General features: G+C 31.7%; 53 protein-coding genes, 2 tRNA genes and 3 pseudogenes (1 of these 58 running past the window's edge). 14 read left to right on the forward strand and 44 right to left on the reverse strand.

Annotated elements, in window-relative coordinates:
- A partial coding sequence (locus tag VBY68_RS06975; protein WP_415269311.1) for a choice-of-anchor L domain-containing protein occupies positions 1-1,392 on the reverse strand: 1,392 nt, incomplete at its 3' end.
- A gap of 399 nt (positions 1,393-1,791) precedes the next feature.
- A pseudogene (locus VBY68_RS06980) lies at positions 1,792-1,989 on the reverse strand (transposase); the annotation flags it as partial.
- Positions 1,990-2,077: 88 nt separating this feature from the next.
- Here VBY68_RS06980 and VBY68_RS06985 point away from each other — a divergent pair.
- Positions 2,078-2,564, forward strand: a pseudogene (locus VBY68_RS06985) (integrase core domain-containing protein); the annotation flags it as partial.
- Between the two features lie 102 nt (positions 2,565-2,666).
- Here the strand turns inward: VBY68_RS06985 and VBY68_RS06990 are convergent.
- The 8 genes from VBY68_RS06990 to VBY68_RS07025 all read right to left on the reverse strand — a co-directional run bounded on the left by VBY68_RS06990 (position 2,667) and on the right by VBY68_RS07025 (position 7,925).
- Positions 2,667-3,098, reverse strand: a complete 432-nt coding sequence (locus VBY68_RS06990) for a hypothetical protein (RefSeq protein WP_121146200.1) — start codon at positions 3,096-3,098, stop codon at positions 2,667-2,669.
- A gap of 593 nt (positions 3,099-3,691) precedes the next feature.
- Positions 3,692-3,898, reverse strand: a complete 207-nt coding sequence (locus tag VBY68_RS06995) for a hypothetical protein (RefSeq protein ID WP_121146201.1) — start codon at positions 3,896-3,898, stop codon at positions 3,692-3,694.
- 30 nt (positions 3,899-3,928) lie between these two features.
- The gene (locus VBY68_RS07000) at positions 3,929-4,840 is read right to left on the reverse strand and encodes an IS1595 family transposase (RefSeq protein ID WP_164506662.1); all 912 of its coding nucleotides are present in this window, start codon (positions 4,838-4,840) and stop codon (positions 3,929-3,931) included.
- Between the two features lie 410 nt (positions 4,841-5,250).
- Positions 5,251-5,658 carry a hypothetical protein gene (locus VBY68_RS07005; RefSeq protein WP_121146203.1) on the reverse strand — a complete coding sequence of 136 codons (408 nt, stop codon included), beginning with the start codon at positions 5,656-5,658 and terminating at the stop codon, positions 5,251-5,253.
- A gap of 112 nt (positions 5,659-5,770) precedes the next feature.
- Positions 5,771-5,956 (reverse strand): hypothetical protein, encoded by a 186-nt coding sequence (locus tag VBY68_RS07010; protein WP_121146204.1) that lies wholly within the window; start codon positions 5,954-5,956, stop codon positions 5,771-5,773.
- A 138-nt stretch (positions 5,957-6,094) separates the two neighbouring features.
- Positions 6,095-7,408 (reverse strand): tyrosine-type recombinase/integrase, encoded by a 1,314-nt coding sequence (locus VBY68_RS07015; protein WP_244174704.1) that lies wholly within the window; start codon positions 7,406-7,408, stop codon positions 6,095-6,097.
- Positions 7,409-7,517: 109 nt separating this feature from the next.
- Positions 7,518-7,590, reverse strand: a tRNA-Met gene (locus tag VBY68_RS07020).
- A 262-nt stretch (positions 7,591-7,852) separates the two neighbouring features.
- A tRNA-Met gene (locus tag VBY68_RS07025) sits at positions 7,853-7,925 on the reverse strand.
- A 130-nt stretch (positions 7,926-8,055) separates the two neighbouring features.
- On the opposite strand from VBY68_RS07025, the pseudogene era reads away from it, so the two are divergent.
- Positions 8,056-8,946: pseudogene (era, locus tag VBY68_RS07030) on the forward strand (GTPase Era); the annotation flags it as partial.
- On the opposite strand, the gene VBY68_RS07035 reads toward era, so the two are convergent.
- A complete protein-coding gene (locus VBY68_RS07035) occupies positions 8,943-9,455 on the reverse strand; it encodes an ABC transporter ATP-binding protein (RefSeq protein ID WP_099215793.1) in 513 nt (170 codons plus the stop codon). The pseudogene era and the gene VBY68_RS07035 overlap by 4 nt on opposite strands.
- Positions 9,456-9,559: 104 nt before the next feature.
- Between VBY68_RS07035 and der the strand changes: the two genes are divergently transcribed.
- The 4 genes from der (at position 9,560) to VBY68_RS07055 (ending at position 16,729) form a co-directional block, all read left to right on the forward strand.
- On the forward strand, positions 9,560-10,867 hold the full coding sequence (gene der / locus VBY68_RS07040) for a ribosome biogenesis GTPase Der (protein WP_124589466.1): 1,308 nt from the start codon (positions 9,560-9,562) through the stop codon (positions 10,865-10,867).
- Between the two features lie 78 nt (positions 10,868-10,945).
- Positions 10,946-13,720 (forward strand): outer membrane beta-barrel protein, encoded by a 2,775-nt coding sequence (locus VBY68_RS07045; RefSeq protein ID WP_415269312.1) that lies wholly within the window; start codon positions 10,946-10,948, stop codon positions 13,718-13,720.
- Between the two features lie 131 nt (positions 13,721-13,851).
- Positions 13,852-14,040, forward strand: coding sequence for a hypothetical protein (locus VBY68_RS07050; RefSeq protein ID WP_415269313.1), 189 nt, complete (start codon positions 13,852-13,854; stop codon positions 14,038-14,040).
- Between the two features lie 304 nt (positions 14,041-14,344).
- Complete coding sequence (locus VBY68_RS07055) at positions 14,345-16,729, forward strand: GAF domain-containing protein (protein WP_415269314.1); 2,385 nt, start codon at positions 14,345-14,347, stop codon at positions 16,727-16,729.
- Positions 16,730-16,732: 3 nt separating this feature from the next.
- On the opposite strand, the gene VBY68_RS07060 is transcribed toward VBY68_RS07055, so the two are convergent.
- Positions 16,733-17,962: a Pycsar system effector family protein gene (locus VBY68_RS07060; RefSeq protein ID WP_124589474.1), complete on the reverse strand. Its 1,230-nt coding sequence runs from the start codon at positions 17,960-17,962 to the stop codon at positions 16,733-16,735.
- A 97-nt stretch (positions 17,963-18,059) separates the two neighbouring features.
- Here VBY68_RS07060 and VBY68_RS07065 point away from each other — a divergent pair, with 97 nt between their 5' ends.
- From VBY68_RS07065 to VBY68_RS07080, 4 genes are all read left to right on the forward strand, one after another.
- Entirely contained in the window at positions 18,060-19,079 is a 1,020-nt protein-coding gene (locus tag VBY68_RS07065) for an XdhC family protein (RefSeq protein WP_415269315.1), read from the forward strand.
- Positions 19,080-19,083: 4 nt separating this feature from the next.
- Positions 19,084-19,668, forward strand: a complete 585-nt coding sequence (locus VBY68_RS07070) for a nucleotidyltransferase family protein (RefSeq protein WP_124589479.1) — start codon at positions 19,084-19,086, stop codon at positions 19,666-19,668.
- Positions 19,669-19,734: 66 nt separating this feature from the next.
- On the forward strand, positions 19,735-23,373 hold the full coding sequence (locus tag VBY68_RS07075) for a ShlB/FhaC/HecB family hemolysin secretion/activation protein (RefSeq protein WP_415269316.1): 3,639 nt from the start codon (positions 19,735-19,737) through the stop codon (positions 23,371-23,373).
- Positions 23,374-23,386: 13 nt separating this feature from the next.
- Positions 23,387-23,770: a DUF423 domain-containing protein gene (locus VBY68_RS07080; protein ID WP_415269317.1), complete on the forward strand. Its 384-nt coding sequence runs from the start codon at positions 23,387-23,389 to the stop codon at positions 23,768-23,770.
- A gap of 42 nt (positions 23,771-23,812) precedes the next feature.
- Here the strand turns inward: VBY68_RS07080 and VBY68_RS07085 are convergent, their stop codons facing one another.
- From VBY68_RS07085 to VBY68_RS07110, 6 genes are all read right to left on the reverse strand, one after another.
- Positions 23,813-25,303, reverse strand: a complete 1,491-nt coding sequence (locus VBY68_RS07085) for a M48 family metalloprotease (protein ID WP_415269318.1) — start codon at positions 25,301-25,303, stop codon at positions 23,813-23,815.
- Positions 25,304-25,316: 13 nt separating this feature from the next.
- Entirely contained in the window at positions 25,317-26,477 is a 1,161-nt protein-coding gene (locus VBY68_RS07090) for a DUF6882 domain-containing protein (RefSeq protein WP_206512794.1), read from the reverse strand.
- A gap of 20 nt (positions 26,478-26,497) precedes the next feature.
- Entirely contained in the window at positions 26,498-27,139 is a 642-nt protein-coding gene (locus VBY68_RS07095) for a hypothetical protein (RefSeq protein WP_415269319.1), read from the reverse strand.
- 33 nt (positions 27,140-27,172) lie between these two features.
- A complete protein-coding gene (locus VBY68_RS07100; protein WP_120186254.1) occupies positions 27,173-27,583 on the reverse strand; it encodes a hypothetical protein in 411 nt (136 codons plus the stop codon).
- 92 nt (positions 27,584-27,675) lie between these two features.
- A complete protein-coding gene (locus VBY68_RS07105) occupies positions 27,676-28,425 on the reverse strand; it encodes a LytR/AlgR family response regulator transcription factor (RefSeq protein WP_415269320.1) in 750 nt (249 codons plus the stop codon).
- A gap of 1 nt (position 28,426) precedes the next feature.
- Entirely contained in the window at positions 28,427-30,262 is a 1,836-nt protein-coding gene (locus VBY68_RS07110) for a tetratricopeptide repeat-containing sensor histidine kinase (RefSeq protein WP_415269321.1), read from the reverse strand.
- A 164-nt stretch (positions 30,263-30,426) separates the two neighbouring features.
- Here VBY68_RS07110 and VBY68_RS07115 point away from each other — a divergent pair, with 164 nt between their 5' ends.
- On the forward strand, positions 30,427-30,879 hold the full coding sequence (locus VBY68_RS07115; RefSeq protein ID WP_415269322.1) for a hypothetical protein: 453 nt from the start codon (positions 30,427-30,429) through the stop codon (positions 30,877-30,879).
- Positions 30,880-30,953: 74 nt separating this feature from the next.
- Here VBY68_RS07115 and VBY68_RS07120 read toward each other — a convergent pair whose 3' ends face one another.
- Positions 30,954-31,808: an SdiA-regulated domain-containing protein gene (locus VBY68_RS07120; protein ID WP_415269323.1), complete on the reverse strand. Its 855-nt coding sequence runs from the start codon at positions 31,806-31,808 to the stop codon at positions 30,954-30,956.
- A gap of 501 nt (positions 31,809-32,309) precedes the next feature.
- Here VBY68_RS07120 and VBY68_RS07125 point away from each other — a divergent pair.
- Complete coding sequence (locus VBY68_RS07125; RefSeq protein WP_415269324.1) at positions 32,310-33,035, forward strand: DUF6261 family protein; 726 nt, start codon at positions 32,310-32,312, stop codon at positions 33,033-33,035.
- Between the two features lie 87 nt (positions 33,036-33,122).
- On the opposite strand, the gene VBY68_RS07130 is transcribed toward VBY68_RS07125, so the two are convergent.
- The 6 genes from VBY68_RS07130 to VBY68_RS07155 all read right to left on the reverse strand — a co-directional run bounded on the left by VBY68_RS07130 (position 33,123) and on the right by VBY68_RS07155 (position 38,168).
- On the reverse strand, positions 33,123-34,826 hold the full coding sequence (locus VBY68_RS07130; RefSeq protein WP_415269325.1) for an alkaline phosphatase D family protein: 1,704 nt from the start codon (positions 34,824-34,826) through the stop codon (positions 33,123-33,125).
- Between the two features lie 86 nt (positions 34,827-34,912).
- Positions 34,913-35,809, reverse strand: coding sequence for a TPM domain-containing protein (locus VBY68_RS07135; RefSeq protein WP_415269326.1), 897 nt, complete (start codon positions 35,807-35,809; stop codon positions 34,913-34,915).
- Positions 35,790-36,227: a TPM domain-containing protein gene (locus VBY68_RS07140; RefSeq protein WP_415269327.1), complete on the reverse strand. Its 438-nt coding sequence runs from the start codon at positions 36,225-36,227 to the stop codon at positions 35,790-35,792. The genes VBY68_RS07135 and VBY68_RS07140 overlap by 20 nt, the downstream gene beginning before the upstream one ends.
- 5 nt (positions 36,228-36,232) lie before the next feature.
- Positions 36,233-36,829 carry a LemA family protein gene (locus VBY68_RS07145; protein ID WP_415269328.1) on the reverse strand — a complete coding sequence of 199 codons (597 nt, stop codon included), beginning with the start codon at positions 36,827-36,829 and terminating at the stop codon, positions 36,233-36,235.
- Positions 36,830-36,848: 19 nt separating this feature from the next.
- Complete coding sequence (locus VBY68_RS07150; protein ID WP_047790038.1) at positions 36,849-37,178, reverse strand: MerR family transcriptional regulator; 330 nt, start codon at positions 37,176-37,178, stop codon at positions 36,849-36,851.
- A 21-nt stretch (positions 37,179-37,199) separates the two neighbouring features.
- Positions 37,200-38,168: a M23 family metallopeptidase gene (locus VBY68_RS07155; RefSeq protein WP_099215773.1), complete on the reverse strand. Its 969-nt coding sequence runs from the start codon at positions 38,166-38,168 to the stop codon at positions 37,200-37,202.
- Between the two features lie 155 nt (positions 38,169-38,323).
- Here VBY68_RS07155 and alaS point away from each other — a divergent pair, with 155 nt between their 5' ends.
- A complete protein-coding gene (gene alaS / locus VBY68_RS07160) occupies positions 38,324-40,939 on the forward strand; it encodes an alanine--tRNA ligase (protein ID WP_415269329.1) in 2,616 nt (871 codons plus the stop codon).
- A 37-nt stretch (positions 40,940-40,976) separates the two neighbouring features.
- On the opposite strand, the gene VBY68_RS07165 is transcribed toward alaS, so the two are convergent.
- The 17 genes from VBY68_RS07165 to VBY68_RS07245 form a co-directional block, all read right to left on the reverse strand.
- On the reverse strand, positions 40,977-42,263 hold the full coding sequence (locus VBY68_RS07165; protein WP_415269330.1) for a cryptochrome/photolyase family protein: 1,287 nt from the start codon (positions 42,261-42,263) through the stop codon (positions 40,977-40,979).
- Entirely contained in the window at positions 42,253-42,738 is a 486-nt protein-coding gene (locus tag VBY68_RS07170; RefSeq protein ID WP_415269331.1) for an SRPBCC family protein, read from the reverse strand. The genes VBY68_RS07165 and VBY68_RS07170 overlap by 11 nt, the downstream gene beginning before the upstream one ends.
- The gene (locus tag VBY68_RS07175) at positions 42,738-43,280 is read right to left on the reverse strand and encodes a glutathione peroxidase (protein ID WP_415269332.1); all 543 of its coding nucleotides are present in this window, start codon (positions 43,278-43,280) and stop codon (positions 42,738-42,740) included. The genes VBY68_RS07170 and VBY68_RS07175 overlap by 1 nt, the downstream gene beginning before the upstream one ends.
- A 1-nt stretch (position 43,281) precedes the next feature.
- On the reverse strand, positions 43,282-43,806 hold the full coding sequence (locus tag VBY68_RS07180; RefSeq protein WP_415269333.1) for a CIA30 family protein: 525 nt from the start codon (positions 43,804-43,806) through the stop codon (positions 43,282-43,284).
- Between the two features lie 3 nt (positions 43,807-43,809).
- Entirely contained in the window at positions 43,810-44,487 is a 678-nt protein-coding gene (locus VBY68_RS07185) for an SDR family NAD(P)-dependent oxidoreductase (RefSeq protein ID WP_415269334.1), read from the reverse strand.
- A gap of 2 nt (positions 44,488-44,489) precedes the next feature.
- Positions 44,490-45,908 carry an SDR family oxidoreductase gene (locus VBY68_RS07190; protein WP_415269335.1) on the reverse strand — a complete coding sequence of 473 codons (1,419 nt, stop codon included), beginning with the start codon at positions 45,906-45,908 and terminating at the stop codon, positions 44,490-44,492.
- Positions 45,905-46,462, reverse strand: coding sequence for a flavin reductase family protein (locus VBY68_RS07195; RefSeq protein ID WP_237270897.1), 558 nt, complete (start codon positions 46,460-46,462; stop codon positions 45,905-45,907). Before VBY68_RS07195 ends, VBY68_RS07190 begins: the two co-directional genes overlap by 4 nt.
- A gap of 56 nt (positions 46,463-46,518) precedes the next feature.
- Positions 46,519-47,829, reverse strand: a complete 1,311-nt coding sequence (locus tag VBY68_RS07200; protein WP_099215764.1) for an ABC1 kinase family protein — start codon at positions 47,827-47,829, stop codon at positions 46,519-46,521.
- Positions 47,826-48,479 (reverse strand): TetR family transcriptional regulator C-terminal domain-containing protein, encoded by a 654-nt coding sequence (locus tag VBY68_RS07205; RefSeq protein WP_121146237.1) that lies wholly within the window; start codon positions 48,477-48,479, stop codon positions 47,826-47,828. Before VBY68_RS07205 ends, VBY68_RS07200 begins: the two co-directional genes overlap by 4 nt.
- A 3-nt stretch (positions 48,480-48,482) precedes the next feature.
- Positions 48,483-48,956, reverse strand: a complete 474-nt coding sequence (locus VBY68_RS07210; RefSeq protein WP_415269336.1) for a TspO/MBR family protein — start codon at positions 48,954-48,956, stop codon at positions 48,483-48,485.
- The gene (locus tag VBY68_RS07215) at positions 48,943-49,644 is read right to left on the reverse strand and encodes a lycopene cyclase domain-containing protein (RefSeq protein ID WP_415269337.1); all 702 of its coding nucleotides are present in this window, start codon (positions 49,642-49,644) and stop codon (positions 48,943-48,945) included. The genes VBY68_RS07210 and VBY68_RS07215 overlap by 14 nt, the downstream gene beginning before the upstream one ends.
- Positions 49,641-50,096 (reverse strand): sterol desaturase family protein, encoded by a 456-nt coding sequence (locus VBY68_RS07220; protein ID WP_099215761.1) that lies wholly within the window; start codon positions 50,094-50,096, stop codon positions 49,641-49,643. Before VBY68_RS07220 ends, VBY68_RS07215 begins: the two co-directional genes overlap by 4 nt.
- Positions 50,093-50,539 (reverse strand): hypothetical protein, encoded by a 447-nt coding sequence (locus VBY68_RS07225; protein ID WP_415269338.1) that lies wholly within the window; start codon positions 50,537-50,539, stop codon positions 50,093-50,095. Before VBY68_RS07225 ends, VBY68_RS07220 begins: the two co-directional genes overlap by 4 nt.
- Positions 50,536-51,378, reverse strand: coding sequence for a phytoene/squalene synthase family protein (locus VBY68_RS07230; RefSeq protein ID WP_415269339.1), 843 nt, complete (start codon positions 51,376-51,378; stop codon positions 50,536-50,538). Before VBY68_RS07230 ends, VBY68_RS07225 begins: the two co-directional genes overlap by 4 nt.
- A complete protein-coding gene (locus VBY68_RS07235) occupies positions 51,362-52,843 on the reverse strand; it encodes a phytoene desaturase family protein (protein ID WP_415269340.1) in 1,482 nt (493 codons plus the stop codon). The genes VBY68_RS07230 and VBY68_RS07235 overlap by 17 nt, the downstream gene beginning before the upstream one ends.
- 78 nt (positions 52,844-52,921) lie before the next feature.
- Complete coding sequence (locus VBY68_RS07240; protein WP_415269341.1) at positions 52,922-53,878, reverse strand: fasciclin domain-containing protein; 957 nt, start codon at positions 53,876-53,878, stop codon at positions 52,922-52,924.
- 211 nt (positions 53,879-54,089) lie between these two features.
- Positions 54,090-54,983 (reverse strand): MerR family transcriptional regulator, encoded by an 894-nt coding sequence (locus tag VBY68_RS07245; protein WP_415269342.1) that lies wholly within the window; start codon positions 54,981-54,983, stop codon positions 54,090-54,092.
- A gap of 111 nt (positions 54,984-55,094) precedes the next feature.
- Here VBY68_RS07245 and VBY68_RS07250 point away from each other — a divergent pair, with 111 nt between their 5' ends.
- The gene (locus tag VBY68_RS07250) at positions 55,095-56,045 is read left to right on the forward strand and encodes a GSCFA domain-containing protein (RefSeq protein ID WP_415269343.1); all 951 of its coding nucleotides are present in this window, start codon (positions 55,095-55,097) and stop codon (positions 56,043-56,045) included.
- Between the two features lie 11 nt (positions 56,046-56,056).
- Here VBY68_RS07250 and VBY68_RS07255 read toward each other — a convergent pair whose 3' ends face one another.
- Positions 56,057-56,338 (reverse strand): rhodanese-like domain-containing protein, encoded by a 282-nt coding sequence (locus tag VBY68_RS07255; protein ID WP_099216052.1) that lies wholly within the window; start codon positions 56,336-56,338, stop codon positions 56,057-56,059.
- A 34-nt stretch (positions 56,339-56,372) separates the two neighbouring features.
- A protein-coding gene (locus VBY68_RS07260) for an aromatic amino acid hydroxylase (protein WP_415269344.1) crosses the window boundary here: on the reverse strand, positions 56,373-57,671 show its 3' portion. The gene runs 459 nt beyond the window's last position; only the last 1,299 of its 1,758 coding nucleotides appear in the window; its start codon lies beyond the right edge, outside the window — the gene reads right to left on this strand; the stop codon is at positions 56,373-56,375.

Genomic DNA, 57,671 nt, shown 5'->3' on the forward strand with positions numbered 1-57,671 from the left:
CGAATTTAATGTCAATCCTGTTGGAACTGTTACTGGTGTTACTGTTACATCTCCTGGGTTTGTACCTACTGTTACTGGTGACCCATTTAATGTATCATTCGCTGTTAATGCAGAAGTTGTTCCTCCTGGTAATCCATTCACTGGTGTAGTAGTCTCTGTTACCGCATCTATAACCGGTAAAACTGAAACCAATACTGAAGAAGAACTACAGTTAGTAGGTGAAGGTTTACAAACATTATAAACTAAAGTATAATCCCCTACAGGAGTTCCAGGAGCTACGATTACCTCCCCAGTAGCTGTATTAAGAGAAACACCTGCGTTAGTAGAGCTAATCTGAGCTAATTCTACATTACTAACTGAAGGATTTACCACCCCTCCAACTGTATCATTTAACAAAACATTAGTTACTGCAACTCCTCCCAAGGTAGTAGTAGAACCAGAATCGTTACTTGTTGTTATTATAGGTAATCCTCCAACACTAGAGATAAAAACCCCAGAATCATAAGTAGCATCACCAACGTCAGCAATAGCTATTTTCATGTGATAAGTAACTCCTACAATCAAATTAATCACCGCAGAAAACTTTTGTGTTATACCGTTAAACTCAACATGAATAGGCTTAGTTCCTGTATTGGTACTACAAGTACTTCCATCACCTGTATGCCCATTATTAATATATAATGCTGTTTGTGTTAAATCAGCAGCGGTTCCATCTTGGTTACATCCTCTAAAACCTCCATTGATGTTATTTATTGACACAGAATTAGTAGTACCAGGAACTAAAGCTAAATTTAGGGAAGGTTCCTCTAAACCATCATAAAGCCCATTACTATTCAAATCCACTCCATTAGGTATTGATGGATCCGAACCTGAAGGATCTGAAACAAAAAAACCAAACACATCATTAAACCTAGAACCTACATAATCAGGATATTCATCTGAGCCAAATTGATATTCAACCAACACTCCAGAATAATTTGGTTGTGCAACAAAATCAAACTCAAATATTACAACGTCATTATTAGCAGTATTATCAATATTAATTACATCAATATCATTATAAGATATTCCTAAATTATCAGAGTTAGCTGTCAAATTGTTAGTAGAAAAAGCATTTGTAATAGTCGAAGTTGTAAATGCTACTCCAGTATCTAATTCCAAAGCTGCTCCTGCAGTACCATTTGAAAAAACACCTAACTGACTTGAAATACCAGAAGTTATAGTAGGATTACTTATTATTATACCTGCTGTTTGTAATTGAGCAGCAATATCATTTGCTGTAGGATTACTTGTCACTGTCGCTTGAGAAAAAGAATTTTCTTTGTAAAAGAAGATTAAAATAAAAAACAACAGACATCTTATTTGTTTTTTAAAAAAGTACTTTTTATTCATACATTACACTTTATAGTTAATTGATCTTTTTTAATTTTGTAGACACAAAATTAAAAAATAAGTCACAGAACATAATTTCTTAACCATAAGATTATCTTAATATTTATAAATTAATCTTATATCTATAAATATTTAAATTCTTATGTATCTCTAACAAAAAATGGTATCCTTATATCACTACGAATACCATAATTTTGCATAATATAAAACGTCCCCCATATTTTTTCACTGTGTTTACAAATCTAAAATAGAAAACAAAACCATCAAAAACAACACATTACTAAAAAATCTTCTTTATTTTTTGCCTATCTCAAAAAAAACACATATTCCAATATTAAAAAAAGCCGTTCACATCTTTTCCAAGAGCGATGGGAACAGCTTTTTTTAATATCTCAAGCTCTAGTTCTTTTCTTTAAGTTCTTTGCGTAATTGTTTTACTTCCAATGAGTCTGGTAATGGCTTTGTACTAACCTTTGAAACTGGGTTTGATTTTTGACCAGCCCTCCATTTATAAATACGTTGCACCTGAATTCCTAGCTCATCTGCTAATTCTTTAATATTTTCTCGCTGATAATTTAATCGGACTGCTTCAGATTTAAATTCAGTACTTTAAATTCGTTCATTATTTAAGATATTTATTTTTGATTAAACAGTCTTAAAAACCTGTCCGGGTAAATGTAGTAGCTCCAAAACACGCTTTAGAGCTTTTAACATAATTGATGATTTTAACAGAGAGGTATTACATATAGAGATACATTTTTTTTACCCAGCAATCGTATTGTATGGGTGCTTAATCACCTTATTAATAAAAAAGGGAAGCCTAAAAAAATAAAAATGGATAATGCCCCAGAGTTTATTCCCAAAATAACCGAAAACTGGAGCAAGATACATACTATAGAATTCAAGTACATACAGCTAGGAAAACCTACTCAAAATGCATTTATAAAAGGTTCAACGGTAGTTATCTAAGAGGCGTACTTGATAAATATATTTTTGAAAACCTAGAACAAGTAAGAGAACAAACATAAATATGGATAGAAGATTATAACAATTACAGACCGCATGATGCTTTAGGTAAAATGCCACCTGTAAGATTTGCAAAACTTAATTCTTTTGGGGCTAGCTCCAAAAGAATGAAAAACAATAGCTTTATAGAAATTTTAGAAAAATAAGCAGTTCTAATTAGAGGAAGCTTACAATATCCTATACTTATTCTTAAACTTGATTTCAATTAACAATGGTGATTATATAGTTTAAAAACCTTGGGATTTAACTCAAGGTTTCTTTGTATACAAAACTCTTCTTTCTTTTCCATTATTCCTAACCATTACCGCTTTTTCTCCTTCTGTTATAACTAATGTCCAATAGCTAAATGTTCTTCCTCCTTTACTTCTAAGTTCAGCAACATAAGAACCCTTATCCTCTTCCAGTTCCTTAAAACTTAATATTGTATAATAATACTTGATTTTTCCACCCTCTAAACCAAAAACAATTAAATTCTCTCCAGTTCTTCTATACTCTACAACTTGTAAAAAACAATCTTTAGCTTTTTGCTTGGTTATCCAATTGATGTTTTTGTAGTTTACAAAGGTGTTTGTTTGATATTCTGCATATTCATATTTCCAATCTCCAAATTCATCTTTTTTGTTTTGAGATAATGCTACGGTTGAGCAAATAAGAACAAAAATTATCAATCCTTTTTTCATTTTTAAAGTTATTAGAAGTTATCTGTTCCTAATAACTTTAGTTGTAAAAAAGAAGCGTGGAACAAAGCTAACATTCCATTCTTCTGAGGTACGACCAAGCACCCAACTATCCTAGAAAGTAACTGAGTAACCACGCCAATATGTGGTACACAGAGACTGTTCTATTCTTTGGATAGTTTCTTGAATAATTGGTCGTTTTCAGAATCTAAAGAATATAACTACGCTATATGTAATATTTTCTGTTGTAAATATATGTATTATTTCAGAACATTTTGTATATTAGCAATGAGCTTTTTAGCCCATGGGAATGGTTAAAAAAGCTTAGTCACTAAGGGAATGTGGTTTAAAAAACATTTTCTTAATGAAAGGAAATTAAGAAAAGAACACAAACTGTAAATACCGAAGTTAATCTCATTAGTTATACTTAGGTAAATTAAGAGCAAATAGATACTCTAAACTGTAAATAAAAGAATTGTAAATACCAAAGGTAGTCTCATTAGCTACACTGAGGTAAATTAAGAGCATTATACTCTCTACTGTATTAAAAGGGTTGTCTCCATTTAGACAGCCCTTTTTCTTATTATAACTGTTATTTATGTTGATTTAGGTGGTTTCCCATTTTTAGCATTTGGGACTTTCTTTTGCTTAGGTATTCTATGACCTTCAACCGAAGCTCCTCTCTTGACCTTACTGGTTTGATGTAAATCAATATTTTCTAAAGGTATTGGAATTCCTTTCTTTATATTTTCAATTCGTTCCTTAATGATAGCGTTTCTTCTTTCAATATGTGGTAAAGCCATAATTATAGTTTTCTTTCACTATAACTGAATCTACCATCTCCTGCTTCTGTCTATAGCCATTGCATAAGTCATTCTACCATCAAGACCTTGGGATATGGCTTTTGAGAATCTTTCAGTTTCACTTAATTGTCTTGTATTCCATCTAAACTCAAATTCTTGACAATATCTATAAAGTAAATGTTTACTAGTATTGTGATACACTCCAAATATTCCTCTTTTTAATTGGCTCCAAAAACCCTCAATAGTATTAGTATGCTTGTGGTCTGAAACATATTCATTAGCAGAATGATTTACTACAAAATGGTCTTCAAAAGAATCTTTTAAACCTCTATATACTCTAAACTCATCTGAATAAATCACACTTGTATCTTCGACAAAATGTCTAAGTAAAGCTCTCATTCCTTTTCCAGATAACCTTTTAATATGGATAGTTCTTACTCTACCACCACGTTCTACAAATCCAAAAATGGCAGATTTATCTTTCGTTGAACGCCCTTGAGCATTTCTAACTTTCTTATTGAAGTGTCTATTCTTGTTTTTACCGCCTACATATGTTTCATCAACTTCTACTTGTCCGAAAAGCTTAAAACTTTTGTCTTTCATAGCGTATCTAATTCTGTGCAACATAAACCATGCTGTCTTCTGCGTTACTCCAATATCTTTAGAAAGCTGGATGGAAGATAACCCTTTCTTATGTGAAGAAAATAAATAAAAAGCTACAAACCATTTAACTAAACTTACGTGGGTTTGATGAAATATAGTACCAGTGGTTACAGTAAATTGTTTTTTGCAAGAAGAACACTTGTATTTATTACTTGTTTTCAGATTGTAAATTTTATCGGAATGGTTGCAATGAGGGCAAACTGATTTTTCACCCCACCTTAGGTTAACTAAATATTCCCTGCATTTTTCATCTGTAGGGAACGCTTCTATAAGCTCCACAATGTTGCGGAATTTTAATAATGTTTTCATGATTTTTGATTCTTTAAGCTATTCAAAAGATAAGAAAAATTCATTAGAATAAAACGGAGCTGGATATTATCCAGCTCCTAGCTTAAAGAAATCAAGTGAATCACTACTTGATTCCAATTGACTTTAACAGTCAATCTAATTTAATAAACTTTGAATTAAAAAATTGTTTAAATTGCATAAAAAAGAGGGAGTTGCCGCTCCCTCTAAAAAAACCTTTAATTAAAAACTAAAATACCTATGAAAATATATTTAGTGAATCGTGAAATAATCAAAGGCAATATTTTTAATCTTGTAATAGAAACTTATTCAGATGGTTCTATTAAAGAATATTTAAGTTAATAAACTTTGAATTTTTAAAACAAGGTTTTTAAACTATATAATCACCTTAACAATTGTTGTAGTTCTTGAATTTGAATTAACATCATTTCAACATCTCCTTTTGTAGCAGGTAACGATTTTGGATTGAGTATTTTCTTCATTCCATACACAGCAGTATCTGATAGTAAATTACTAACAACCGTATTCGTCATACTCTTAGTATCAAATACTTTTTCTTCTTTTTTTAATAGGGTGTTGAGTTTAGAATCTAGTTCTTTGGGTACCAGTTGAGTTGTTGTTTGGGGTTTTATAATACCTAATTTATCAGTATTCTTTTTATAGCTACCTGAAACATATTCGTACCGATTTCTTTTATAACATGCCATGGTCCTACAACTTGCGCTACAATACTGTTGATTTCTTCGTTTTCTAATAAAAGCTTCTTTACAATGCTTACAATTTATCTTCATAGTTTATTTTATACTTTTTGAGGCTATAAAACGTTAAATTGAATAAAATTTAACGTTTTGTGAAATAGACAAAAAAAAAGACCAATCTCTCAATAAGTCTTTAATTTAGTTTTTACTTCTTATTAAAAACATTCTTTAGTAAGTATTGAATAGCATCTTCTTTGGTTAAAACAGGTTTCTTTACCTTTTTAATTTGAAGTGTGTTGATGCTAAATTCTTTTTGTAGTAATTCAAACAATGCTTTTTGCTCTTCCCTTGGAAGTGCTTTAGCCACTTGATATACTACTTGTGCGTTCAATATTACTTTTTTGCTTTAAAACTGAATTAAAGCACAATAGTAATAGCTTCTAATATAACCCTGTCACGTTTTGCAAGGACTCAAGAAGATTTGCAAGGTTTTGCTACTTTTTGCAACGATTTGCCAAGTTTCTAAGACCTATTTTATCAATGAAGAATAATCTTGTGGCAATTCTGCATCTATATCTCTTAGATATTTATCTAAGGCTGTAATGGTAGTATGTCCTGTAATCAGCATCAGTTTGCTTTTTGTTTCAAAAGGAGAGTTTGTTTTTCGTAGTTCTCTATATAATTTAGTAATAAAAGTATGTCGAAAACTGTACAAACCATATTCATTTCCTAATTTAAAATAATCTTTGATTTTCTTAAAACGTTTGGTAAAGTAATCTCGTTTGTTACTTTCTTCAATATCCCACGCTCCTCCCATTGCGTTTTGTGTAAATAAAAATGATTTTGCGCTTTTTTGCGTAAGGTCTGGAAGTTGTTTTAGTAATATATCAGGGATAATTTTAATTTTTACAGGACTGTTCTTTGCTTTTACATATAGCTTTTTGTCCTTGACATCAATATCTTCAACCTTCAATCTACACACTTCAATTGGACGTAAAAAGTTGTACGATATAAATTGAATAAATAATAGTAAGTGTTTATCGTTGTCTTCTAAATACTCATAAATATCTTTTTGAAGTTGAGGTGTATAGGTTTTGTTTCTTTTTGGAATTGATTTAAGAACATTTATCTTCTTAACGTAATTTTCTGTAATGAGTTCGTTGTCTTCTAAAATTTGAAATAACGAACTGATGTCTGTTCTTGTGTTATTTCTATTTCTTGCACTTGAGTTTTGCAAAACTTCATTTAGATATTCAATAATCAGTTTTTTATTTAAAGAGTTGATAGACTGTTTTTCATACCCTTTTGTATTTAACCATTTTGAAAAACGATGAATTCGACTCTTATATTTCGTATAAGAATTTTTGTTCATCAATTTTTCTTTTAAACGTAACCCGAGTTCAAAAGCTTTAACAATAGAGATTTCTTCAAACTCTGCTATTGTTTCTGAATTAATTTGCGCTTTTTGCGTTTTTTCTTGCGCTATTTTTGCGTCGACAATAGTAACATCAGAAATAGTATTCTCGTTAGCATCACTAAACAATTGGGCTTCTAATTCCGAATTATCTTGATAAGGATTAAAGCCTGCTTGAAGTAATTTCAACAAGGCTTCTTTCATTGTTTTTAAAAAAGCTATACGTTCCCTTTTTGTCTTTAATTTGTTTACGCCTGCTTTGATGTAAGGTTGACGTTTTAATTTTAAAGTTTCGGGATTTCTGTAAGAATAATATATAAACCAATCTCTACTTAATGCTGTTTTTTGTTCAGATTTCGTCAATTTCGACCACTCTGAAATCAGCACGCCACCAGTGTAAATTTTAGGTTCTGTAAAGTTCAATTTCATCTCAAAAGTGTTTACGGTAGTGTTTACGGCACGTAAAAGTAACAAAGTTAAAGACATAAAAAAACGGATTGTCGTAAACAATCCGTTAGTTTTCAATTCTTTAGCTCTGTAGCGGGAGCAGGACTCGAACCTGCGACCTTCGGGTTATGAGCCCGACGAGCTACCTACTGCTCTATCCCGCGATTTGCGATTGCAAAGATACGTCTTTTTCTTTGTTCTATCCAAATAAAAAGTTAATAATCCTTATTTTGATTCTAAAAATAGAACTACCCCCTAACAAACTAAACAGAAATATCAACATTGCTCAAGAAATACAACCCTAAAATAATAGAAGAAAACATCAATACAATTTAGTAGAACATATCCTAATAGAAAAATAGAGATGATTTTAATATTTCTAAATACAAAAAAAGGCTTTCAATTAAATTGAAAGCCTTTGCTTAGTAGCGGGAACTGGACTCGAACCAGTGACCTTCGGGTTATGAGCCCGACGAGCTACCTACTGCTCTATCCCGCGATTTGCGGTTGCAAATATACATTCTTTTTCTGGTTCTACCCAAATAAAAAAGTATTTATTTTTCATATAAATATATTCCCCTAAATAACAAGTATATAAAAATAAATACTTCTTACATAAAACAACCTATCTTTGCAGTATGACACATAAAGCAGGATTTGTAAATATTATTGGAAACCCAAATGTTGGGAAATCTACCTTAATGAATGCACTAGTTGGTGAAAAGCTATCTATTATTACCTCAAAAGCGCAAACTACTAGACATCGTATTTTAGGTATTGTAAATGGAGACGATTATCAAATTATTTTTTCTGACACACCTGGAATCATTAAACCTGCTTATGAGTTGCAAGAATCTATGATGGATTTTGTAAAATCTGCTTTTGATGATGCTGATGTACTTATTTACATGGTAGAGGTTGGTGAAACTGCCTTAAAAAATGAAGCTTTTTTCAATAAAATCATCCACAGTAAAATTCCTGTTATTTTATTATTAAACAAAGTTGACAAATCGACTCAAGAAGAAGTTGAAGCCAAAATTGAATATTGGAAAAAGAAAGTTCCAAACTCATTTGTATATGTAATTTCTGCTCTTGAAAACTTTAATGTAGATACCGTTTTCTATAAAATTATTGAGCTTTTACCAGACTCTCCTCCTTTTTATCCAAAGGATCAGTTAACTGATAAACCTGAACGTTTTTTTGTGAATGAAAAAATTCGTGAAAAAATTCTTCAACACTATAAAAAAGAGATTCCTTATTCTGTAGAAGTTGAAACTGAAAGTTTTGTTGAAGAAGATAATATTATAAAAATCCGCTCTGTTATAATGGTAGAACGTGAAACACAAAAAGGAATTATCATTGGTCATAAAGGAAGCGCTATTAAACGTGTTGGAACTGAGGCTCGTAAAGATCTTCAACAATTTTTTGACAAAAAAGTATTTTTAGACTTATATGTAAAAATCAATAAAAACTGGCGCTCTAATGAACGTCAATTAAAACGCTTTGGATATAAAGATTAACTTTTTTTAATTGTTTGTAATAACTGTTTGGTATACTCTTTCAGTTCATCCATTTGTTTTTTTCCTGTTGATTTTCCTAAGCTACCTACTAAGTACAGTGCAACCCAAACAATGGGTAAAACAACCAACATTACTATAGGCAACATGGTGATTTTTTTTAACGACCAATTGCTATATGCTATGATCGCAAAAATCACAAAAGCCGTTCCTACCAAAAAGTGCAAAAACATAAAAAAAGTCCAAACTTGTGGTTTTGGACCAAACAATCCTTTTATGTTTGACGAAGTCTCTGAAACTTCTTCTATTTCAATGTGTAGCTGTGGTGACCATAAATGTGATTCTTTTTCTGGCACATCAATCACTACGTGATTATCTACAACCTTCATTTTATACTTAGAAACATCGTTTAAGTGCTTCTTTATTTCTTCTAATAAAACCTGAGAACTTATCTCATATTCTAATTGAAAACGAGGTTTTAAAAAAATCTGATTATATAATTTATCATCCATTAAATAAAAGATTAGGAGCCAACAATATAGCAAAAACTATATACTATCTAAAAATCATTACAAATCATATACTAAATTGTATCTTTGCACAAATTTTTTGCAAAATGAGTATTATTGCGATTGTAGGAAGACCAAATGTAGGTAAATCCACTTTATTTAACCGACTAGTAAAGCGTCGTGAAGCTATTGTTGATTCTGTTAGCGGAGTTACAAGAGATCGTCACTATGGAAAATCTGAATGGAACGGAAAAGAATTTTCTGTTATTGATACTGGTGGTTATATCGTTGGTTCTGATGATATTTTTGAAGGAGAAATACGTAAACAAGTTCAGTTAGCTATTGATGAAGCTGATATTATTGTATTTGTAGTTGATGTTGAGCAAGGTATTACACCTATGGATGCTGAAGTTGCTAAAATTTTACGTCAAGTTGAGAAACCGCTATTTATGGCAGTTAACAAAGTTGATAATGCGATGCGTGATGCTGACGCTGTAGAATTTTACAACCTAGGTTTAGGAGATTACTATACTATATCTTCTATTAATGGAAGTGGAACAGGTGAATTACTAGATGCAATTGCTAAAGAAATTCCTACACCAGATGAAGATGAAGAAACAGAAGATGAATTACCTCGTTTTGCTGTTGTTGGGCGTCCTAATGCAGGAAAATCATCATTTATCAATGCTTTAATTGGCGAAGACAGAAATATTGTAACCAATATTGCTGGAACGACACGAGATTCTATCGATACAAAATACAATCGTTTTGGGTTCGAATTTAATTTAGTTGATACAGCTGGAATTAGAAAAAAATCTAAAGTAAAAGAAGATTTAGAGTTTTACTCAGTAATGCGTGCTGTACGTGCAGTTGAACATTGTGATGTTGCAGTATTAGTTATTGATGCAACTCGTGGTTTTGAAGGACAAGACGAAAAAATATTTTGGTTGGCCGAAAAAAACCGAAAAGGAGTTGTCATTTTAGTAAATAAATGGGATTTGGTTGAAAAAGAAACCAACACTATGCGTGATTTTGAAGCCAAAGTTCGTCAGGCAATTGCCCCATTTACAGATGTTCCTATCGTATTTATTTCAGCATTAACAAAACAACGTATTTTTAAAGCTATTGAAACTGCTGTTGAAGTTTTTGAAAACAGAAAACGTCGTATTCAAACAAGTAAGTTAAACGAAACGATGTTAGAGATCATGGAACATAATCCACCTCCAGCAACAAAAGGTAAATTCATAAAAATTAAGTACTGTATGCAGTTACCAACGCATACACCTCAATTTGCTTTCTTTGCTAATTTACCTCAATATATTAGAGAGCCTTATAAGCGCTATATTGAAAATCAATTACGTGAGCATTATAACTTTAATGGAGTGCCAATTAGTATTTATTTCAGGCAGAAATAAGTTTAACAATATTTAACTATTAAAAAGTAGTTTTTTCTTTTTATTTGTAGCTCTTTGAAAATCATATTGCTATAAACAATGAAAAAACTACTTTTTATTTTTACCCTATTTCTTACCAGTTCAATTTTTGCTCAATCCTATCCGTTCAAAATAACTGGTACAATTAACTCTGAAAAAGACAAAACCGCTATAGAGGCTGCTACAGTTCATGTAGAGAAAGCTAGAGACAGTTCTATTGTTACCTACACCATTTCAAACGACAAAGGAATGTTTTCTTTAGAAGGAAAGTCTTTTAGTAAAGATGTAAAACTCTTTATTTCTTATGTTGGTATGGATAGTTACTCTAAATCAATAGAGCTAGACAAAACCTCTAACCTCAATTTAGGTACAATTTTTTTAAAGGAAGAAAGTAACTTACTTAGCGAGGTAGTTATACAATCAAGAGCACCAATTACAGTAAAAAAAGATACTTTAGAGTTTAATGTAAAATCTTTTAAAACTAAAAAAGATGCTAACGTTGAAGATCTTTTAAAGAAACTTCCAGGTGTTGAAGTGGATGAAGGTGGAAAAATTACTGTAAACGGAAAAGAAGTCAATAAAATTTTGGTTAACGGTAAGCCTTTCTTTGGAAATGACCCTAGTATTACCACTAAAAACTTAACAAAAGATATTATTGAAAAAGTTCAGATAACCGATACTAAATCTAAATCAGAAGCTTTTACTGGTGAAAAAGGAGATGCTAATAATAAAACCATTAACCTTACCATTAAAAAAGAAAATAATAAAGGTTGGTTTGGTAGAGTTTCTGGAGGTGCTGGAACCGACAAACGTTTTGAAGGAGCTGCAATGGTGAATCGTTTTGACAACAACCAACGATTTAGCGTATTAGCCAGTACAAATAACATTAATTCTCCAGGTTTTAGTTTTGGTGAAATTCAAAAAATGTTTGGAGGAGGCGGTAATATTTGGATAGGTGGAAACGGTGGCTTTAGTATTAACGGAAGACGTTTTGGTGGTGGTAGCGGTATTATAAAATCAAAAACCGCTGGAGCGACCTATGCAGATGAGTTTGGGAAAGGTTTAGATGTAAATACTAACTATTTTTACTCTGGAAGTACTTCTAACAATGAATCAAAAAGCAATAGAGAATACACGCTTCCAGACAGGAAGTATTTTTCTAATTCCACAACTACTTCTGATGATGAAAACCACAATCATAGCTTCGATACTGATTTTGACATTGAGATTGATTCTACATTTTTAATCAACATTAAACCTACTTTTGTATTTAATAAAAGAGAAGGTAGTAGTCTTAGACAAGAAGAATCCTTAGATAAAGACAATACACTTACTAATAGCTACGTGAGCTCTGCTTACTCTAAATCAGAAGCAAACAATTTTCAAAACAGATTAGATATTACTAAAAAATTAGGGGCAAAAGGTTCTTTTATTAAAGCCTCAATAACTAATCGTATCGATAAAGCAGATACCGAAGAAATTAACAAGTCTACTATTGAAACTTTTGGTAGCGATCCCGATATCGAAAATAGAGACCAAAAAAGTACTATTGAAAACAACTTGATAGGACTCACCACAAACTTAACCTACCGTTTTCCTTTGATTGCTAAAAAATTCTTTTTAGATACTAAATATAGTTATCAACGTGATGAGCGAGAAAATAAGGAAAACACCTTTGACTTCAATTCAACAACACAACAGTACAGTGACTTTAATACAAGTTTGAGTTCTGACTTTACCTATAATGACATTACTAAAACACCATCATTAGAACTGGTATACAGAACTAAAAAATGGCGTTTAAATTTAGGTACTGGTTTTGTAAACAGAACATTAGAAAACAATGATAAATTACGCCCTGAATTAAGTTTAAAAAAAGAATTTAATAATCTGGATTTAGACGCAAGTTTTAGATATAGATTTGACTCTAAAGCTTCTATTTATTTTGATTATCGTTTAAATAACAATGCTCCTAACATTAATCAAATACAACCTTTTTCTGATGTAACCAACCCATCTAACATTATTACGGGTAATCCAAACCTAAAACCTACTCAAAATCACAGAGCATTTATCAACTTTAACAAATTTAACTGGCAAGCTCGTACTGGTTTTTGGTTTTATTTAAGTGGTACTCTTTATCAAAACCAAGTAATAACTAATACTTCTATTGATGATGATTTAGTAAGAAACACTACTTATGAAAATACAGATGGTGGTTATGATTTTTGGGGAGGTGGTAGCTACAGTAAAAAAATAAAATTAGATTCTATTGTAAGCCTTCAACTTAGGGCTGGTACAAATATTAGAGCTAGTAAAAATTTCAACATTTTAAATGATATCAAGGAGGGAGCTAAAACAACTTCAATAAGTCCTGTTTTTAGAGCTACTTTAGATTGGAATAAGATCGCTTCTATTGAAGGAAACTATAATATTTCCTTTTCAAATACTAAGTACGATATAAACACAGTCCAAAATCAAAATTTTACTAGACATTCTGTTAATATAAGAACAAAAACTACTGTTCCTAAAAAATTAGAATGGAGAAATGATATTCGTTACACATACAACCCTAACGTAATTGGATTTAATAAATCTGCTTGGTTTTGGAATGCCACCCTAGCCTACTCTATCTTAAAAGATCAAGGTACTATTAGCTTAAAAGCTTATGATTTATTGAATCAAAACACCAATGCTCAACGAAGAGCTACTTCAAACTATATAGAAGACTCTGAAAGCACTGTCCTACAGCAATATTTTATGTTAGGCTTTAGTTGGAAATTTAATAGCTTAGGTAAAAAAGGTAAAATAAAAAATTACGATTTTCATTTTTAAATCTCCCCTCAAAAAAGTTATATAAGACTCTTATCAAAAAAAATGGTAAGAGTTTTATTTTCTTCATCTTAACAGATTAAGACAGCCGTAAATTAGTACGTTCAATCGTTTCTATTTTAAACCAATTTTTTATGGAAACAATTGGAAAAAAAAAGAGCTTTACCTTTTTGTACTGGTGTGCCAGAATTGGTTTAGGTATAGTATTTATACTATCAGAAATTAGAAAACTCCCTAGTATTAAATTCACTACATTACCTATTGACAGTCCCTTTCAAACATACTTCAATGCAATATATAATACAGGTTTTTATTGGAATTAATAGGTTACTTTCAAATCTTAATTGGTGTTTTTTTAACCACTTTACAATTATGCCCAGTCTTTTGAGGATACCAGTAGTTATAAACATTTTTCTAATTTCTATATCCTTAAACATACAAGGAGCAACTGTAATAACCTCAACTATGGTTTTAGGAAATCTATATTTACTTATTTGGCATTATAAAAACTATTTAAAGAGCTTTCTAAACTTTATAAGAACTACTATTTTTTGAAAGGAAACAGCAATAAAAACGACTACATGTCTACAATTTTGTAAATTTGTATAGATTCATTTTTTTCATTCTATGAACATAAGACGAACAAAAGACATTCAGAATATAGAGCTCCCTTTTAAACTGAAAATAAGTTTTGAAAAGATTGTTGCTTTATTTCAAAAATATGCAGCTAAAGAACATGAAAGGCACCCATATCATGAGTCTTCTACAAATATAGTTCGAGAAGCAAAAAAAGCTCCTGAATTGATTCATGGTTTTTCTGATGAATCTATATTAGAAAAATATCAAGACACTATTGAATTGTTACTTGAACCTTTATTTCCTGAATTATTATTAGAGAATGAAATTAAAGCAGTAAGTATTCCGTTTACTTTTACATCTTTTAAATTCACTAATCGGTTTGAAAAAATTTTACAAAATGCTGGAGACGACTACGAGTTAAGAGTTCGTCATTTTGAAAGTGATTTAATGTACAAGTATGCTTGTAGCATCATATTAACTGAAGTGTACAACTACTCTATTGATATAAAACGTCCTTTTTATTTTGATATTCCTGATAAAACAACCAATACTATAAAAAATTACCGTGCAGCGTTTAATGCTGACTTCATGGAGATTTTACCAACCGAAAACGCTCCAAAAATAACTGAAGAAGACATTAAATTTTTACTCGACAATTTTGATGATATCGATGTTTGGAAAGAAAAATTCCCTCCTGAATCGTATATTTTTAAGGGATTTGGAATAATGAATCTATTTGATGTTACAACCGATGAAATTATTTCAGAAATAAGAACTAGTCTTATAAAAAAAGATGATGATTTAGTTAGTACATTACAAGGGATATTTCGAAGATTCTTTGGAATAAATGATTTATCCTTAGGGTTTTCTATTTTTGAAACGGACTCAAACAACTTTAATTCATCTCATATAAACAAAGAAGAAAGTCTTGTTTTAAGTTATGAGAAAGACGTTTCTTGTGATTGCATTTTTTGTAATTATATTTTAGAAAAACTTTTTATAAACAACGAAACCCTTGCTATTTCTGATGTAGAAAAGTATGGTAAACAAACTGACAACAAGAGTTTTTATCAACGTTTAAAAGAGAAAAACATTGGTAGTATTATTTTGGTTCCAATACAAGCATCCACTAAAAATAGCCTAGCTATTATTGAGTTTGCTTCACCAAGACCTTTTGAATTAAACTCGATCAACCAAAATAAATTACAAGATTTAATTCCATTATTTAAAATTGCTGTTGATCGCTTTTCTGAAGAACACCAAAACATATTGGAAGCTACGATTCAAGAAAACTATACCTCAATACACCCAACAGTAAAGTGGCGTTTTTACGAAGCAGCTGAAAGATTCCATAGAGAATCATATGAAGCTAAAGAAAAGGTTAAAATTGAGGATATTATTTTTCCAGATGTACACCCTTTGTATGGTCAATCAGATATAAAAGGTTCTTCCATTGCTAGAAACACAGCTATTAAAGAAGATTTAACCACTCAACTCTCTTTAGCTATTTCCGTATTATTAGAGGCTTGTAAATTTGAAAGCCTCCCTATTTATAAAGAATTACGATTTAGAGTTGAAGAATATTTATCAGAAGTAAAAAAAGGATTAAAAGCTGGTGATGAAATAGCTATTTTAGACTTCTTAAAACGTGAAATTTACCCTGTTTTTAATCATATAAAAATGGTTAATAACGATTTAAGCTCCTTGGTAGAGTCATACATAAATCGTTTAGACCCTAACTTACAAGTAGTATACGAAAAACGTAAAGCTTATGAAGATAGCGTTACTTTACTAAATGATAAATTGGCTTCTTTTATTGATGCCAGACAGGAAGAAGCACAACAAATGTTTCCTCATTATTTTGAACGTTATAAAACCGATGGTGTTGAGTATAACATGTATATAGGTCAGTCATTAACAAAAGAGAAAAAATATGACGACTTATATCTATATAACCTTAGGTTATGGCAATTACAAGTAATGTGTGAAATGGAGAATGTAGCCTTAAAAGCTGCTGAAAAAATGGAGCATAAACTTAGAGTAGCTTCGTTAATTTTAGTACATAGTAATCCATTAGCAATAAAGTTTAGAATGGATGAAAAACAGTTTGATGTTGATGGTGCATACAATATTCGTTACGAAATAATTAAAAAACGTATTGACAAAGCTCACATTAAGGGAACCGAAGAACGACTAACCGTTCCTGGTAAAATAGCAATTGTATACTCTCAAGAAAAAGATGCTGAAGAGTATTATAAATACATCAAATACTTACAATCTAAAAACCTATTGGGTAATGTAGAAAAGTTAGACATTGAAGATTTACAAGGCGTTTCAGGATTAAAAGCATTACGTGCAGAGGTTATCTACAACAAAAACTTTGAAACTCAAAAAACAATGACTATTGACGAGCTTATCCAAGAGTTTAAATAGTTATTATAATAACACAGAAACCGCCTCTCCTACTTTTGACGCTTGTTCTTGCATATAAAATGCAATTGCAAAGGCTACTACACTTACTAAAATACCAATCATAAAAACGGTATATGTAATTCGTAGTAACTTATATTTTCTATTTAAAACTAACCCTAAGAAATATAAATCTTTTGTAAGAGAACCATAGAGGTAATCACGGTCTTTCATCATTTCACTCATTGCCCAATCAAAATCTGGCAACTGCATTTGATGAAAATTTCCAAAAAATAATAAGTTTACTTTTTTATTTGCCACATCTTCTTTGGTAAACTTCCCTTCGGTAACATTGGGTCTCGTTGCCAAAACTGATAACACTATTGATATTACTGTGAAAAACACAAAAATTATGGTAGGTGTTATTAAATAATGATTTGACGGGTTATCTAACTTTGGAATTAACGTTGACAATGTCATCGAAATTATAATCGCATTTACAGATAGTAAAATATTTGCCTTTGTGTCTGCAATATCACTTAACGTAATATGATTACGAAGCGCTACACGAAACATAGTTTCAATTCCTCTCTCTGGTAATTCAATCTTATTTTTTTTGTACGCTAATTCTTCTTTTTTCTGTTTTAGCTTAGCCGCTTCTTGTACTTCTTTTTGTTTTCTCTTTAAAAGCTGAGCTATATTTTTACTCTTCTGCTTTTCCCATAATTTAGAAGCCTTACTAGTATAAAAACGATGCTTTGTTAAAAAATCAAGATTAGAATCATCCCACTCAACAGTTTTTATCTTTTTCTCACATACTAATTCTCTCTCCTTTCGCAATAACTCGTTAAAATCGGTATAATTTTTACTTCCAACATGAGAACAATCAGCATCTCTTAACACTTTTTCTAATTTAGTTACAGGCTTAGCGCCCATTTTTGTTGAAGCTATCAATTTAGATACTTCGTCAATAATACCTTCTTCAACCTCTTTAGTTTTTAAGAAATCAGTAGCTATTTTTATGCTCTCCTCTTCATGGTTTTCAGGATTAACTGTATATCCAACATCATGAAACCATGCTGCTAAAGTTAAAATCTGTTGCTGTTCTTCTGAAAAGCTCTCCCCTTCTATTAACTCAAGTGATTTTTCTACCACTCGTTGAGTATGAGCTATATTATGATATACAAAGTTTTTATCTAATTTCTCACTTAGTAAATCAATTACAAACTGCTCTGTTTCTTGTATCAAACTATTCATGAAAAAGGTTTTTGCTAAAATAATAAATTATTAACCAGTATTAATTTTTAATAAAGTGATAAAAAAGTGTATTTTTAAAAGAGTTTTTTTACACAAAATGACACACGAACTTAAAGAAATTATAAGACAATCCACTATAAATCAACAACAAGGCATACAAAATGTTTTAGCAACTGTTGTAGATTTAGACGGCTCTTCTTATAGAAAACCAGGAGTTAGAATGTTACTTTCTTCTGACGGAAAAATAATTGGAGCTATTAGTGGAGGTTGTGTTGAAAAAGAAGTACAACGTAGAGCTCAATCGGTTTTTGAAAACAACAAACCTAAAATAATAACCTATGATGGTCGTTATCGTTTAGGTTGTGAAGGAATATTATATGTTCTTTTAGAACCTTTTAATCTTTCAACTAAATTTATTGAAGCTTTCTCAGAAAATAATATTCAAAGAGAGTCGTATAACATTACATCTTTCTTTATAAAAGAAGATGAAGCATACGGGAATTTCGGTTCTATAATTCAATTTAACAACCAACAAAGATTTTCTTTCAACAAAGATTTTTATTCTGAAAAAACAGACCATTTAACTACTTTTAAACAAACCTTACAACCACTATTTCGCCTGCTTATTATTGGTGGAGAACATGATGCTGTAAAACTATGTATGCAAGCAACTCAGTTAGGTTGGGAAGTTGATGTAGTTACCTCTATAAAAGATCCAAAAGAGTTAGCTGATTTTCCAGGTGCTAAATCGGTAGTTGCTCAAACTCCAGAAGTAATTCAGCTTTCTCATGTAAATAACAATACTGCAGTTGTTATTATGAATCATAATTTTACATACGATTTGCGTTGGTTAATTAAATTACAAGAACAAAACCCTGTTTACATAGGTATTTTAGGTGCTGCTAAGCGACGTGAAAAACTGTTTAACGAACTATTTGAATTTTCACCCGATATTACTGATGATTTTTTAGAAAAAATTCATACACCAGCTGGTTTAAACATTGGAGCTGAAACTCCTGAAGAAATTGCGTTATCAATCTTAGCAGAAATATTATCTGTAATTCGTAACAAAGAAGTATTTTCTCTAAAAAAGATTACTGGACGAATCCATAACTAATGCGATGCAAAAAACAGCAATTCTCATATTAGCTGCTGGAAGCGCTTCCCGAATGGGAAAAATGAAACAATTGCTTCCTTATAAAAACACAACGTTACTAGAATGGATAATTGAACAAGCTCTAAAATCAATAGTTAAAAATGTATTTTGCGTATTAGGAGCTAATAAGGATACTATTGAAAAAAAACTTGCTTCAAATACCATTAAAATCATTTATAACCCTAATTATGAAAGCGGATTAAGTACTAGCATCGTAACAGGAATTGATTTCTTACAAAAACATAACTTTGACAATGCCTTAATAATGCTAGCAGATCAACCTCATGTTACTTCTGAGTACTTGAACTCGTTGATTGAAGCTTCAAAAAAGAACCCTTCTAAAATAATTGCCTCTAACTACCAAGGTAGTGTTGGAGTTCCTGCTATGTTTCCGAAAAAATATTTTAATGATTTGTTAAATCTAAAAGGCGATAAAGGAGCTAAGAATTTCCTATTACAACATAACAGTAATGTTCTTAAAATTAACTCCCATCAAAACTTACTAGACATTGATACTCCTGAAGACTATCAGCATTTACTAAAGCAATAATTTTAGCTCAAAAAGCCTTATTTTTACATAACCAAAAAACAAAACATGAACTTAACCAAGTTTTGCATGTATCTAACTATAGCTGTTATAGTTAGTGGTTGTGCATCTTATAAAGCTAAGTACGCAGATAAAACTTCTCCAAGAACAATTCAAACAAATAAAGAATTGGTACACTCCTTTTATTTAATTGGAGATGCTGGTAATGCCGAAATGGGACAGACTACCCCTACTCTAAAATATTTTCAAGAAAAGTTAGCTAAAGCAACTAAAAATGCTACCACCATATTTTTAGGAGACAATATATATCCATACGGAATACCAAACAAAAACCATAAAGATAGAGCCTTAGCTGAACATCGTTTACAAACGCAAATTGATGCTTTGCAAGACTTTAAAGGAAAAACAATTTTTATTCCTGGAAACCATGACTGGTACAATGGTGTTGATGGCTTAAAGCGTCAAGAAAAAACGGTAGAGAAAGCGTTAGGTAAAAATTCTTTTTTACCTGAGGGTGGTTGCGGACTAGATAAAGTAAAGATTAATGAAGACCTAACTTTAATTCTTATTGATAGCCGTTGGTTTATTATGAACTGGGATAAAGAGCCTAAAATGAACGATAATTGCGATATTAAAACTCGTGAACGTTTTATTCAAGAGCTATCTAGTTTGTTCAAAAAAAACAGGTATAAAAATGTTGTAGTCGCAGTGCATCATCCTTTATATAGTAATGGCCCTCATGGTGGAAGCTTTTCAGTAAAAGACCACATGAAACCAGCACCAATTTTAGGTACATTGAAAAATGCACTACGCTCTCATGCAGGTATTCAAACTGATATTTTCAATAAAAACTACAGTGATTTTATTAATCAAATACAAGCAGTCTCTGATGATTTTACAGACAATGTTGTATTTGTTTCTGGTCATGACCACAACTTACAATACATAGAACAAGACGGATTTAAACAAGTAATTAGTGGTTCTGGTTCAAAACAATCGGCAGCTTTAGTTGGTTATGGCGCACAATTTACTTACGGTAATCACGGGTATGCTAGATTGAATTATTACAAAGACGGTTCAGCTGTTATTGAATACTACGCTGCCAATACCAAAGACGGACATAAACTCTTATTTAGTAAAGAAATTGTAAAACCAAAACAAACAAAAAACTATTCAAACTTTCCTGAATACGAAGAGCACAAGAAGTTTATAGAAACCTCAATTTATCCTCCTGAAGCTACTGATGTTAGTGGTTTTCATAAATTTATGTGGGGAGATTTAAATAGAGACAAATACGGAAAAACAGTAAAAGTTCCTGTATTAGAATTAGAAAATGTTTTTGGAGGCTTAACTCCTATTCGACGAGGAGGTGGTAATCAAACAAATTCGTTACGATTAGAAAACCCTGAAGGAAAACAGTACGTATTACGCTCAATGGTAAAAGACGGAAGTCGTATTATGGGAGGTATTTTAAAAGGGACGTTTTTAGTTGATGTGGTTCAAGATATTTTTACAATGTCTCACCCATATGCTGCTTTTGTACTTCCTGATATGGCAAACGCTGTAAATATTTATCATACCAATCCAAAGCTATATTACATGCCTAAACAACCTGCTTTAGGAAAACATAACGACATCTTTGGAGGGCAGTTATACCTATTAGAAGAACGACCTGCTGGAGACCGTAGTGAATTAGACAACTTCGGAAATTCAGATGATATAATTAGCACATTTGATGTGTTAGAAAAAATCAGGAAAAACGGTAAACATTCAATTGACCAAGAATGGGTAATTCGTTCGCGTTTGTTTGATATGGTAATTGGTGATTGGGATAGGCATGAAGACCAATGGCGTTGGGCTTCTTTTAAAACTGAAGAGGGTAAAAAATATTACCGTCCAATTCCTAGAGATAGAGACCAACCTTTTTCTAAGTTTGATGGAGTTATGATTCCTCTATTTCAGCAATTTGCGCCCTTAGTAAAGAACATGCAAACTTTTGATAACGATATCAAAAACATGAAATGGTACAATAACTATGCTCGCTTCTTTGATGCTGCCTTTTTAAATCAATTAACACTTGATGATTGGAATAAACAAGCTGAATATATTCAACAATATTTAACCGATGAAGTAATTGAAAAATCAATTCAACAATTACCAAAGGCTATTTACGATATTGATGGAAAAGAAACCATTGCTAAAATTAAGGCTAGAAGAGATAAATTAAAAGAAATTGCTAAACGTTACTACACCAAACTAAATAAAATCGTACATGTAGTTGGTACTGATAAAGATGATAAATTTATCATCAAACGTTTAAATGATGAGGAAACTAGTGTTGTTGTTTTTAGAAAAGAAAATGAGATCTACAACCGTGTTTTCAAAACAAAAGAAACTAAAGAAATACAGATTTATGGTTTAAATGGAGATGATGAGTTTTTAATTTCTGGTGATGTACATGATGGAATTTTATTGCGAATTATAGGTGGTCAAAATCACGATGTGTATACCGATAAATCATCTGTTGCAGGTTGGGGAAAGAAAACTAAAATCTATGATTTTAAATCAAAGAAAAATACGATAAATCCAAGTTCTGAAACTGTGGATTTACGTTCGGATAGTTATTTAAAAAACACCTACGACGCACACGACATCAATAACAATACAACTATTGTTTTTCCTAGCTTAGGAAGCAACCCAGACGATGGTTTCTTTTTTGGTGCTTCGGTAACATATACACAACAAGGATTCAAAAAACGTCCTTTTGCAAACCAACATACTTTAGCAGCAAACTATTACTCTGCTACTGGTGGATACGATTTAGAGTACAATGGTGAATTCACTGAACTAATTGGTAACTGGAGCTTGCATTTACGTGCTAAAGCTACTAGTGATAATTATTCTTTTAATTTCTTTGGGTGGGGTAACGAAAGTGTTTATGATCAAACTTTTAATTTAGATTACTACCGTGTTAAAAAAGAAGAACTTAGTTTTTCTCCTTCGTTATTAAAAAGATTACGAGGTGGAAGCATTTTTAAAATTTCAGGAATTATTGAGTCGATTGAAGTTGAAGACACTCCTAATCGATTTATCAATAATTTTGATAACCAGCCTACAGCTATTTTTGATACTAATTATTTTTGGGGAGGTGAATTAAACTTTAATCACAACCGAGTAGATAATAGTAGTTTTCCTACCAAAGGCATGAACTTCGATTTAGCCGTTGGAGCTAAAGCCAACTTAGAAGATTTCGACAGACGTTTTGGTTACATTAAGAGTTCTTTGGCTATGTATCAAAACCTAGTATTCAACCGTTCATTAGTTTTTGCTTCTGAAGTAGGGACTCAAATCAATGTAGGAAATCGTTTTGAAGTTTACCAAGCGGCTACTTTAGGTGGTGAACGTAGTTTACGTGGATTTAATAGAGAACGTTTTTCAGGTACACAAAGTTTTTATCACAGTAACGATTTACGTTTGCGTTTCGGACGCATTCGTACAGGAATTATTCCTATGAAAATTGGTATTACTGGCGGATTTGATTATGGTCGTGTATGGTCTCCGTATTCTCCAAATTCAAAGAAATGGCATACCAGTTATGGTGGTTCTTTATGGTTAAGCGGAATCGACTTGTTCACAGCTAATATTTCATACTTTAAAGGAAACTCACAAGAAGACAGAGTAGCTTTAAGTATTGGTTTTTCTTTTTAATTCTTAAAAAAATATGACACAACAAATTGTATTAATTACAGGCGCTTTATTTGGTATGTTCGCTGTAATATTTGGTGCTTTTGGAGCACATGCTTTAAAAAAAGTTTTAAATGAAGAGCAATTAAAATCATTTGAAACAGGTGTAAAATATCAAATGTACCACGCATTGGTTTTATTATTTGTTGGAGGTTATTTTGACGCTCCTAGTTCGGCAATATATTACGCTTTTGTAGTTGGAATTATACTTTTTTCCTTTAGTATTTATGGCTTGGTATTATCAGATGCAAAAGGTAAAAAAATGAAGTTTTTAGGTCCTATTACTCCTTTAGGAGGTTTGCTACTAATTGTTGGGTGGGCACTTTTAATATATAACATAAGCCAAACCATACACGTTTAATGTGTATGGTTTAGCTAACATGGATAAACAAAAATCATATTATTAGTCAACACCCTGAGCGTCGCTGATGATTCTATCAATAAATTCAGTTTTTATATATAATTGTCTTGCTAAGTTGTAGAGCACATCAACTTCAGAAGCATCTATACTTCCATCAGCATAAGAAATAATAGATAAATCTCTTAGAATATTTAGTTTTTGCATTACAGAAATTACAATATCTAACTCTTTGGCTAGCGCCATAATCTCATCAATAATATCTTGCTCTGTTAACCCTTTAATGGTTAACATACATTGAGCAAAAACCGATGGTGACACAACACTACTCAATGCTTGTATTTCAGAATCATCCACAACACCATCTGCCTTTGAAATCATATAACCTCCTAAGAACATAAAGCGTTGAATTTTTTCTGAGTGTTCAGTTTCTTTTCCTAAATCTTCTGGCTCCATCAACGACATAATTCGCTGTATTTCTAACTCCATTGCCTCCTCTGTTATTTCTCCATTAATTGCTGGATTAAATAACTCATATGTCTTACTCTTATTAAACAACTCTAATGCTTTAATACGAAGTGGACTGAATGGGTGACTACTGTACCAATCTGAAGGATCGTGCGTGTCGTCATTTAAAACTTCTTCTAAATCTGAAAATTGATTAATGTATTCGTTCAATTTAAAATCTAAAGAATTAGAAGTTACTCCCGATGATAGCTTAAAGAATGTTCTTGCAGCTGCTTCAAAACTCTTACAACATAATAAACCTGCTCTATCGGCACTAATTTCAGCGTTACGATTCCATGCATATAACTTCATGGCATGAATTGGCGCCAAGTCGTTTGCTCCTTCGTCTAAAATATGTTTTACTGGATAATTAAAGTGCTCGAATAATACATGCCCAATTTCATGTCCAATAACAAAAGCTAATTCGTCTTTTGTAAAACGCTCTAAAATTCCTGAAGTTAAAATGATGTATAATTTATCTTCATCTGGTGGATAACATGAAGCGTTGAATTTATCTTCTTGATACACGAAAAACTCAATATCTGCTTTTAGTTTCAATACCTCTTTACAATGATTCCCAATTTCATGAAGTACAGGAGCTAACATTTTTGTTAATCGTAAACTTGACTTTAACAGGTGTCTTCTCGACTTGAAAACTGGGTTGTTTTCTTTTATTCTTTCTAAGGTTTTTTGAATCAACTCATCTTCTTGAAACTTTAAAACATAATCTCGATCACCGTCATAAACCAAAGCATTTAAATCAATTTCTGCTCTAGAATTATCATATACCTCTTGAATGTTTTCAGTAACATTTTTAAGATTTAACTCGTTAATTTCTTCAATACGTTTTGTGTATTGTTCTGCTAATTCTTTTGCTATATTTTGAAAATGAACACTTGCTTGATGGATTAAATCGTTGTCACCATTTTGTTGAGCAAGATTCAAATCTTCCATCATTTTATTTTGCGCTTGAGTTAACGCTTCTTGATGCTCTTTTTCTAATTCTGATAATGTGGTAGATTGGTACATACTTTTTTCTTTTTTAAGCTCCTACTGGAACTGTTGAGTTAGACAGTTTTAGTAATCTTCCTTTTAGGTCAAAAATTCCTAAAATTTGATCCTCTCCTTTTTTCGCAACGATATTGTTTCCTGATACCTCAACCTCATATCCTTTTTGAACTAAATAGCAAAACAATGCGTGCTTGTGTTCAAAATCCATACGAGTTATTGTTTTTGAGAAGTGTGAACAGATTAAAGCCGGAATATTTATCTCTTTTTCATCCACTACATCAGTGTATAGCAATACATATACAGTTAGCCCTTTAAAAGGTAACGGAGCATAGCAACTTGCCTGATTTACCCCAGTTGCTACAAATGAGAAATAATGACCAGGATCGTGTTCTGTTTCTATTTTTGATGAAAGTAAATCTTCTATCCCATGTCTCTCTCCTAGAGCTTTCATTTGTAATGAAGCTTCTAAAAATTGTTCTGGAATGCCACTTTGTTTATTTGCCCAAGCCCATAACCAAGATTGTTCATTGTGAGAGTAGGTTCCTAATACTTGCATTTTAAAGGTAAGATCTCCATAAGTTACCGTTCCTTGAAGCATATCACAAGTCCAAGGTAAATCTTCAACTATATCAGCTAGGTTATCTTGTTTTTCAAAAGCTAAAGCTACATATTGATTGTGCAACTGAGGCAAACTTAATTTTATAGTGTTATCTACCTTTCCTCCTGCAATATTATTTGGGTTTTCATTACTTTCAACACTAGCTTCGCTTCCTGCAAATTCTTCTAAATGAGTTTCTAAAAGATGTACAATTCTTTCCGTTTTCTCTTCCACCTTATCAGCATTCATAATTGGGCTGTGATTAATGGTTAATACCCCATCTACAAAAGTGATTGCTCTTTCTAAATTATGCTCGTTGTTTTCATTAACAATCTTTACTTCTTTTAATCCATTTTTTAGCAACTCTCCCCCAATTTCATCAATGTTAACTGCTTTGATAGCTTCTATTAACGGTTGAAAATATATTTTTGGAAACGTATCATTGTAAAGGTGAGAAAACTTATCTTCTACCAATGTATCCCACACTATGTTTAACGATACGTTAAATCCTGCTTTATTATTTATTTCCGCTTCTAATGCTGGAAATGATTCGTTTTTAAACGTTTGAACTGCTCTTTTTTCTTTAAGACCCATTTTTTAATAATTTTATTATTCTACAATACTTTTTCTATCTTTTCAATAAAAAGATTCTCTAATTCTTTTGGCAATACCTTAGTAATTTCAATACCAATTTTTAAAACATTTCCTTCTTTACTTACTTGTAATGTTTCTGTGTTAGTAATAACAACAACTTCTATCTCTTTCCATGCTGCTAACCCCATTTCATCCTCTACTATTAACTGTTTTGCTTTTAATAAGCTTGCAATAACATCTTTACAATTTAATCGAGCGTTTGCTTCTTGTAATGCTGGTTTTTCAAATGATAAATTAATCGTTGCCTCTAACAAAGGCTCTTGCTCAAGAGTCCATCTTTTTAATTGTAAAACACTTATGGGATCTTCTCCTAAAGGACGGCTAATATTTCCTTTTGATAATGAAACTGCAATTTTTTTAGGATTCTTAATTCGTAAAACAGATACTTCTTGAAGATCGAAAAACAATACTTCTTGTTCTTCGGTTTTCATACACACAAATGTTTGGTATTCTTCTTTGGTGATGTCTACTATAAAGCCTTCTACATAAAGTCCGTTTTTTAGTGATAAAGCAATTTTTAATTGCTTTTTTTCTCTAAACAGACCCTGAATTATAGCTGCTGGCGATTGCGCTTTAAATTGATTGATATAATCTGTTTCCATAGCAATTTTATTTTTTTGGTATGAATTACTAGACTATAAATTGTTTTCTAATAAATCAACAAGTGCATCTGTTCTATCTTGAACTTTATCTGCATTTAAAATTGGACTATGATTTACTTGTAAAACTCCTTCTTCAAAGGTGTAAGCATGCGTTGGGTTGTGATGATCGTCTTTATTGGTAATAACCACTTTTTTTAACGATTCTGTCAATGCTTCTTTCCCCATATCATCTGTAGTTATGGCAGAAAAGGCATCAATAAGTGGTTGGAAGTAAATTTTAGGATAACTATCATCATATAAGTGTAAAAACTTATCTTCAAACATGGTTTCCCACTCTACATCAATTGTTACATCAAAACCTGCTGCGTCGTTTATTTGTTGTTTTAAAGCAGGGTATTTTTCTTCTTGAAAAGTTTTTGTGAATCTTTTTTCTTTAAGTCCCATATGATTGTTTTTTTAAGGTTATTTTCTATTATTCACCTCAAAACTACATGGAACTTTAGCGTTATTTTAATGAGTTTTATATGTGTTACTTTTTATTTTGTATTCGTATTAAAATTCTCTAAAAACTGTTTTAAATATGTTTTCTTTCTTGATGATAAAGGAATTTTCTCGCCACTTGATAATTTAACTGTATTGGCACTTACTGAAGCTAAATATTTTATATTAATTAAGTGAGATTGGTGTACTCTAGCAAAGGCGTGTGTGCTTAAAATATTTTCGTAATACTTTAAGTTTCTAGCACTCATTATTTTTTTATTTGTAGTATAAAAAAGCGTATAACTTCCGTCTGATTGGCAACGTACAATATCATCTACATGTAAAAAATGTTGCTCTTCGGTAGTTTTAATAAGCAATGTTTTTTGAGCCTCTTTTTTATCAAACTCGTTTATTTTGCTTAGTGCTTGCGTGTACTTTTTCTCTTTTTCAAAGTCAGCTCTAAAACGCTCTATACAAGCATTTAATTCGTCAGAATCTATAGGTTTTAATAAATAATCTACCGTATCAAACTTAATAGCTTTTATTGCAAATTCATCGTACGCAGTGGTAAATATCATTTTAAAGTTTATGGTTTCTAAGGCTTCTAATATTTGAAAAGCATTTCCTCCAATCAACTCAATATCTATAAATACCAAGTCTAAATTATTGTTACTTAAAAAATCTATAGCTTCATCTACATTATCAATTTTAGCTACAATTTCTATATCTTTTTGTGTGTATTGCAAGAGTTTTGTTAATGTGTTTAGTGCATTAAACTCATCTTCTATTATAGCAGCTTTTATCATTTTATAACTTTAATTTAAATACAACTTTTGTTCCTGATGGGTTTCCATCCTTATCGTGTAAATCTTCTATTGTAAAAGATTTTTCTTCTCCTTTATTTCTTATCTGTAGTCTTTCAATAAAAATATCGGTAGCGTGTAAATCTTTTGCTATTTTTTCTTGACTCTTTTTTTGCTTCCTTCCTACTCCATTATCTTCAATTTCAAAAAAAAGTTCATTTGCTGTTTTTCGAATGTTTAAGTTCAATATTCCTCCTGATTTCTTTTCTTTTAAGCCATATTCAATAGCATTTTCAACAAAAGGTTGTAACAACATAGGAGGTACTTTTAATTGTTTTGTATCACAGTTTTCAGAAATATGTATATGATAACTAAAACTATTATTAAAACGTAGCTGCTGTGTATCTATGTAGTTAGAAATCATAGCTAACTCTTCTTTTAAGCTAATTTCTTCTTTTCGAACATAATCAAAATTTTGTCGAATGAGTTTTGAAAACTTAGCTATATAGTTTGAAGATTTTACTGAGTTTCCTTCTAAAGTTATATTTTGAATCGCCGCTAAGGTGTTGAATATAAAATGCGGATTCATTTGAGCTCTTAGCAAACGTTGTTCTAATTTTGAAGCTTTATTAGCCGCTCTTAGTTTATTATTATATCCAAAAAACAATGCTATAATTAAAATAAGTACCAACGATACAATTACACTAATTCCTAACCACCAATTTTGTTTGTTTATTTCTTTTTGATGGGTTAATGCTATTTCTTTTTCTTTAATTTTATAGTTTACATTAGCAAAATGAAGAAGTTTTTGGTTTTGCTTTTTACTCTTAACCACTTCTATACTATCTCGTATTATTTGATGGTTTAGGGCTTTTTGGTACTGTTTTTTAAGAATTGCTATTGATATTAGCTTATCTCGTATTTCTAATTCTTCTGAAAGGTTATTTTTACTCTTATAGATTGACATTGCTTTGTTGTAATTCACCTCTGCCGAATCTAATTTATTGGTTACTAAAAAAAGGGTTCCTAAACCTTTGTATGGAGCTCCATTAATTGTTTTTATCTTTTGATTAAGCTTTGCTGCTCCTCGTAAAAACTTCTCTGCTTCGTCAAAACGTTTTACTTCCAAGTATGTGTACCCAATGTTATTAAAAACGCTTACAATAGTTTTTGGATCTTTAGCCGATTTACCTATAGCCAATGCTTCTGAAAATTGTTCTAGGGCTTTATTATATTCTTTTAACATTAAATAAACCCCTGCAATATTACTTTTAATTGCTATAATTGAATTAGGGTCGTTTGGATCTGTAAACAATTCCTCTGACCTTTTTATATAAAACAATGCTTTTTGGTAGTCTTTTAATATAAAGTGAAGGTTAAATAACTGGTTATTTGCCTTTCCTTGTAGTCTGCTATTCTCTATTTTTTCACCTATTTCTAAAGCCTCTAATGCATACTTCTGTGCATCTTCTAATTCGTTTAGCTTCATACAGGCGGCGCTTAGTGTTATTAAACTTCTACCCTTATTATAATCATCTTTAAGTTTTGTAAATAACTTATAGGTTTCTAAGTGTACATTTTTTGCTTCTATTAACTTATCGTTCAGGTAATATAGCTCTCCTTTGCTAAACAATAGTAAAGCCCTGTTTTTAGAATTTTGTTTCTTTTCTAATAAACTATCTATTTTTCTTAACCCTTCTTTAGGCTTTTGTTGAGAAATGCTATCTATAGCAAATAAATATTCTTGTAAGTCTTTATCTATATTATCTCTCGTACAGGCGGTAAAAATAAAATAAGTGCATACAATATATATAAAGTAACTCTTCTTAAACAATGGCATTTTTCGTAATTAATTAGCCAACTAAAATAATTATATATTTTCATTTCACCTCCATATCCAGCACTTTAACAAAACGTTTATAAAATGATAGTATACGATTATAAAACACCTAAAAGCAAACACCTAATTTCTAAGATATTTGACTAAAAAATTAAATTATATTAATGAGTACAGTTGAAACTATAGAAGAAGTTATTAAAACAGGATCTTGTAATTTAACGAGTTTTGAAAAGATTGAGGAAATTTCTAAACCAAAGGTTAGTATTGATGGGGCTTATCTTTTAATTTATAATTGGCCAGACGATCCTAGTGGTGCTAACACTACTATTCACGTTGATCTTACCTATTTATTTATACATAACGACCAAGAATACAAAGCTGTAACAAGAACCCAATTTTATGATTTTGATGTTGCTAAGTTTGAAAACTTACCTAAAAATTACTTTATAACCGAATATCATAAATTAGTAGAGCAAGCTTTAATATTATCTAAGCAAAAAATAGAAGGAAAATTTGAAGAACCTTTAAGCTCTATTATTCCGTTTAGTTTTAACCGAGACGATAGTATTTTGTTAGCTATAAATGCAGGTTATTCTAGGCAAATAGATTACGTATAAGCACCAAAATTAGGTGTTGATGATTCCCCTAACTCTCTCAGTTATCAATGTACATACATTGGTAACTGATTTTTTTAATCCTTTAATACAAACTCATACAGTCTACTGCTTCCTGTTTTATCAGCTTCATCTGTTATATAAAGAGTTGTTTCATCTTTAAAAGTAACACCTTCTTTTTGAGATATATGATTGAATGTGTGTTCTTTTACGTCTCCACTAAAAAAATCATCTCCGTTAAAATTGGTAAATACTAATACAGATTGATGTGTTAGCAAAACCACTTTTTGTTTATCTGGTGATATTGCTGCTGCCGTTATTGCACAATGAACATCGTTACAGTTTGTATATTCAGATATATACTGAGCTGTATAATCACCTTTTGTAGCTGGAACTTTGTACAGCATTGTTTTTCCGTACTTGTTTTTAACCCTGCTTTTTGTAAAAATATAGAGAGCTCCATCTTTATAAATTAAAGACTCTGCATCAAAAAAACGGTCTTTCTTTTTTGGCGGAAACTTGGTTTGATTGGGGTACGAAAATTGTATTTTTTCTACCTCAACATTGTCTCCATTTAACAAGCTTTCTTGTTTAACTTTAAGAATTGCTAAATTCTTTCTTTTGTTATTATTATTGCCAAAGTCAGCGATGTATATGTTTCCATCATTATCAGAAGTTATATCTTCCCAATCGTGATTTTTTACCGCTAATGCTCTTTTTTGTAGTATTTTTCCTTGGGTACTAACTTTAAATACTTTAGCTGTATTACCACTATCGTTGTGCATCCATAGCATTTTTAAATCATGGCTTTTCTCTACTCCTGAAACTTCTTTTAAATCTTCCGATAAATAAGACACTAACTTAAGCTGCCCATAATTGGTACAACTCGTAATTAACAAAATGGTTAATAATAAGAGTATTAGCTTTTTCATATCATAAGTTTTGTATCTGTAAAAATAAAAAGATTTAAGTTAAAAACCATTCTTCCATCGGAACGTCAGCGAAGCTCGTTGAACCTTCCTCAACACAACGAAACCATCAGCGAAGTTCGTTGAACGTTCCTCAATACAACGAAACCATCAGCGAAGCTCGCTGAACGTTCCTCAACACAACGAAACCGTCAGCGAAGTTCGCTGAACATTCCTCAACATAACAAAACCATCAGCGAAGCTCGCTGAACGTTCCTCAACACAACGAAACCGTCAGCGAAGTTCGCTGAACATTCCTCAACATAACAAAACCATCAGCGAAGCTCGCTGAACGTTCCTTTAAATAACAAAATTCTCCATAAGTATCTTCACAACCTACTTAGTAGGCAAACTTTAACAATTGTTAACTTTTTTAGAAACTTTTATACTCTTAAATTGCTAATGCTATGAAAGTTACCAAATCACTTTCTATAAATATTTAGTATTAATTTAAAAAATTAGCTTATGAACAGTCCGTATTTAAATCGGTATCGTAACGGTGAATATCTACAATACATGAAAGATATTTTACAACTTGTAAACTTACAAGATGTTGATGCGTTAGCATTAACAAACCCCACTAACGAATTAACAACTATTGTTAATCGTATTGATTCTTTGTACCAACAAGTACAAGGTAGCAGCTTAACACAAGAAATAATAGCCCTTGACACTAGAAGAGATAAAGCTATTACAGGAATTAGAACACTTGTTAGTGCTTATACTAATCATTTTAACGAAGCTACAATAAGTGCCGCCAAAGCACTACTTGCTACAATAAATACTTATGGCACTGATATAGCTCGTAAAAGTTACCAAGAACAAACCGCTATTTTAGATAGTATTAGTAAAGATTTTGAAACTGAACCTGAGCTTATTCAGGCTATTTCTTTACTTGATATAGCTACTTGGGTTGCTGAATTAAAAAATGCCAATACCGAGTTTTCTGCCAAGTATATTGAGCGTGTAGGTGAAACAGCAGCTTCACCAGAAAACAATATTCAAGAGTTGCGTACTGAAGCTTCGCTTACTTACAGAAAACTTGTATTACACATTGAAGCGCATGCAACACTTTCAGAAAATAAAACCTATTCAACCTTAATTAATGAAATTGATGTATTGGCTAAACAATATAATTTGGTAGTAGATAACAGATCCAAGTCTAGCACCCCTGCTACTGAAGAAGCATAACATTAGTTGATTTCGTATATCTTTTATAGCATACAAAAAGGCTCCTGAGTTATTCAGGAGCCTTTGATATGTTCTTATAATATATAATTATAAGGTTACTGTTTTCCCTATACTATTTGAATAGGTTTTATTGGTAACAGTATCAACAAAGTTCCAATCGGTTTGTATACCTGCCGCTGTTACTGTAAGTTTCATATATCCTCTTTGAGATAAATTACCATATTGTAAATCGTCTACTAACAAGCCTAATGCAGCTTCTAAATCTGTTGCTGATGCTCCTAAATAGGTTTCTAATCCTGGTGACGATACTGAGCTTGTAGCTACTTCTACTGCTACTTTTTCTCCAGAATTATCTTTTAAATCGCTATACCACGCATTGTGAGTATCTCCTGCTAGTACTACTACATTTTTACTTTTAAAGCTTGCTAAAATACGTTCTCTTTCCATAAAATAACCATCCCAAGCATCTAAGTTATATGGTAACACTGTTTCTATTCTTGCTTTCTCTTCTGCTGTTAAAGTAGGATCGTTTTGTAAAGCTCTTGTTTTAATCGTTACCAACTCTGTAATAGAAGTTTTAAATAAATTAAACGTTTCTTCACTCGCTGATCCTGTAGCAGATACTTCTGCTAAGAGTTTTGCTAAGAGTGTTAATAGTTCGGCAGGAATTAACATTTTTCCCATTAAAACTTGCTGCCCTATAATTTGCCATGTACTATTGCTAGCCGCTAATTCACTTTCTAACCATCCTAATTGGGTAGTTCCTAAAAGTGTACGTTGCGGATTTAACCATGCTTGCTGAAAAGCTGCTGAATCAAACGCTCCATTTTCACCGTAAAATGCTGAATATTCTAACTGCTTATCTCTTCCAATAATACGCGTATCTAACATAATTAAATCTACCAAACTACCTATTTTTAAGTTTCTGTAAATAATTGAATTATCTACAAGATTCGTCATGTTAGGTAAGTATTCGCTGTATGCTTTTAACGCACTTTGTTTTCTTGAAGTAAAGCTTCCTTCATCTTCTTGATGGTTTTCAGCTCCGTCTTTATAAGTATCGTTTGCTACTTCATGATCGTCCCAAACACAGATAAAAGGTTTTCTTCTATGTAACTCTTTTAATTGCTCGTCTGAACGATATTGACGGTAACGAGTGCGATAATCATCTAACGAAATAATTTCTCCTTTAGGCTCAGGTGTTCTAAACGAACCATAAGTTTTTTCTCCATATTCATAGATATAATCTCCTAGATGGATTACAACATCTGCGTCCGATTTTTTTATCTCTTCGTATACGTTAAAATAGCCGTAAGCAAAGTTTGCACAAGATGCTACTGCTAATTTTACTTCGCTTATTGATTCGCTAAACGTTATTGTTTCTCCTACTGGTGATGTTGCTTTATCGTCAGCACTTACAAAACGGTAGTATAATTTTTGTCCTGCGTCTAAATCTTTAATTTCAACAGCTACAGTAAAATCTCTTGAAGCATCGGTAGTTACTTCTGCTTGACGAACAACATCTTTAAAGTTTTTGTCTTTTGCTATTTGCCAAATTAAGGTTGCCGAAGTTTGTTTGGTATTATAACGAGTCCAAATAATAACCTGTGAGTTTGTTGGATCAAAACTAGCAACGCCTTGCTCAAAGTTTTTCTCTGCTAAGTTATCTGGAATTGGTAATTCATCAATATCATCATCTTTACAACTAATAAAATTAGGGACTAAAAGTAGTCCTCCAGTTGCTAATAATGAGTTTCTTAAAAAGCTTCTTCTTTTAATGTTAGTCTTCATACGTAAGGGTCATTTAATTTCCCTGCATAAGTACTATTTCAACATTGCTTTAACGTTAACTAACCTTTACTAAATAAATGAAGTTACTACCAACCTCCAGTAGCACCGCCACCGCCAAAGCCGCCGCCGCCGAAACCTCCTCCGAAGCCACCGCCGCCGCCAAAACCTCCTGACGATCCTCCACCGAAGCTTCCTCCGCCAAAACCGCCTCTTCCTGCGTTGCTTAAAATAATGGTTTCTAAAATACCTCTTGCAACATCTGATTTCCTGTAGCCTCTTCCACCACCACGGTTTCCTCTACTACCGCTTGAAATAATGATAAAAAATACTATAAGAATGATGATAAAAATAATAAAACTAAAATCTGTTTTTTTAGATTGTTTTCTAGAGCCTTTATATTCACCACTCATTACCTTAAAAACAGCATCTACTCCACTGTTTAAACCAGCGTAATAATCGCCTTGTTTAAAGTAAGGGATAATGTCGTACTCTATAATTTGTCGAGAAACATAATCGGTTAATAAGTGTTCGGTTCCATAACCTGTTCGTATCGTTACTTTACGATCATCTTTTGCCAATAACATGAACACTCCATTGTCTTTCTCTTTACTTCCTCCTATTCCCCATTTGTGTGCCCAATTGGTAGCTAAATACCCTATTTCTTCTCCTTGTGTAGAACTTATAATTGCTACCACTACTTGGGTTGAAGTGGTATCAGCATACTTCCTAAGTTTCACAGCCAAGTTTAGGCTATCTCTTTTCGAAAGTACATTTATATAATCGTAAACAAATGTTTGTTTCTTATCCGATGGTTTTTCAGGAATTTGAAACCCTTGTGAGAAAAGAGTGTGTCCACATAAAAATGCAATAAAAAAAAGAACAACTTTTACCTTCTGTAACTTGTTTGTTCTTTTATATAATGACGTTTTATTTTTTATCATATTTCTTCCTTCTGTGAAGGTTTTAGCCTTTTGATATTTCATTGCTTAGCTCATCTTCATCATCTGTAGTCCATGGAAAGTGAGCCTGTAATTCTTTTCCTGCTTTTAGCACACCATCTATAATTCCTTGTTTAAAGTTTCCTTGTTTAAACTGATTTTGGATGGCTTCTTTGGTTGTTTCCCAAAAGTTTTCTGGAACTACCTTATTAATACCTTCATCACCATAAATCACAAATTTATGATCGTCAACGGCAATGTACAATAACACACCGTTTCGTTGCTGAGTATTAAACATTTTAAGCATTTGAAATACTTCTAGTGCTCGGTCGTAATGAGAAACATCAGTAGTTTTCTCTATATGTACACGAATTTCACCAGAAGTACTTCGTTCTGCTTGCCTAATAGCTTGAACGATTTCCTCTTCTTCTTTGGCAGTAAGAAAATCTTCTACTTTAGACATATTTTTTAGAATTTAAAATCTACATCTACAGCTTTTTCTGAACCTGCATCTGATTTGTAACGCGTCATTTCTGTTAAATTGAACATACCTGCTAGCATGTTTCCTGGAAACATTTTAATGTGCTTATTGTAAACATTTACAGCTTCGTTGTAACGATCACGTGCTACATTAATTCTATTTTCTGTTCCTTCTAACTGACTTTGTAATTCTAAGAAGTTTTTGTTTGCTTTGATATCTGGATAACGTTCTACAGACACTAATAACTTAGATAAAGCTCCGCTTAACCCTGTTTGTGCTTGTTGAAACTGTGCCATTTTTTCTGGCGTTAAATCACCAGCATTAATATTTACTGAAGTTGCTTTTGCTCTTGCATTAATTACGTCTGTTAACGTGCTTTTTTCAAAATCGGCAGCTCCTTGTACAGTCTTTACTAAGTTACCAATTAAATCGTTTCTTCGTTGGTAAGAACTCTCTACATTAGACCATGTAGTTTTAGCATCTTCTTGGTATGTTATTGCTGTATTATAGAATCCTTTTACCCATGAATAAATTCCAAATACTAAAACTCCTATAATAATTAAAGGCACTAACCATTTTTTCATAATTTTTGATTTTTTGTAATTATAATTGATTTTTGATTTTTATTAACTCTGCTTTTACAGTTTCTAATCTACTAATAATTTCCTGATTATTTAAGACTCCTTCTGGGTTTTTCTTTAGTTTTTGTTTTGCTCCATCTAAAGTAAATCCTCTTTCTTTTACAAGGTTGTAAATAATTTTAAAGTTTTTTACGTCCTCTTGTGTAAACAATCGATCTCCTTTAGCATTTTTTTTAGGATTGATAATTTCAAACTCTTTATCCCAAAATCGTATAAGTGAACTATTCACCCCAAAAGCTTTTGCAACTTCTCCTATTTTGTAATATCGTTTATCGGGTAAGTCTACATACATTTTTCACAGCTTGTTACGTGTTTAGTCATATGACTGACCTTTTTGTTGTGAAGCTTTTTGCATGGCTGCAAACTCTTCTGGAGTTAAATCTCCGTAATAATAGTAAATAGGGTTTACAGGTCTTCCATTTTTATGTACTTCGTAGTGTAGGTGTGGTGCTGCTGAACGACCAGTGTTTCCAACATAACCTATTAAATCACCACGTTTTACTTTTTGTCCTCTTCTGGCTAAAATTTTACTCATGTGAGCATAAATGGTTTGGTATCCATATCCATGATCTATATAAACCACTTTGCCAAAAGTAGAACTTCTGTGTGCTTTTTTAACAATACCGTTTCCTGATGCAAAAATTGGTGTACCTGTTGGCGCAGTAAAATCCATTCCGTTATGCATACGCCACGACTTTAATATAGGGTGTAAACGCATTCCATAACCTGATGCCATTCTTTTTAAATCTTGATTTTTTACAGGCTGAATAGCAGGTATTGAAGCTAACATTTTTTCTTTTTCTTTGGCTAGCTCAACAATCTCATCCAACGATTTTGATTGTACTACCATTTGTTTTGATAAAATGTCTAACTCCTTAGTTACTTTCTTTACCATTGAACTATTATCAAAACCGTCTAAGTGCTTATATCTGTTAACACCTCCAAAACCAGCTTTTCTTTGCTCTTCTGGTATTGGACTAGCCTCAAAATATGTTCGGTAAATATTGTTATCTCTTTCTTGTAAATCGGTTAAGATTTCAGCGCTTTCTTCCATTTTTTTTGAAAGCAACTCATAATGTAATTTTAAGTTTTCTAATTCTCTCTTTTGAGCTCGCTCTTTTGGAGACATTAAAAACTGGCTAAAACCTATAAAACCAAAAAAAGCAATTAATAAAAAACTAAGTAGCCCAAAAAAAGTTTTCTTATACTTTTCACTTCTTTTAACCTCTATCTTTCTATATGATAAAGTGTCTGGGTCATAATAATATTTTACTTTTGCCATAATGCTAAATGTACTATTTTTGTGCTTTTTAAATTAAGCATCCTTAGAGGGGATGTACAATTTGAAAACTCACAAATTTACAAAATCTTTTAAAACTTCTTTTTATAAGCAGTTTTTTAAACATATTTTAACAAAATCCAGATACCCAGAGTTGTATGAAATCTCAAGATATTAGAGCTAAATTTTTAGATTTTTTTAAATCAAAACAACACGAAATAGTTCCTTCAGCACCAATGGTGTTAAAGAACGACCCTACTTTAATGTTTACCAACGCTGGTATGGTGCCATTTAAAGAGTTTTTCTTAGGAAACTCAACTCCTAAAAATGGTAGAGTTTCTGATAGCCAAAAGTGTTTACGTGTTTCTGGTAAACATAATGACTTGGAAGAGGTTGGTTACGATACTTACCACCACACCATGTTTGAAATGTTAGGTAACTGGAGTTTTGGTGATTACTTTAAGAAAGAAGCTATTGCTTGGGCCTGGGAATTATTAACTGAAGTTTACAAAGTAGATAAAGACATTTTGTACGTAACTGTTTTTGAAGGTGATGAAAAGGACGGTACAAAAATGGATCAAGAGGCATACGATATTTGGAAGCAATACATTGCTGAAGATCGTATCTTAATGGGTAATAAAAAGGATAACTTCTGGGAAATGGGTGAGCAAGGTCCTTGTGGTCCGTGTTCTGAGATCCATGTAGATATTCGTTCTGCTGAAGAAAAAGCTAAGGTGGATGGAAAATCGTTAGTAAACGAAGATCACCCTCAGGTTGTTGAAATCTGGAACTTGGTATTCATGCAATACAATCGTAAAGCAGATGGTTCTTTGGTTGAACTTCCTGCGAAACATATTGATACTGGTATGGGATTTGAGCGTTTATGTATGGTTTTACAAGGTGTTCAATCTAATTACGATACTGATGTATTTACTCCTTTAATTCGTGAGATAGGAACAATTACTGGTGCTAAGTACGGAAAAGATGAAAAAATTGACATTGCTATTCGTGTAATTGCCGATCACGTTCGTGCTGTTGCTTTTGCTATTGCAGACGGTCAATTACCAAGTAATAATGGTGCTGGTTATGTAATACGTAGAATTTTACGTCGTGCTATTCGTTATGGTTTTACTTTCTTAAACCAGAAAGAGCCTTTTATTTATAAGTTAGTAGAAACTTTAGCACACCAAATGGGAAGTGCTTTCCCTGAAATTAGAAAACAAAACACTTTAGTACACAATGTAATTAAAGAAGAAGAAACCTCTTTCTTACGTACATTAGATCAAGGTTTATTATTATTAGACCAAGTTATTGCAACTACTAATGGTAAAACTGTATCTGGTAAACGTGCTTTTGAATTATATGACACCTATGGATTCCCTTTAGATTTAACGCAGTTAATTGCTCGTGAAAAGGGGTATGAAATTAATGAAGAGGAATTTAATGCAGGTATGAAAGCTCAAAAAGAGCGTTCTCGTGCAGCTTCTGCAAGTGAAACTGGTGATTGGGTTACTTTATTAGATGATGATGTTGAAGAGTTTATCGGATATGATATATTAACTACCAATGTAAGATTAACTCGCTACAGAAAAGTTAGTACCAAAAAAGGTGGTGACCAATATCAACTGGTATTCAACATGACTCCTTTTTATCCAGAAGGTGGTGGACAGGTTGGTGACAAAGGATATATTGAATCTCCTAATGGTGATATTATTTATGTTATTGATACCAAAAAAGAAAACAATGTTATCATTCATTTCACCAAGAATTTACCTAAAAACTTAAACGAAACTTTTAAGGCTGTTGTAAATAAAGAACATAGAAACTTAGCTGCTAGTAACCACTCAGCTACACACTTATTACACCAAGCTTTACGTACTATTTTAGGAAATCATGTAGAACAAAAAGGTTCGTTGGTTAGTCCTGATTATTTACGTTTTGACTTTTCTCACTTCTCTAAAGTAGATAATGATCAATTAGAGGCTGTTGAGGAATTCGTAAATGCTCGTATTCGTGAAAATCTCCCATTACAAGAGCAAAGAAATATACCAATGCAACAAGCTATTGACGAAGGTGCTGTAGCTTTATTTGGTGAAAAATATGGTGATAGTGTTCGTACCATTCGTTTTGGACAATCAATGGAGTTATGTGGAGGTACACACGTACAACAAACTGGTGATATTTGGTATTTCAAAATAAAATCGGAAGGTGCTGTCGCTGCTGGAATCAGAAGGATTGAAGCAATTACTAATGTAGCTGTTGGTGATTATTTTGAAGATGTTGAGCGTAACTACGATGCAGTAAAACAGTTATTGAAAAACCCTAAAGATGTTGCTAAATCGGTAAGTAGTTTACAAGATGAAAATACTGCTTTGAAAAAGCAAGTTGAGCAACTATTAAAGGATAAAGCTAAAAACATGAAAGGCGAACTTAAAAACCAGTTACAAGAGGTAAATGGAGTTCAGTTTTTAGCAACTAAAGTAGATTTAGATCCTAACAGCATTAAAAACTTATTATTTGAGTTAGGTGGAGAAATTAACAATTTATTTGTGGTATTTGCTACTGCCCCTTCTGCTGAAAAGGCTATGTTAACTTGTTATATTTCTAAAGACTTAGCTAATGAAAAAGGATACGATGCTGGTAAAGTTGTTAGAGAATTAGGAAAACTAATCCACGGTGGTGGTGGTGGACAAAATTTCTTTGCAACCGCTGGTGGTAAAAATCCTGGTGGAATTCCAAAAGCATTAGAGAGAGCAAAAGACTATATCGCTTAATACATACTAAAAAGGTTCAGAAAATTCTGAACCTTTTTTATTGCAGTGCGTTTTTATATGTACTTATCGCTCGTTCTCTCGCAAATTTATGTTCCACTATTGGTTGCGGATAGGTTAGCTCATCAAAGTCTTTTACCCATTTTCTAACATATTGTAAGTCTTTATCAAACTTTTTTAACTGTGATTCTGGATTGAATACTCTAAAATACGGAGCTGCATCGCAACCCGTACCTGCTGCCCATTGCCAATTTCCGTTATTTGCTGACAGGTCATAATCCAATAACTTTTCTGCAAAGTACGCTTCTCCCCAACGCCAATCAATCAATAAATGTTTACATAAAAACCCAGCAGTAATCATTCGTACTCTGTTATGCATGTATCCTGTTTCATTTAACTCTCGCATACCTGCATCTACCATAGGATACCCTGTTTTACCTGCACGCCATTTTTTAAATTCCTCCTCGTTATTCCTCCAAGGAACTGCATCGTACTTTTGTTTAAAGTTCTGGGTAACTACTTTTGGAAAGTGATATAAAATTTGCATAAAAAACTCACGCCAAATCAGCTCACTTAAAAAAGTTTGGTTGGTTTTTAAAGCAAATCGAACCATTTTTCGAGTACTTACCAATCCGAAACGCAGATATGGCGACAAGTATGAAGTTTTATCTTCAGCAGGAAAATCTCTCACCTCATCATACGAATCCAAATTAGATAAGTTATATTGTTTTACTTTAATTGTACTTTCTTCAAAACCTATGGAAGCTAATGATGGAGATTCAGATGAAAAATGATAAAAGTTAGCAAAGTCAATCGTAAAATCTTGCGTATCTTTCTTTTCAGAGAAGTTTTGCAACCACTTGTTTTTATAGGGTGTAAAAACTGTATATGGAGTTCCGTCATTTTTTAAAACTTCGTTTTCTTCAAAGATTACTTGATCTTTAAAAGCATTAAATCTTATTCCTTTTGATGTTAAAAAGTCAGCTATTTCCTTGTCTCTTTTAGTTGCGTAAGGTTCGTAATCTTTATTTGTGTAAACTCCCTGAATCGTATATTCTCCTATAAGTTCCCTCCAAACTTCTAGAGGTTTTCCTTTTTTAATTATAAGAGATGATTGATGCTTTCTTAACTCTTTATAAAGTTGTTGTAGCGTTTGATAAATAAACGTTACACGCGCATCATTTTTAGGAAGGTTTTCTAAAATATCTTCATCAAAAATAAATAATGGTATTACCTTATGACCTGTTTGCAGGGCTTCATGTAGTCCTTTGTTATCTTCTAAACGTAAATCTCGACGAAACCAAAAAAACGATACTTTATTTTCCATTAAATAGTTTTTCTAACGTACTATAGCGATGTTCAAAAATTCCTTTTAACTGCCTTTTTATAAAGATTGACTGGGCTATGTGTCCTAAAAAACCAAAAGGTATTTTGTATGATATTTTGTCTTTCATTAATGTTTTTCCATTTGGCAACTCTTCAAACCAATGTTCGTGATGCCACATGCTATAAGGACCGAATCGCTGTTCATCTATAAAAAACTGTTGTTCTTTTACCTGTGTTATTTCAGTAACCCAACTAGACTTTATACCTGGTAAAATCCCTACTTTGTAGGTAATTATTTGACCTGCATACGCTTTTTTATCAACTTCAGAAGTAATTTGAAACCCCATGTGTGAAGGGGTTATTTTTTGTAAGTTTTCTGGAGAACTAAAAAAATTCCACGCTTGCTGTAACGGAACGTTTAAAATTTGCTCTGTTGATAAAGTATAAATTCCTGAATGTTTTTTGAAATGAATCATTATAACAGTTTGGTGATTTTCTTACTCATTGGTTTAGTGATTGAATAAAAAACGTCAATTAGCCTTCCTTCTTCATCTACCAAATATTTTTGAAAATTCCATTTTACTGAAGAGCTCATTTTTCCATTTTTCTCTTTTTGTGTTAACCATTGGTACAACGGGTGTTGATTTTCTCCTTTAACCTCAATTTTTTCTGTCATAGGAAAATCTACTCCATAGGTTACACTACAAAATGATTGAATTTCTTTTATTGTTCCTGGTTCTTGCCCACCAAATTGATTACATGGTAAACCTACAATTACTAACTTATCTTTGTGTTTTGAGTATAGTTCTTGTAAACCTTCATACTGATTTGTAAAGCCACATTTTGATGCTACATTTACAAATAGTATTTTCTTTCCTTTAAATTGATTAAGGTCTAAATTTTTCCCATCAATTCCCTCTATTTTTATATCGTATAACGATTCTTTAGGAGCAACTGTTTGTGCTTTTCCTGAAAAACTAAATAATACCATGATTAAGAATATTTTTACTGTGTTCATTTTATTGAATTGCTATTTTTATGATTTCTAACGAAAAATTTTCGTCTTTTTTGTTTCCTATCAAAACTGCTACTTCTTTTATTTGGTTAGCAGAAAAATTACCAAAGCTTAACTTTCTACCTCTAAAAGCGGGATAAAATCCTTTTAGTGGTAGTACAATTTCTTGTTCTTGTTTGTTGGTTCTGAATGCTTGCACATAAGAATAACGTTGAGATTCGTCTGACTTTAATCGTAATTGATATTGCTTATCATCTCCTTTTACTCTTAATATAATTTTTGAATGTTGGTTATTTAAATTTATAGCCGTTGACATTCTGGTCATAGCAAACCCTCCATTATTCTCAGTTGAAACTCTTCCTGAGAAAACAAGATTTCCTTCATTATTAATCTTAACGGATGAATTAGAAACACCGCCCATTAAAGTATCGTTAGTGATATACCACTTTTGTGTGTTGTTGTCTTTATCAAAAATTATAATTTCATCATTCAAACACATAAGAAAACTTAGAATTAAAAACCATTTCATTTTCTACATTTTTACACTTACAATTCCAGCATCAATGGGAATTATTTGTCCTGTCATTGAAGCAGCTGCGTCTGAAAGTAAAAAGATTGCTAATCCTGCTACTTCTTCTGCTTTTAAATATTTTTTTAACGGATGCCTGTTTTGTAAACTTTCTTGTTGCTTTTCATTTCGTAATAAACGAGCAGCCAATGGTGTATCGGTTACTGTAGGAGCAATGGCATTAAATCGGATTTTGGTTGCATATTCTGCCGCTAATGATTTTGTTAGTCCTTCAATTGCTGATTTACTTGTTGCGATACTTGCATGAAAAGGCATTCCTAAAAACGAAGCTACAGTACTAAACAACACAACGCTTCCTTTATTTTTTGTCAAAGCCCCTTCATAAGCTTTCAGTGTTTTAATTGCTCCTATTACGTTTATTTCTAAATCAGCTTGAAAATCAGCTATTTTTAATCTTGAAAATGATTTTAAATTAATGCTTCCTGGACAATATACCAATCCATGTACTTCCTCTAACTCTGGAAGTTCATCTTTTGTTATATCACAAGTGTAATGTGTTATATGTTGATGAGTTTCTGGTTGGGTTCTACTTATATTGATAATTTTATGAGTGTCTTTTAAATCATCAATAATTGCTTTACCAATGCCACTACTGCCTCCTACTACTACAATTGTTTTCATAATTACGCTTTTATTAAATGATTAATCATTCCTTTAAATACAAATGCATGAAAAGGTAAAACGCTATACCAATACATTCTTCCCCAAATTCCTTTGGGTCTAAAAATGGCTCTTTGATGTAGCTTACCTTTTTCTATTTTAAATTCTAACCATGCTTCACCAGGCAACTTCATTTCTGCAAATAAAATCAATCGTTTATTTTTTTTATCTGCTAACAATACTCTCCAAAAATCGAGTGGATCTCCTGGTTCTAATTCAGTGGGGTGTCTTCTACCTCTTCGCAATCCAACACCTCCAAAAAGTTTATCCACGTATCCTCTTATCTTCCAAAGAGAATTAAACTTGTACCACCCTGTTTCTCCTCCGATGCTCCAAATTTTGTGTAATGTGTTCTCCTCGTTTTGTATTTCTCTAACTCTTATATCTTTAAAACAGCCGTATTGAGGTATTTGTATATGTTTTGCCAATTGATCGTGAAAAACTCCACTACTCATGGCATCTTTCCAGCTAGAAATTACTTCGTTTTGCTCTATTTTTTGAAATGCTAATGCTACTGCTTCTTTATAGGTTATGGGCTCCACATTAAGTAACGTATTAATGTTACTTGGTTTTGCGATTACTTCAACCTTCATACTATCCACTAGGGCTTGTGCTAGGTTAAAAGATGTGGATGTTACAAAATACAGCCAATAAGAAGATAGTTTTGGTGTTAATACTGGAAGTGTATAAATGTATCTTATAAACCCTCTTACCTCTGCAAACTGTAACAACATTTCCTTATAAGTTAATATCTCAGGACCGCAGATGTCAAAAGATTTATTGTAGACCTCTTTAACCTGTAAACTGTTCTCTAAAAAGGCTAATACATCTCTAACTGCAATAGGCTGTGTTTTTGTTTTTAACCATTTTGGTGTTACCATTACTGGAAGCTTTTCTACAATATCTCTTATAATTTCAAAAGAAGCACTTCCACTTCCTACAATAATTCCTGCTCTAAAGGTCGTTAAGGCATAACTGTTTGATTGTAACTCTTTTTCTACTTCGTATCTTGATTTTAGATGCTTGGACAGCGAATTGTCATTAACTATTCCACTTAAATACACCACTTGCTTACAATTAGTAGATTCTACTAGTCTTTTAAAATTCTGTGCACAGGTTAATTCTAAGTTTTCAAAATTTTCTGATGTCGTCGCCATCGAATGAATTAAATAGTACGCAGCATCAATATCTTTAGGAAAAACTGTATTTTCTGTATTTAAAAAATCTACTTTTATAAAAGTAACATTCGGATTGTTTTCAAACTCATCTGGTATTCTATCTAAATCACGAACACAACAGACTAATTGATGGTTATTTTCCAGCAACCTAACAATTAATCGTTTTCCTATATAACCTGTTGTGCCTGTAACTAAGATTTTCATTCCTTTGGTCTTTGATATGATAATCTTGTATAGTTTTCTGCAACCATATAGGTATCTAATCCATTAATTGCAGCTACTTTTTCTTTGGATAGGTTTAAAAAACCATCTTCTGAAAGCATATTGTCATTAAAATACAAATCAGTAACTTCTCCCAGAACTAAAATAGTTCCGTTAGCTTTTATATGATGTTCTTCTAAAAACTTCATTCCTATTTGTAAGGGTGACTCTGCCACAAATGGAGCATGGAAGTTATTTTTAAATTCTTCCGAAAGTGTTGTTTTATCAAATTCTGAAATTTCTGACGGATATTTAGCCGAGGTATGATGCGCCTCCTCTATCATTGCTTCATTAATAGCATTAATTGTGTAGTAACCCGTTTCTTTGATATTGTTATATGTATTCCTCACAACGGTTGTGGGACGCAGCACAAAACCTAGTATTGCTGGACTTGAACCATAATGCACTACAGAGCTAAACACCGCTACATTGGTAATATCGTCATTAGATTTTGTCGCAATAAGATTTGCTGGTTTATAACCAGAAATACTATTCATCAAATTTATTTTATAAAGATGAGGAAACTCGTCTATTTCTTGACGTGTAATATGCATTATATCGTATTAAAATTATTTATTTTTACCTTGTTTGCTTTTAAATCGTGCATTAGGTTATACAAACCAAAAAATGTTCTATTAATATAAATAAAGTGTTTTGACCCTCTATTCCCATTCATCTTTTTTAGTTCTGTACTCTTGGCATATTTTTGACCTAAATCAGCTATTTTCCCAAAGAAAACCTCATCAGAAAAATCAAATTCTTCTTGCTGAAAAGGTTGTGTAAAGAGTGATAACATCTCATAAAAAAGTGACTTAAAAAAGGTTATTTCTTCTGGGGTATCGTCTTTTCTTAAGATTTCTAACTCATACAGTTTGCTTTCAAAGAAGGTAGGATTATCTATATTCTCTCGTTTTGCTAATTCAAAATAAGGCACATAAAAACTTTCAGGAACTTCTTTCATGCATCCAAAATCAATAACAATAAGTTCGTTTGATTTGGATACTAAAAAGTTTCCTGGATGTGGGTCTGCATGTACTTTTTTTAGCTTGTGCATTTGGTACATGTAAAAATCCCACAAAGCCTGCCCTAGTTTGTTTGAAACATCTTCAGTTTGTTCTTCTTTAGTAAATTCTGACAGGTGAACCCCATCCATCCAGTCCATCGTTAAAATTCTATCTGATGACAAGTCTGGATAGTAGCTTGGAAATTTTAAATTTGGAATATGTTTACATGCATCAGCAATTTCATTACTCTGAGCTAGCTCTAATTCATAATTAGTTTCCTCTAAAAGTTTGTCTTCAACTTCTTTGAAGTATTCGTCAGAGCCTTCACCTTTAATGTTAAACATTTTCATCGCAATGGGTTTTACCATTGCTAAATCGGTTGAAATACTATCCGCTACTCCAGGATACTGAATTTTTACAGCTAACTTTTTTCCATCTTTCGTCGCTTTATGAACTTGTCCTATACTTGCTGCATTTACTGATTCTGCCGTAAACGTATCAAAAACTTCATTAGGTGTTTTGCTGAAGTATTTTTTAAATGTTTTGGTTACCAAAGGTCCTGATAATGGTGGTACTGAAAACTGAGATAATGAGAATTTTTCTACATAAGCATTGGGTAAAATATTCTTTTCCATACTTAGCATTTGCGCTACTTTTAATGCTGAACCTTTTAGCTCTTTTAACCCATCATAAATATCGGTAGCATTATCTTCATTAAGCTGCTTTTTAGCTTCCTCTTCTGATTTAGTGATTTTATTACCGTAATATTTAGCATAATTTACACCTACTTTTACACCTGTTGAAACTAGTTTTGTAGCACGTTCTATTTTTGAGGTTGGTATTTTATTTAGCGTTTTCATACCATTGGTGATTTTTCTTTCCACAAAAACTTTGCTAAATCAATCACACTTTTTACAGGTGCTATTTGCTGAATATCAAAGCTTGCTTTGACTGATTTTTCTATAAAAAGATCTGTTTTTTCAAAATTAGGTGATTCATCATCTATCCAAAATTTTAAGATCATTAGTAACTGCATCCAATATCCTTCTGCAACAGTTTTATCTTGAATTTTATTTACTTTTTCATTTTTAAAGTCAATTTTTTCAAGATCTAATCCGTTTACAAAATCAATAAATTCTACTCGCAACTCTTTCAATACAGATAATCTTGAAAAGTCGGTTTTCATTTCCTTGAATTGCAACAACACGTACGATCTGTTAGCTGTTAACAGTTCAAAAAAAGTAAAGTAAAAACTTAATAGTTTATCTTTTGATGAATAGTCTTTGTATGCCTCTGTTTTATGCAATAAGTGAATAGTTTCTTTTGCAAAAACTCCGAAAATAGCTTTTTCTAAACTTTCAAAACTTGAAAAATGTTTGTAAAAGCCTGACTCTTCAAAGTTGTTTTCTTGCGCGAAAGAAAATATGGAGTTTGGTTTACCTGCTGATAGTACAGCGTTCATATACCATTCTATTATTTTTTCTTGAGTTATGTTCTTTTTTTTTGCCATGATTTAATTGTTTAATACAATGTATGCGTTTAGGCTAGTTGCAATCGTCATCCATATTAGATATGGAAGAATAAATAGTGTGTACCATTTTACTTTTTTTAAATACTCAAAAGTGAAATAACCTACGAGTATCCACAATAAAGCGATTACTACTAAACCTAGTTTTGTTAAATGTTGATTGAAGAAAATATAATTCCAGCTTACATTTAAAACCCATTGGTCTATATATAAAATGAGTACTTTTTTGTTTAAAAATTCATGTTGGAAACTCACTTTAGTCATATATACAGAAAACAATACCATAATGGTTGTCCATACTGCTCCAAAAACCCAACCTGCTGGTGTCCATGGAGCTTTGTTTAAAGATAAGTACCAATCTGTTCTTGGTCCTTCGTTCATTAACCAAGCTCCAATAGCTAAAGCTGAAAAATTAGCTATTAGGAATATTAAAAATCGTATGTATTTATTTTCTTTCAAGTTTTTTTCTTTTTAAAGAATTGAAGATTAATTGTACTGAAAACAACATTGTAAATGCATAAAAAATGTCTTCAAAGGGTATGGTGAAAATTCTAAATCCTAAGTTTTCTGAGTTGTTATACCAAACAACTGGTTCTTCTATAAAACTTCCTGTTAAAATTCCGTTGACGATTAAAAAAGGAACTAATATTACCAAGAAGCTTGGATAATATTCTTGTAACGTATTCAAATGATATTTTAACGCATAGCCCAACAGTAATAAAAATAGCATAAAATTAACTGTTGTATAACATTTCCCGAAGTTAAAAATCAATAATAAACTCACTAAAACTATGAGTAAAAAGCTTATGATTACTGTCATTGACTTTGACATTTTAAACTTTGGAAATAAAAATTTTAATGCTTCATGTGTAAATAAACATGCATAGGGTATACAAAAGAAGAACATCCATTCTTCTATTGGCATGTGCAGTAATTTTAAGGATAAATGGTAATCAGGGTTAAAACCCCACACTCCTATTTGCGTAAACCAACTGTCCCAAACCAAAAAAAACAAGGCGACTAATAAAATACTAAGCGCTGCTTGTTTGAAATATTGTATAAAGTGTAATTTTTTTTCAAAAACACTATATAATAGCGGAATACTTAAACTACCTAGGTTTAATATTAGATACAAATACTGACTCACTGTCTTTTATTAAAGTATTTAAAGGGCACAAACAACATACCGAAACATTCTCCGTCTTGTTTTCCCAAATGTTTGTGATGAATTTTATGTGCTTTTCGTAATCCTTTTAAGTATTGGTTATTTGTTTTGTCAAACCACTTAAATCTTCTATGAATTAATACATCGTGTACCAAGAAATAAGCAATACCATAAAATAATATTCCCAGACCTATGAAAAACAAAACATTTAATTCTGGATGAATTCCAAAGTAAAAAAGCAACATACTAGGAATAGCAAAAACCACGAAAAAGGCATCGTTTTTTTCAAACACATGTGGATATCCTGGTTGATGATGATCTTCATGTAAATACCATCCAAAACCATGCATTACATATTTATGAGTACACCAAGTAACTCCTTCCATAACAATAAATGTTAGTGTAGTAACTGCTATGTAAATTGCTATATTCATAATGATGTATTGTTAATTATATATGTATGTAAATAATTTGTACTGTCTTTTTTTTGGAGTGCTTCTTTTAAAAACTGTTTATCTTTTTTTATAGACGATTTATATCCTAAAATACTTGGTGTATTTTCTTGTATTACTAAGCGAACATATCTTAAATGAATATTGTTAGGATTCTTTGAAATTAGTGTTTCTAGTTTATTTTTTTCTGTATTAAAAACTTTCAATTTACTCCACGGCATCATTTTATATTTTGCCTGCTTCATTTGTAAAGAAACTACATAGGCTTGTATACTTACTTCTTTACTGTTTTTATATTTTTTTATGTAAGATAATTCTGCTTCTTTAGTAGCTAATTCATGGTATTCTACAACAAAATCAGGTGCATTATTGAAGCCTATAATCGACATAAAAAACAGTACTCCTAAGATACCACTTTTTATCATATTAAATTCAATTTATACCTTACATAACTTCTTGCTAGAAGATTAATTTTCATAGGGTTTGAAATTCTAATTCTAGTATCCATAATTTTTGTTGAAGGCGTATCTTGCAGTTTCTTTAATAACTTTTTATAATACCTATACGCCATGTAAACTCCGAATTTTGCTTCAACTGGTAGCTTTAAAATACCATTTTTATAAGCAAAGTCAAAATCGTCTTCTATTTCTTTAATAATTGTATTTTTTCCTTCCGCACTTAAATCTCCAAAATTGATGTTTGGAAAATAAGACCTATTCAATTCGTTAAAATCTTCTTTCAGATCTCTTAGAAAATTTACTTTTTGAAACGCTGATCCTAAACGCATTGCAGGCTCTTTTAGCTCCTCATATTTTTGCTGATTTCCATTTACAAAAACCTTTAAACACATTAACCCAACAACATCTGCAGAACCATAGATATATTCATTATACTCTTCTGTAGTTGTATATTCTGTTTTGTACAAATCAGCTTTCATACTTTTTAAAAACGACTGTATTAAATCATCAGAAATTTTATACTTATTTACAGTATGTATGAAAGAGTTTAGAATAGGATTTAAACTAATTCCTCTATTCTTAGATTCATAATAATTTCTTTCAAATTTTAACAGTAATTGCTCTTTATCATATTTATGAAAAGAGTCTACTATTTCATCTGCAAAGCGTACAAAACCATAAATATTATAAATATCAGCACGTATTTTGGGTGATAACATCTTCGTGGCTAACGAAAATGAGGTACTATACTTTTGAGTTACTAACTTACTACATGCGTAAGAAACCTCATCAAATAATTGTTTCATCTTTGTACGTTTTTAAAATTAAATCTGAAGCTATTTTTCCTGAAATTAAAGACGGAGGAACTCCTGGTCCTGGTACTGTTAACTGTCCTGTAAAAAATAAATTCTTTACTTTTTTACTTTTTATCTTGGGTCTTAAAAATGCTGTTTGCGTTAAAATATTTGCTAAACCATAGGCATTTCCTTTATATGAATTATACTCCTTTATAAAATCATTTACACAGAAGCTTTCTTTAAACAACACGTGTTCTTTAACGGATTGATTTGTCAATCTTTCTAACCTCTCTATTATAATGTTAAAATAGCGCTCTCTTAACTCTGGAGTATCTTCTATACCTGGCGCTAATGGAATTAAAAAAGTAGCAGCTTCTTTTCCATTAGGCGCAAAAGAACCATCTGTTATTGAGGGAAAGCTCGCATAAAACAATGGTTCTTTTGGCCAACTGGGAACATCATATATTGTTTTTGCATGCACATCAAAATCTGTATCAAAAAACAGTGTATGATGACATACATTTTTTAATTTCTTATCAAACCCCACATAAAAGAGTAATGATGAAGGCGCAAATGTTTTTTTATCCCAATAACTTTCTGAGTACTGTCTTAAATATTTAGGAAGTAGTGTTTCTGTATGATGGTAATCTGCCCCGCTTAACACTATATCGGATTCCATTAGTTTTCCATCTACCGCAACACCAATTGTATCTCCTTTATCATTTACTACAATCTCTTCTACATTTGCATTAGTTTGAAACGCTACCCCTAAACTAGTAGCAAGCGTGGTCATAGCCTCAATTACCTTATACATACCTCCTTTTGGGTGCCATGTACCCAAGCCAAAATCAGCATAATTCATAAAATTGTAAAAAGCAGGTGTATTACTAGGCTTTGCACCTAAAAACAATACTGGGAACTCTAAAATTTGAATCAGCTTCTTACTTTTAATTTTCTTTCTTACTTCATGTCTAATTGTAGAGAAAAACTGAAATATTTTACTCATAGTAACTGGAGTTACTAATTCTAAAGGAGAGACACCAGGTTTATAAACTAAATCATTTATAGAAACATCATAATTATATTTTGCTGACTTTAAAAAAGACTGAAGATGTTTTGAACTTCCTTTTTCTTCTTTTTCAAAAACTTCATAAATCTCTTCTAGTGTTCCTGGAATTACAATTGAATCATTTATTCCAAAATATACTTCATAAGCCGGATTTAATCTTTCTAACTCGTAGTAATCTGATGGCTTCTTACCGAAATCTCCAAAAAACTTTTCAAAAACATCTGGCATCCAATACCATGTAGGACCTATATCAAAAGTAAACCCTTCTCTCAATAATTGTCTTGCTCTCCCACCAATGGTAGCGTTTTTTTCTAACACAGTTACTTCATAGCCAGCCTTGGCTAAATAACATGATGCAGACAAAGAAGAGAATCCTGAACCTATTATGTATACTTTTTTTTTCAAATTATTTCTTATAAATATAATTAAATTAATTACGAGTGAAAAAATGTTTTCACTCGTAATCAACACATTACTATAAAACTAAGGTAAAAGAACACTATCTACTACATGAATTACTCCATTAGTTCCTTGCACATCGGTTAAAGAGATTACAACAGATTGCCCTGAACTTGTATCTAATTTTGCTCCGCTAGATAAATCAACTGTAACTATATTGCCATCAAACATTGTAATTTCTTGATCGTCGCTTAATTCATCTGACTGCACATTTCCTCCCGCAAACACATGATACTTTAATACTGCTTCTAATGTTGCAATAGGAATATCTGCTAATGAACTCCAAGAATCATTACTATCTAACAATGCTTGAAATGCATCATTTGTAGGAGCAAAGATTGTATATGGTCCATCCTCTTTTAATAAAGAAACAAAATCTGTAGTATGACGGCTATCTGTTAATGCTGCTACCAAAGAAGTAAAACCACTATTATTTAACGCTAAGGTCACTACATTAGCTGGTAACATTACTTTATCTATTGTATGTATAACTCCGTTTGAAGCCATAACATCTGTAGCAATTGGTTTTGAATCTCCATTAAACTCCGCTGCTCCATCAACTTCTATTTGTAATGACAACATCTCATCATTTGGACCTGTTGATAAGGTATTCACATAAGTATTAGATAAATCTGCCGCTTTTACTTCACCACTTATCACATGAAATAACAATACCGACTTTAATGTTTCTACCGGAATATCATCTAATGAATTCCATGAGTCATTGCTATCTAGCAACGCCTGAAATGCTGCATCAGTTGGAGCAAAAACAGTATAAGGTCCGTCAGCTTGTAATGCTGATACTAAATCAGCTCTTTGCAAAGCTGCAACCAAAACACTTAAATTAGAATCTGCAACTGCTAAATCAACTATATTCTTTGGTTTTTCTATTACTGGGTCATCATCACTACATGATGTTAATAAACCAAAACTTAAAAACAAACCCAAAAACAACACCGAGGTCAAATTCTTTACTTTCATAATTTCACACTTTAAATTATTGCTTACTCTTATTTTTTATAGTCTACTTTTCAGCTTCGGCAGACTTTGTTTATTTTATACTAAAAAACATTAAACAAAATTAGTTTCGTTAAAAAAATATGTCTTGAAAATCAAAACATTAGTCAAAATTACACTTTTTGTTTAACAAAAACAAATAAAAAATAAACAAAATTAAATAGATCAAAAAAAATTAGAACTGATTTAAAAATATTTTAAGGGAAGAATACACTGTTATTTTAGCTTTAAAATCTACATTATCAACAGCCATCGCTTTGTTTCCTATAGCAATCAATTCATGGCTAGTGTTTTCAAGTACAGCTTCAATTTCTGAAAAATATTCTTCTACTTTATCATCGTATGGCTGAACAGTCATAGATGTAATAAAACAAACTTTCGATTTACTTTTAAAAAAACAATCTAAATTATCTAAAGGCAGACTTTGCCCTAGATAAATCGTATTATATCCTCTTAGTATAAGCTCATAATTTAGGTACATCAATCCTAATTCATGAATCTCATTTTCAGGTAAAAATAACACATAACTCATTTCTGAATTATTATTAGAATACTCTAACTTCTCTATGTTTATTTGAATTTTTTGGACAATTAAATTCGAAATAAAATGCTCATGCGCTGGCAACAACGTGTCTGTTTGCCACAACAATCCTATATGATTTAAAAAAGGCACAAAAACGTCTTTGAAGATTTCTCTAAACGTTTTTCTTTTAAGCAACCTGTTGTAAGCATTATTAAATAACGTTTTATCAAACTGAAACATTGCCAACTTAAAAGAGTTTATTGCTTCATCATTTACAGCCATTTTAAAAGCCAACTCTCTAGCTTTTAAAACGATTGTATCATCAGACATTTCAGCTATTTTAGAAATCTTTATATTGTTTTTATTCAACAACACTACATTAAGCAACTTCTGTAAGTTCTCAGAAGAATAATAACGAATATTTGTATCTGTCCTATCAGGTGATAACAGATTATATCGTTTCTCCCAAATTCGAATAGTATGGGCCTTAATTCCTGAAATATTTTCCAGGTCTTTAATTGTGAAAGTAGATTTTATATTGTTCAATTTATTCTGAATTCTTTTGAACAAAGATACAAATTTTCACAAACTACGAACTTATAGTGCTTCTTATGAATATTTTATACTTATTTTTGATAGTTATTTTTCTTAAAAATCATGAATTTTCAGACACAAATACCACTTACAAAACAAAAACATAATCAAATTAGTTATCAATCCAAATTATTATTGCTTGGTTCTTGTTTTTCTGAAAATATTGGTAATAAACTTGATTATTATAAGTTTCAGTCAAAACAAAATCCTTTTGGGATTTTATTCCACCCTAAGGCTATTGAAAATTTAATTATAAAAGCCCTAAACAAAGAAAAATATACTGACAAAGATGTTTTTTTTCACAATGAACGCTGGCACTCTTTTGAAGCACATTCAAGTTTAAGCGCTATAAATAAAAATGAATTATTAAACAGCTTAAATTTATCCATACAACAAACTTTTGAGCAACTACTAAACACCACACACCTTATCATTACACTAGGTACCGCTTGGGTATATCGAGAAATCACCTCAGACACTATAGTTGCTAATTGCCACAAAGTTCCTCAGAAAAAATTTTTAAAAGAACTATTAAGTGTTGACGAAATTTCTGAAAGCTTAAAAGCTATTAACTCTCTTGTAAAATCAGTTAATAAAAACATATCGGTTATTTATACAGTATCACCTGTTCGTCATCTTAAAGATGGTTTTACAGAGAATCAACGAAGTAAAGCACATTTACTTTCAGCTATTCATGAAGTAGTAGAACCAAGGAGTGCTATTTACTATTTTCCTTCGTATGAAATTATGATGGACGAGCTACGTGATTATCGTTTTTACAATGAAGATATGATTCACCCGAACCAAACAGCTATTAATTATATCTGGAAAAAGTTTAAAGAGGTTTGGATTGCGGAAGGTTCATATCAAACCATGCAACAAGTTGACACCATTCAAAGAGGATTAAACCACAAACCCTTTAATCCAAACTCTGAAGCACATCAGTTATTTTTAAAAAAGCTACAACAAAAAAAGGAAACACTTTTACAAGCATTTCCTTTTATAAATTTTTAATCTTTATATATTTATTTTACTAAATATTGATCTACATTTTGCCATGGACCACCGTTGATTACATCAACCCCATGGTTTTGTAAAAACTGTGCTGCTTGCCCGCTTCTACCTCCACTTCTACATACTGCAATTACTGGCTTATCCCACGATTTAATTTCCTCTACATTTGTAGGAATCGTAGCTAACACAATATGCTTAGCTCCTTCGCTATGCCCTTCATTCCATTCCGCTAAAGTTCTTACATCTAATACAATCGCTCCTTTAGCTAAATATTCCTGTATTTCGTTACTCATATTCTTCTTTCTAAATAAATTAAATAATCCCATTTTATACTTCTTGGTAATTTTCCAACAAAAGTAAACCGTTTTCTATTAACGTAGTGTAACTCTTGTTACTTTTCATGTTTTCAAGATATTCACGTAACGTTTGTTTTATTGAAAAATTGTTTAGTGTTGCCAATTCTAACAATTCTAACGGCAACAACCAATCATTTTTAAACTTCAAATTTACTTCTGTAAAAATTTCCTCAATGTCTTCCTCAGAAACCATGCCACCCTCTCTTAACCCTCTTACTCTGTCATACAAACTATATAACTTTCTATCTGAATCAGAATACTGAATTTTGTGCGTTTTAGTTTCCGATACTTTTCCTACATCTCCAAATGAAGCTACATCAGCAGATCCAGCAAAAGCCGACACTACCTCAACACCAACTGCCATATCATACACTCCCCAATCTGGGTGAAATAACAATGTGTCACCATGAGTTACAGTACAGTTTTTAAAAGAAATCAATAAAATTCTACCTCTTAAATCTCTTGTTCCTGTAATAACTTCTCCAACTACTTTTACCCCTCCTTCAAATTCTAACGTAACTTGTTCTCCTTCGTAAATTCCATAAGCTTTCAAATCACGTGGACTCATGTTTTCTATCGGAATATTAATTCCTTTTAACTTTCCTATTGGACTACCAAAACCTTCAGCATGATAATTTATACCGTGACCTATTAACTCTTTATCTCTATTTGCTAAGGCAGTAGGTCCTGTAGTTTGTATATATATAGCTTTATTATTCTCATCTGTTATTACATTTGTAAAAACCCCAGATATCTGAATACCAGTACTCAACTCAATAGTTCCTAAATTTTTAGAGTCTATTAGTTTTTCTATCCCTTTTAATCCCCCTGTTCGTATTGCCATTTTATTAGCAAACTGTTCCAACACCAAACTTAAATGAGCAAAATCTGGCGTAACAAATAATTGAGGTTGAGGTTTTGTAATATCAAAACTTACATTTGCAGCATCTAATGTATATGGAACTTTTTCTACTTCATCTTTCATGCACCATTTACTCTCTCCTATAGAAGATAACAATCCAGCTCCATAAATTTTCGGATCATCAAGAGTTCCTATTAATCCATACTCAACCGTCCACCAATGTAGATTTCTTATTTGAGCCATTTCTGAAAGCTCTCCCATATTATCTTGTAACCACTCCACTTTTTCTTGCGCTTCATCAATTTCTTTTTGAGTAGAATTTGGATCTTCTTTTAAGATAGACAATAAACGAATAGCCTCATACATTTCGTAATCTTTTGCTGAAGAAATCGCTTTTGCTCCAATTTC

It is taken from the genome of Tenacibaculum ascidiaceicola (assembly GCF_047470925.1).
Classification (GTDB): Bacteria; Bacteroidota; Bacteroidia; order Flavobacteriales; family Flavobacteriaceae; genus Polaribacter; species Polaribacter discolor.

Coding starts and splice junctions, on each gene's coding strand:
- VBY68_RS06990 (WP_121146200.1), bottom strand. CDS start 3,098: ATGAAAAAAGGATTGATAATTTTTGTTCTTATTTGCTCAACCGTAGCA.
- VBY68_RS06995 (WP_121146201.1), bottom strand. CDS start 3,898: ATGGCTTTACCACATATTGAAAGAAGAAACGCTATCATTAAGGAACGA.
- VBY68_RS07005 (WP_121146203.1), bottom strand. CDS start 5,658: ATGAAGATAAATTGTAAGCATTGTAAAGAAGCTTTTATTAGAAAACGA.
- VBY68_RS07015 (WP_244174704.1), bottom strand. CDS start 7,408: ATGAAATTGAACTTTACAGAACCTAAAATTTACACTGGTGGCGTGCTG.
- VBY68_RS07035 (WP_099215793.1), bottom strand. CDS start 9,455: ATGGATGATAAATTATATAATCAGATTTTTTTAAAACCTCGTTTTCAA.
- der (WP_124589466.1), top strand. CDS start 9,560: ATGAGTATTATTGCGATTGTAGGAAGACCAAATGTAGGTAAATCCACT.
- VBY68_RS07045 (WP_415269312.1), top strand. CDS start 10,946: ATGAAAAAACTACTTTTTATTTTTACCCTATTTCTTACCAGTTCAATT.
- VBY68_RS07050 (WP_415269313.1), top strand. CDS start 13,852: ATGGAAACAATTGGAAAAAAAAAGAGCTTTACCTTTTTGTACTGGTGT.
- VBY68_RS07055 (WP_415269314.1), top strand. CDS start 14,345: ATGAACATAAGACGAACAAAAGACATTCAGAATATAGAGCTCCCTTTT.
- VBY68_RS07060 (WP_124589474.1), bottom strand. CDS start 17,962: ATGAATAGTTTGATACAAGAAACAGAGCAGTTTGTAATTGATTTACTA.
- VBY68_RS07065 (WP_415269315.1), top strand. CDS start 18,060: ATGACACACGAACTTAAAGAAATTATAAGACAATCCACTATAAATCAA.
- VBY68_RS07070 (WP_124589479.1), top strand. CDS start 19,084: ATGCAAAAAACAGCAATTCTCATATTAGCTGCTGGAAGCGCTTCCCGA.
- VBY68_RS07075 (WP_415269316.1), top strand. CDS start 19,735: ATGTATCTAACTATAGCTGTTATAGTTAGTGGTTGTGCATCTTATAAA.
- VBY68_RS07080 (WP_415269317.1), top strand. CDS start 23,387: ATGACACAACAAATTGTATTAATTACAGGCGCTTTATTTGGTATGTTC.
- VBY68_RS07085 (WP_415269318.1), bottom strand. CDS start 25,303: ATGTACCAATCTACCACATTATCAGAATTAGAAAAAGAGCATCAAGAA.
- VBY68_RS07090 (WP_206512794.1), bottom strand. CDS start 26,477: ATGGGTCTTAAAGAAAAAAGAGCAGTTCAAACGTTTAAAAACGAATCA.
- VBY68_RS07095 (WP_415269319.1), bottom strand. CDS start 27,139: ATGGAAACAGATTATATCAATCAATTTAAAGCGCAATCGCCAGCAGCT.
- VBY68_RS07100 (WP_120186254.1), bottom strand. CDS start 27,583: ATGGGACTTAAAGAAAAAAGATTCACAAAAACTTTTCAAGAAGAAAAA.
- VBY68_RS07105 (WP_415269320.1), bottom strand. CDS start 28,425: ATGATAAAAGCTGCTATAATAGAAGATGAGTTTAATGCACTAAACACA.
- VBY68_RS07110 (WP_415269321.1), bottom strand. CDS start 30,262: ATGCCATTGTTTAAGAAGAGTTACTTTATATATATTGTATGCACTTAT.
- VBY68_RS07115 (WP_415269322.1), top strand. CDS start 30,427: ATGAGTACAGTTGAAACTATAGAAGAAGTTATTAAAACAGGATCTTGT.
- VBY68_RS07120 (WP_415269323.1), bottom strand. CDS start 31,808: ATGAAAAAGCTAATACTCTTATTATTAACCATTTTGTTAATTACGAGT.
- VBY68_RS07125 (WP_415269324.1), top strand. CDS start 32,310: ATGAACAGTCCGTATTTAAATCGGTATCGTAACGGTGAATATCTACAA.
- VBY68_RS07130 (WP_415269325.1), bottom strand. CDS start 34,826: ATGAAGACTAACATTAAAAGAAGAAGCTTTTTAAGAAACTCATTATTA.
- VBY68_RS07135 (WP_415269326.1), bottom strand. CDS start 35,809: ATGAAATATCAAAAGGCTAAAACCTTCACAGAAGGAAGAAATATGATA.
- VBY68_RS07140 (WP_415269327.1), bottom strand. CDS start 36,227: ATGTCTAAAGTAGAAGATTTTCTTACTGCCAAAGAAGAAGAGGAAATC.
- VBY68_RS07145 (WP_415269328.1), bottom strand. CDS start 36,829: ATGAAAAAATGGTTAGTGCCTTTAATTATTATAGGAGTTTTAGTATTT.
- VBY68_RS07150 (WP_047790038.1), bottom strand. CDS start 37,178: ATGTATGTAGACTTACCCGATAAACGATATTACAAAATAGGAGAAGTT.
- VBY68_RS07155 (WP_099215773.1), bottom strand. CDS start 38,168: ATGGCAAAAGTAAAATATTATTATGACCCAGACACTTTATCATATAGA.
- alaS (WP_415269329.1), top strand. CDS start 38,324: ATGAAATCTCAAGATATTAGAGCTAAATTTTTAGATTTTTTTAAATCA.
- VBY68_RS07165 (WP_415269330.1), bottom strand. CDS start 42,263: ATGGAAAATAAAGTATCGTTTTTTTGGTTTCGTCGAGATTTACGTTTA.
- VBY68_RS07170 (WP_415269331.1), bottom strand. CDS start 42,738: ATGATTCATTTCAAAAAACATTCAGGAATTTATACTTTATCAACAGAG.
- VBY68_RS07175 (WP_415269332.1), bottom strand. CDS start 43,280: ATGAACACAGTAAAAATATTCTTAATCATGGTATTATTTAGTTTTTCA.
- VBY68_RS07180 (WP_415269333.1), bottom strand. CDS start 43,806: ATGAAATGGTTTTTAATTCTAAGTTTTCTTATGTGTTTGAATGATGAA.
- VBY68_RS07185 (WP_415269334.1), bottom strand. CDS start 44,487: ATGAAAACAATTGTAGTAGTAGGAGGCAGTAGTGGCATTGGTAAAGCA.
- VBY68_RS07190 (WP_415269335.1), bottom strand. CDS start 45,908: ATGAAAATCTTAGTTACAGGCACAACAGGTTATATAGGAAAACGATTA.
- VBY68_RS07195 (WP_237270897.1), bottom strand. CDS start 46,462: ATGAATAGTATTTCTGGTTATAAACCAGCAAATCTTATTGCGACAAAA.
- VBY68_RS07200 (WP_099215764.1), bottom strand. CDS start 47,829: ATGAAAACGCTAAATAAAATACCAACCTCAAAAATAGAACGTGCTACA.
- VBY68_RS07205 (WP_121146237.1), bottom strand. CDS start 48,479: ATGGCAAAAAAAAAGAACATAACTCAAGAAAAAATAATAGAATGGTAT.
- VBY68_RS07220 (WP_099215761.1), bottom strand. CDS start 50,096: ATGAATATAGCAATTTACATAGCAGTTACTACACTAACATTTATTGTT.
- VBY68_RS07225 (WP_415269338.1), bottom strand. CDS start 50,539: ATGATAAAAAGTGGTATCTTAGGAGTACTGTTTTTTATGTCGATTATA.
- VBY68_RS07230 (WP_415269339.1), bottom strand. CDS start 51,378: ATGAAACAATTATTTGATGAGGTTTCTTACGCATGTAGTAAGTTAGTA.
- VBY68_RS07240 (WP_415269341.1), bottom strand. CDS start 53,878: ATGAAAGTAAAGAATTTGACCTCGGTGTTGTTTTTGGGTTTGTTTTTA.
- VBY68_RS07250 (WP_415269343.1), top strand. CDS start 55,095: ATGAATTTTCAGACACAAATACCACTTACAAAACAAAAACATAATCAA.
- VBY68_RS07255 (WP_099216052.1), bottom strand. CDS start 56,338: ATGAGTAACGAAATACAGGAATATTTAGCTAAAGGAGCGATTGTATTA.